This window comes from Paraburkholderia rhynchosiae, from assembly GCF_002879865.1.
GTDB classification, from domain to species: domain Bacteria; phylum Pseudomonadota; class Gammaproteobacteria; order Burkholderiales; family Burkholderiaceae; genus Paraburkholderia; species Paraburkholderia rhynchosiae.
In genome coordinates this window covers 57,672-115,342 of record NZ_PNXY01000012.1, presented here as the reverse complement: position 1 = coordinate 115,342, position 57,671 = coordinate 57,672, and the positions used below count along the sequence as shown (strand labels likewise).

General features: G+C 61.6%; 48 protein-coding genes and 1 pseudogene (2 of these 49 cut by a window edge). 23 read left to right on the top strand and 26 right to left on the bottom strand.

Annotation, left to right across the window (positions count from 1 at the left end; genetic code table 11):
- Positions 1-1,930: the 3' portion of a type VI secretion system ATPase TssH gene (tssH, locus tag C0Z16_RS18260; protein ID WP_102633516.1), read on the top strand. Its footprint begins 743 nt before the window's first position; 1,930 of the gene's 2,673 nt are visible here — the last part of the coding sequence; its start codon lies off the left edge, out of view; its stop codon occupies positions 1,928-1,930.
- 35 nt (positions 1,931-1,965) lie between these two features.
- Positions 1,966-3,084 carry a type VI secretion system protein TssA gene (gene tssA, locus C0Z16_RS18255; protein WP_102633515.1) on the top strand — a complete coding sequence of 373 codons (1,119 nt, stop codon included), beginning with the start codon at positions 1,966-1,968 and terminating at the stop codon, positions 3,082-3,084.
- A 96-nt stretch (positions 3,085-3,180) separates the two neighbouring features.
- Here the strand turns inward: tssA and C0Z16_RS18250 are convergent, their stop codons facing one another.
- The 5 genes from C0Z16_RS18250 to C0Z16_RS18235 form a co-directional block, all read right to left on the bottom strand.
- Entirely contained in the window at positions 3,181-4,137 is a 957-nt protein-coding gene (locus C0Z16_RS18250) for an OmpA family protein (RefSeq protein WP_102633514.1), read from the bottom strand.
- 4 nt (positions 4,138-4,141) lie between these two features.
- Positions 4,142-5,134 carry a type VI secretion system-associated protein TagF gene (tagF, locus tag C0Z16_RS18245; protein WP_102633513.1) on the bottom strand — a complete coding sequence of 331 codons (993 nt, stop codon included), beginning with the start codon at positions 5,132-5,134 and terminating at the stop codon, positions 4,142-4,144.
- Entirely contained in the window at positions 5,131-9,000 is a 3,870-nt protein-coding gene (gene tssM, locus C0Z16_RS18240; protein WP_102633512.1) for a type VI secretion system membrane subunit TssM, read from the bottom strand. Before tssM ends, tagF begins: the two co-directional genes overlap by 4 nt.
- Before the next feature lie 104 nt (positions 9,001-9,104).
- Positions 9,105-9,317 carry a hypothetical protein gene (locus C0Z16_RS37435; protein WP_146014320.1) on the bottom strand — a complete coding sequence of 71 codons (213 nt, stop codon included), beginning with the start codon at positions 9,315-9,317 and terminating at the stop codon, positions 9,105-9,107.
- Positions 9,274-10,119, bottom strand: a complete 846-nt coding sequence (locus tag C0Z16_RS18235) for a M15 family metallopeptidase (RefSeq protein ID WP_167403540.1) — start codon at positions 10,117-10,119, stop codon at positions 9,274-9,276. The genes C0Z16_RS37435 and C0Z16_RS18235 overlap by 44 nt, the downstream gene beginning before the upstream one ends.
- 125 nt (positions 10,120-10,244) lie before the next feature.
- Here C0Z16_RS18235 and C0Z16_RS18230 point away from each other — a divergent pair, with 125 nt between their 5' ends.
- Both C0Z16_RS18230 and C0Z16_RS18225 read left to right on the top strand, forming a co-directional pair.
- On the top strand, positions 10,245-11,228 hold the full coding sequence (locus C0Z16_RS18230) for a hypothetical protein (protein WP_102633510.1): 984 nt from the start codon (positions 10,245-10,247) through the stop codon (positions 11,226-11,228).
- A 154-nt stretch (positions 11,229-11,382) separates the two neighbouring features.
- On the top strand, positions 11,383-12,519 hold the full coding sequence (locus C0Z16_RS18225; RefSeq protein WP_102633509.1) for a nucleoside hydrolase: 1,137 nt from the start codon (positions 11,383-11,385) through the stop codon (positions 12,517-12,519).
- A gap of 46 nt (positions 12,520-12,565) precedes the next feature.
- Here C0Z16_RS18225 and C0Z16_RS18220 read toward each other — a convergent pair whose 3' ends face one another.
- Together C0Z16_RS18220 and C0Z16_RS18215 are read right to left on the bottom strand one after the other, a co-directional pair.
- Positions 12,566-13,522 carry a LysR family transcriptional regulator gene (locus tag C0Z16_RS18220; RefSeq protein ID WP_102633508.1) on the bottom strand — a complete coding sequence of 319 codons (957 nt, stop codon included), beginning with the start codon at positions 13,520-13,522 and terminating at the stop codon, positions 12,566-12,568.
- A gap of 828 nt (positions 13,523-14,350) precedes the next feature.
- Positions 14,351-15,403, bottom strand: coding sequence for an NAD(P)-dependent alcohol dehydrogenase (locus C0Z16_RS18215; protein ID WP_102633507.1), 1,053 nt, complete (start codon positions 15,401-15,403; stop codon positions 14,351-14,353).
- 341 nt (positions 15,404-15,744) lie between these two features.
- Here C0Z16_RS18215 and C0Z16_RS18210 point away from each other — a divergent pair, with 341 nt between their 5' ends.
- Complete coding sequence (locus C0Z16_RS18210) at positions 15,745-16,734, top strand: AraC family transcriptional regulator (protein WP_102633506.1); 990 nt, start codon at positions 15,745-15,747, stop codon at positions 16,732-16,734.
- Positions 16,735-16,744: 10 nt separating this feature from the next.
- Here C0Z16_RS18210 and C0Z16_RS18205 read toward each other — a convergent pair whose 3' ends face one another.
- On the bottom strand, positions 16,745-17,086 hold the full coding sequence (locus C0Z16_RS18205) for a zinc ribbon domain-containing protein YjdM (protein WP_102633505.1): 342 nt from the start codon (positions 17,084-17,086) through the stop codon (positions 16,745-16,747).
- 337 nt (positions 17,087-17,423) lie between these two features.
- Between C0Z16_RS18205 and C0Z16_RS18200 the strand changes: the two genes are divergently transcribed.
- The 5 genes from C0Z16_RS18200 to C0Z16_RS38200 all read left to right on the top strand — a co-directional run bounded on the left by C0Z16_RS18200 (position 17,424) and on the right by C0Z16_RS38200 (position 24,452).
- Positions 17,424-18,179: a hypothetical protein gene (locus C0Z16_RS18200; RefSeq protein WP_102633504.1), complete on the top strand. Its 756-nt coding sequence runs from the start codon at positions 17,424-17,426 to the stop codon at positions 18,177-18,179.
- A 600-nt stretch (positions 18,180-18,779) separates the two neighbouring features.
- The gene (locus C0Z16_RS18195) at positions 18,780-19,202 is read left to right on the top strand and encodes a DUF2844 domain-containing protein (RefSeq protein WP_102633503.1); all 423 of its coding nucleotides are present in this window, start codon (positions 18,780-18,782) and stop codon (positions 19,200-19,202) included.
- Positions 19,203-19,212: 10 nt separating this feature from the next.
- Positions 19,213-20,493, top strand: a complete 1,281-nt coding sequence (locus tag C0Z16_RS18190) for a DUF3443 domain-containing protein (RefSeq protein WP_102633502.1) — start codon at positions 19,213-19,215, stop codon at positions 20,491-20,493.
- Positions 20,494-21,323: 830 nt separating this feature from the next.
- On the top strand, positions 21,324-23,576 hold the full coding sequence (locus C0Z16_RS18185; protein WP_102633501.1) for a YjbH domain-containing protein: 2,253 nt from the start codon (positions 21,324-21,326) through the stop codon (positions 23,574-23,576).
- A 138-nt stretch (positions 23,577-23,714) separates the two neighbouring features.
- The gene (locus C0Z16_RS38200; protein ID WP_167403536.1) at positions 23,715-24,452 is read left to right on the top strand and encodes a carboxypeptidase regulatory-like domain-containing protein; all 738 of its coding nucleotides are present in this window, start codon (positions 23,715-23,717) and stop codon (positions 24,450-24,452) included.
- 217 nt (positions 24,453-24,669) lie between these two features.
- Here the strand turns inward: C0Z16_RS38200 and C0Z16_RS18175 are convergent, their stop codons facing one another.
- On the bottom strand, positions 24,670-27,261 hold the full coding sequence (locus C0Z16_RS18175; protein ID WP_102633499.1) for an adenosylcobalamin-dependent ribonucleoside-diphosphate reductase: 2,592 nt from the start codon (positions 27,259-27,261) through the stop codon (positions 24,670-24,672).
- Between the two features lie 215 nt (positions 27,262-27,476).
- The gene (locus tag C0Z16_RS18170) at positions 27,477-27,764 is read right to left on the bottom strand and encodes a DUF3331 domain-containing protein (RefSeq protein WP_102633623.1); all 288 of its coding nucleotides are present in this window, start codon (positions 27,762-27,764) and stop codon (positions 27,477-27,479) included.
- Positions 27,765-28,113: 349 nt separating this feature from the next.
- Here C0Z16_RS18170 and C0Z16_RS18165 point away from each other — a divergent pair, with 349 nt between their 5' ends.
- Positions 28,114-29,214, top strand: a complete 1,101-nt coding sequence (locus tag C0Z16_RS18165) for an AI-2E family transporter (protein ID WP_102633498.1) — start codon at positions 28,114-28,116, stop codon at positions 29,212-29,214.
- Between the two features lie 51 nt (positions 29,215-29,265).
- Here the strand turns inward: C0Z16_RS18165 and C0Z16_RS18160 are convergent, their stop codons facing one another.
- Complete coding sequence (locus tag C0Z16_RS18160; RefSeq protein WP_102633497.1) at positions 29,266-30,138, bottom strand: alpha/beta hydrolase; 873 nt, start codon at positions 30,136-30,138, stop codon at positions 29,266-29,268.
- A gap of 187 nt (positions 30,139-30,325) precedes the next feature.
- Positions 30,326-31,435, bottom strand: coding sequence for an OpgC domain-containing protein (locus C0Z16_RS18155; RefSeq protein ID WP_102633496.1), 1,110 nt, complete (start codon positions 31,433-31,435; stop codon positions 30,326-30,328).
- 483 nt (positions 31,436-31,918) lie between these two features.
- Between C0Z16_RS18155 and C0Z16_RS18150 the strand changes: the two genes are divergently transcribed.
- Entirely contained in the window at positions 31,919-33,079 is a 1,161-nt protein-coding gene (locus C0Z16_RS18150; RefSeq protein ID WP_102633495.1) for a porin, read from the top strand.
- A gap of 99 nt (positions 33,080-33,178) precedes the next feature.
- Here C0Z16_RS18150 and C0Z16_RS18145 read toward each other — a convergent pair whose 3' ends face one another.
- Together C0Z16_RS18145 and C0Z16_RS18140 are read right to left on the bottom strand one after the other, a co-directional pair.
- The gene (locus tag C0Z16_RS18145; RefSeq protein WP_244201271.1) at positions 33,179-33,535 is read right to left on the bottom strand and encodes a hypothetical protein; all 357 of its coding nucleotides are present in this window, start codon (positions 33,533-33,535) and stop codon (positions 33,179-33,181) included.
- A gap of 203 nt (positions 33,536-33,738) precedes the next feature.
- Complete coding sequence (locus C0Z16_RS18140; RefSeq protein ID WP_102633493.1) at positions 33,739-34,326, bottom strand: NUDIX domain-containing protein; 588 nt, start codon at positions 34,324-34,326, stop codon at positions 33,739-33,741.
- Between the two features lie 120 nt (positions 34,327-34,446).
- Between C0Z16_RS18140 and C0Z16_RS18135 the strand changes: the two genes are divergently transcribed.
- The 3 genes from C0Z16_RS18135 to C0Z16_RS18125 all read left to right on the top strand — a co-directional run bounded on the left by C0Z16_RS18135 (position 34,447) and on the right by C0Z16_RS18125 (position 37,266).
- Positions 34,447-35,202 (top strand): DeoR/GlpR family DNA-binding transcription regulator, encoded by a 756-nt coding sequence (locus C0Z16_RS18135; RefSeq protein ID WP_102633492.1) that lies wholly within the window; start codon positions 34,447-34,449, stop codon positions 35,200-35,202.
- A gap of 200 nt (positions 35,203-35,402) precedes the next feature.
- Positions 35,403-35,819 carry a hypothetical protein gene (locus tag C0Z16_RS18130; RefSeq protein WP_102633491.1) on the top strand — a complete coding sequence of 139 codons (417 nt, stop codon included), beginning with the start codon at positions 35,403-35,405 and terminating at the stop codon, positions 35,817-35,819.
- Positions 35,820-36,312: 493 nt separating this feature from the next.
- Positions 36,313-37,266, top strand: coding sequence for a peptidoglycan DD-metalloendopeptidase family protein (locus tag C0Z16_RS18125; RefSeq protein ID WP_102633622.1), 954 nt, complete (start codon positions 36,313-36,315; stop codon positions 37,264-37,266).
- A gap of 21 nt (positions 37,267-37,287) precedes the next feature.
- On the opposite strand, the gene C0Z16_RS18120 is transcribed toward C0Z16_RS18125, so the two are convergent.
- Together C0Z16_RS18120 and C0Z16_RS18115 are read right to left on the bottom strand one after the other, a co-directional pair.
- A complete protein-coding gene (locus C0Z16_RS18120) occupies positions 37,288-38,106 on the bottom strand; it encodes an alpha/beta fold hydrolase (protein ID WP_102633490.1) in 819 nt (272 codons plus the stop codon).
- Between the two features lie 414 nt (positions 38,107-38,520).
- A complete protein-coding gene (locus C0Z16_RS18115; RefSeq protein WP_102633489.1) occupies positions 38,521-38,919 on the bottom strand; it encodes a hypothetical protein in 399 nt (132 codons plus the stop codon).
- 317 nt (positions 38,920-39,236) lie between these two features.
- Between C0Z16_RS18115 and C0Z16_RS18110 the strand changes: the two genes are divergently transcribed.
- From C0Z16_RS18110 to C0Z16_RS18100, 3 genes are read left to right on the top strand one after another with little or no spacing between them, the layout of a single operon-like run.
- Positions 39,237-39,692: a (2Fe-2S)-binding protein gene (locus C0Z16_RS18110; protein ID WP_025600748.1), complete on the top strand. Its 456-nt coding sequence runs from the start codon at positions 39,237-39,239 to the stop codon at positions 39,690-39,692.
- Position 39,693: 1 nt separating this feature from the next.
- Complete coding sequence (locus tag C0Z16_RS18105; RefSeq protein WP_102633488.1) at positions 39,694-41,946, top strand: xanthine dehydrogenase family protein molybdopterin-binding subunit; 2,253 nt, start codon at positions 39,694-39,696, stop codon at positions 41,944-41,946.
- Positions 41,947-41,958: 12 nt separating this feature from the next.
- Positions 41,959-43,269 (top strand): c-type cytochrome, encoded by a 1,311-nt coding sequence (locus C0Z16_RS18100; RefSeq protein WP_102633487.1) that lies wholly within the window; start codon positions 41,959-41,961, stop codon positions 43,267-43,269.
- Between the two features lie 96 nt (positions 43,270-43,365).
- Here the strand turns inward: C0Z16_RS18100 and C0Z16_RS18095 are convergent, their stop codons facing one another.
- The 7 genes from C0Z16_RS18095 to C0Z16_RS18065 all read right to left on the bottom strand — a co-directional run bounded on the left by C0Z16_RS18095 (position 43,366) and on the right by C0Z16_RS18065 (position 49,779).
- The gene (locus tag C0Z16_RS18095) at positions 43,366-44,022 is read right to left on the bottom strand and encodes an amino acid ABC transporter permease (protein ID WP_102633486.1); all 657 of its coding nucleotides are present in this window, start codon (positions 44,020-44,022) and stop codon (positions 43,366-43,368) included.
- 2 nt (positions 44,023-44,024) lie between these two features.
- Positions 44,025-44,771: an amino acid ABC transporter permease gene (locus tag C0Z16_RS18090; protein ID WP_102633485.1), complete on the bottom strand. Its 747-nt coding sequence runs from the start codon at positions 44,769-44,771 to the stop codon at positions 44,025-44,027.
- Positions 44,772-44,812: 41 nt separating this feature from the next.
- Entirely contained in the window at positions 44,813-45,637 is an 825-nt protein-coding gene (locus C0Z16_RS18085) for a transporter substrate-binding domain-containing protein (protein ID WP_102633484.1), read from the bottom strand.
- A 66-nt stretch (positions 45,638-45,703) separates the two neighbouring features.
- Entirely contained in the window at positions 45,704-46,777 is a 1,074-nt protein-coding gene (locus tag C0Z16_RS18080; RefSeq protein WP_102633621.1) for an ABC transporter ATP-binding protein, read from the bottom strand.
- Between the two features lie 40 nt (positions 46,778-46,817).
- The gene (locus C0Z16_RS18075; protein WP_102633483.1) at positions 46,818-47,708 is read right to left on the bottom strand and encodes an ABC transporter permease; all 891 of its coding nucleotides are present in this window, start codon (positions 47,706-47,708) and stop codon (positions 46,818-46,820) included.
- On the bottom strand, positions 47,705-48,688 hold the full coding sequence (locus C0Z16_RS18070) for an ABC transporter permease (protein WP_102633482.1): 984 nt from the start codon (positions 48,686-48,688) through the stop codon (positions 47,705-47,707). The genes C0Z16_RS18075 and C0Z16_RS18070 overlap by 4 nt, the downstream gene beginning before the upstream one ends.
- Complete coding sequence (locus tag C0Z16_RS18065; protein ID WP_102633481.1) at positions 48,685-49,779, bottom strand: ABC transporter substrate-binding protein; 1,095 nt, start codon at positions 49,777-49,779, stop codon at positions 48,685-48,687. Before C0Z16_RS18065 ends, C0Z16_RS18070 begins: the two co-directional genes overlap by 4 nt.
- A 514-nt stretch (positions 49,780-50,293) precedes the next feature.
- Between C0Z16_RS18065 and C0Z16_RS18060 the strand changes: the two genes are divergently transcribed.
- The gene (locus C0Z16_RS18060) at positions 50,294-51,187 is read left to right on the top strand and encodes a LysR substrate-binding domain-containing protein (protein WP_102633620.1); all 894 of its coding nucleotides are present in this window, start codon (positions 50,294-50,296) and stop codon (positions 51,185-51,187) included.
- Positions 51,188-51,204: 17 nt separating this feature from the next.
- On the opposite strand, the gene C0Z16_RS18055 is transcribed toward C0Z16_RS18060, so the two are convergent.
- Together C0Z16_RS18055 and C0Z16_RS18050 are read right to left on the bottom strand one after the other, a co-directional pair.
- Positions 51,205-52,290 (bottom strand): calcium:proton antiporter, encoded by a 1,086-nt coding sequence (locus tag C0Z16_RS18055; RefSeq protein WP_102633480.1) that lies wholly within the window; start codon positions 52,288-52,290, stop codon positions 51,205-51,207.
- A gap of 294 nt (positions 52,291-52,584) precedes the next feature.
- The gene (locus C0Z16_RS18050; RefSeq protein WP_102633479.1) at positions 52,585-52,947 is read right to left on the bottom strand and encodes a BON domain-containing protein; all 363 of its coding nucleotides are present in this window, start codon (positions 52,945-52,947) and stop codon (positions 52,585-52,587) included.
- Between the two features lie 414 nt (positions 52,948-53,361).
- Between C0Z16_RS18050 and C0Z16_RS18045 the strand changes: the two genes are divergently transcribed.
- Positions 53,362-54,009 (top strand): DNA-3-methyladenine glycosylase, encoded by a 648-nt coding sequence (locus C0Z16_RS18045; protein WP_102633478.1) that lies wholly within the window; start codon positions 53,362-53,364, stop codon positions 54,007-54,009.
- 275 nt (positions 54,010-54,284) lie between these two features.
- Positions 54,285-54,629: a DUF4148 domain-containing protein gene (locus C0Z16_RS18040; RefSeq protein WP_102633619.1), complete on the top strand. Its 345-nt coding sequence runs from the start codon at positions 54,285-54,287 to the stop codon at positions 54,627-54,629.
- A 385-nt stretch (positions 54,630-55,014) separates the two neighbouring features.
- On the opposite strand, the gene C0Z16_RS18035 is transcribed toward C0Z16_RS18040, so the two are convergent.
- Positions 55,015-55,458: a CBS domain-containing protein gene (locus C0Z16_RS18035; protein WP_102633477.1), complete on the bottom strand. Its 444-nt coding sequence runs from the start codon at positions 55,456-55,458 to the stop codon at positions 55,015-55,017.
- Positions 55,459-55,747: 289 nt separating this feature from the next.
- Here C0Z16_RS18035 and ribA point away from each other — a divergent pair, with 289 nt between their 5' ends.
- Entirely contained in the window at positions 55,748-56,398 is a 651-nt protein-coding gene (gene ribA / locus C0Z16_RS18030) for a GTP cyclohydrolase II (RefSeq protein WP_102633476.1), read from the top strand.
- 220 nt (positions 56,399-56,618) lie between these two features.
- Positions 56,619-57,671, top strand: a pseudogene (locus C0Z16_RS38775) (tyrosine-type recombinase/integrase) (its annotated part continues 190 nt past the right edge of the window); the annotation flags it as partial.

Below are 57,671 nucleotides of genomic sequence, written 5' to 3'. Positions count from 1 at the left end.
CGCGCTGCGCATCGCAGCAGACGACGTTCCCGCGCCGCTCAAAGGCGTGGCGTTGCATGTGCTCGACATGGGGCTGTTGCAAGCAGGCGCGAGCGTGAAGGGCGAGTTCGAGAACCGCCTGAAGAATGTGATCGACGAGGTGAAGAAGAGCCCGCATCCGATCATTCTGTTTATCGACGAGGCGCATACGATCATCGGCGCCGGCGGCCAGGCCGGACAGAACGACGCCGCGAATCTGTTGAAACCGGCATTGGCGCGCGGCGAACTGCGCACAGTCGCGGCGACCACGTGGAGCGAGTACAAAAAGTACTTTGAAAAAGACGCCGCGCTCGCGCGCCGTTTCCAGGTCGTGAAGATCGAAGAGCCGAATGAGTCACTCGCGGCGGCCATGTTGCGCGGCATGGCGTCGTTGATGGAAAAGCACTTTAATGTGCGCGTGCTCGACGACGCGATTACCGAAGCGGTGCGCCTCTCGCATCGCTACATTAGCGGCCGGCAACTGCCGGATAAAGCGATCAGCGTGCTCGACACTGCATGCGCGAAAGTCGCGCTCGCACACAGTTCGACACCGGCCGCAATCGACGACACGAAGAAACGCATTGAGCGTATCGACGCGGAAATCGCCGCGCTCGAACGCGAGGTGGCGAGCGGGGCGCTGCACGACGAGCGGCTCGCGGAATTGCGCCAGTTGCGCGAAGAAGACCTCCAGCATCTCGCCGAAGATGAAGCGCGCTACGACAAGGAGCGCGTACTGGTGACCGAGATCGTCGGCTTGCGTGCGGACATCGACGCCGCTCGCGTGAGCAGTGCGGACGCGGAACAGGCGGGGAAGGCCCAACAGGCGCGCGAAGCACTTGCGATGCGTGTCGCCGAATTGTATGCACTGCAGGGCGGTCAGCCGATGGTGCCGTTGCAGGTGGACGGCCATGTGGTCGCCGAAATTGTTGCGTCATGGACAGGCATTCCGCTCGGCCGAATGGTCAAGGATGAAATTCAGACTGTACTCAACCTGCAACCGCTGCTCGCCGCGCGCGTGATCGGTCAGGACCATGCACTCGAAGCGATTGCGCAGCGAGTGCGCACGGCAAGCGCGAACCTCGAAGATCCGAACAAGCCGCGCGGTGTGTTCATGTTCGTCGGACCGTCGGGTGTCGGCAAGACGGAGACCGCGCTCGCACTCGCCGATGTGCTGTACGGCGGCGAACGCAAGATGGTCACGATCAACATGAGCGAGTATCAGGAAGCGCATAGTGTGTCGGGCCTGAAAGGTTCGCCACCGGGCTACGTCGGTTATGGTGAGGGCGGTGTGTTGACAGAAGCGGTGCGCCGCAATCCGTATTCGGTAGTGTTGCTGGATGAGGTCGAAAAGGCGCATCCCGATGTGCTCGAAATGTTCTTCCAGGTGTTCGACAAAGGCACGATGGATGACGCCGAAGGCCGGGAAATCGACTTCCGCAATACGCTGATCATCCTCACGTCGAATATCGGTTCGCAAGCGGTCATGCAGGCTTGCCTGAACAAGAGCGCCGACGAATTACCCGACGCCGACGCACTCGCGGAAACCCTGCGTCCGCAACTATATAAAGCGTTTAAACCGGCTTTTCTTGGACGCATGAAAGTGGTGCCCTACTATCCGATCTCGGACGACGTGCTTGCCGAGATCATCGAGTTGAAACTGGAACGGATTCGCCGCCGCATCGAATCGAATCATCAGGCCGTGTTCGAGTGGGATGAGTCTTTGATCGATGCGGTGCTCGCGCGTTGCACCGAAGTGGATTCCGGCGCGCGCAACGTCGATCACATTCTGAACGGCACGCTGTTGCCCGAGGTGGCGCAGCAGGTGTTGGAGCGCATTGCCAACGGCGCGGCGATCGAGCGTATTTCGGTGCGCGCGAGCGAAGCGGGCGAGTTCGACTATGCGGTCGTATAAGTAGTTTCATGAATGCAAATTGATAGCTTTCTGCCATGCCGACCAATCTGAACACCCTGCTTGCTCCCATCAGTGAAGCCGCGCCCTGCGGCGAAGATCTGCTGTTCTCCGCCGACTTCGATGCAATTCAGCACGCTCGCCGTTTCGAAGACCCGTCGCTGGATCAAGGCGAGTGGGTCACCGAAATCAAGGAAGCCGACTGGCCTTTCGTGATCGAACGTTCGAATGCCTTGTTGCAAACGCAGACCAAAGACTTGCGGCTCGCTGTCTGGCTCACGGAAGCGCTTGCTATCGAAGAAGGCGTGATCGGGCTCACGCAAGGTTATGCGCTACTCACCGGGCTGTGCGAAAAGTACTGGGATGCCGTTCATCCGCTGCCGGAAGGGGACGACACCGAGTATCGCCTCGGCAATGTCGCGTGGCTTGTCGGACGAACCGGCGATCTGCTGCGCGCGATGCCGCTCACATCATCACAAGGGAGCGTGTACAGCACGATCGATTGGGACGTGGCCACGCACGTCGCGCAAGCCGTGAAGCGCGATCCCGATCATGCTGACGACATCGTACGCGGCAAGCCTTCCATCGAGCAGATCGACGCATCGAAACGCGCTACGCCGCCAGCGTTTTATTCGACACTACTGGTCGAGCTCAAGGCGTTCGAAGCCGCGATGCTCGCGCTCGAAAAGGAATTGGACCGGCGTGCCGTTGATTCCGCGCCAAGCTTCCGTCAGGCGAAGGATGCGTATGAAAGCGTTTATCGTCTGGCCGAACGTTTTGCACGCGAATTGGGTGTGAGCGTTGAATCGCAGCAGGCGCCTGGTAATGCATCCGGAGAGCCTACGCCTCACGCGCACGAACGCGCCGAGCCGACCTTCAAGACTTCACCGCAACGTGAGGAACTCGTGTTGACGACCACGGCGACGAGCCCGATGGCTGGAATCCAGAGCCGCGCGCAAGCCGTCGCGCAGTTGCGTGCGGTGGCGCGGTTCTTTCGCGACACCGAGCCGCACAATCCCGCCGCCTATTTCGCGGAAAAAGCTGCGGAGGCGGCGGATATGCCATTGCATCAGTGGCTCTCGACGGTGGTGAAAGACGACGGATCGCTCGCGCATATTCGCGAGTTGCTTGGCGTGAAGCCGGAAGAAAGCAGCTAGACGTCCGCGTCGAAAAGCGAAAAGCCTGGCTGCGAGTCTATTGACCAAGCCAGGCTTTTTTGTGCGAGTAGTTTCAGCAATGGCGCAGTGGTCCGCTTACGATCCCGCGCGGAATTCAATGCGCCGGTTGCGTGCGCGTCCATCGGCGGTATCGTTCGATGCAATCGGCTGATCGGGCCCGACTCCGGTCGTGCTCATTTGCTGCGGCGGGATGCCCTTCGCGACGAGATAACCCTTCACTGCATCGGCACGCGCCTGACTCAGCGCGATGTTCGACGTGCGATTGCCCGAGTTGTCCGTGTGCCCGATGATTGCGACCGTCTTCGTCGCCATCTTTAGCATCGCGGTTGCCATCTGATCGAGAATCGCGCGGCCTGGCGGCGTGAGCGTCGCGCTGCCGGTTTCGAATTCGATTGTGCGGTTGGCGAGCGTCTGGTCGAGAAGGCCCTGTTCGGAGGCACTGACGCGCAAGCCGTTCCTGATCGTGTACGTCGGATTCAGCGCGTTCGCCATATCGCTCGCGAGTTGCTGACGCTGCGATTCGTTGCGCACTTCGCCCTTTACGTCGATCTGCGTGCCGTCGATTTTCAACTGCCCCTTGCTGATCTGCTTGAGTTGCGGGCCGATCAGTTTTTGCACGTTGGCGGACCAGTTCGGCGGCGTCGCGACATCCGCGACCTCGATCTGATCGACCACGTTGGCCGCGCCGTACGTGTCGCGCAAACGCGCGAGCACGGCGGCCTTGGTCGCCTCGTCCGGCACCTTGCCGCCGGCCACGACCTGGCCCGGCGTCGCGTTCGCAGGCGGCGGCGAAGCGGTAATCGCGCCGGTGCCGGCGCCGGTCGTGCCGCTTGCGAGGCCTGCCGTATTCACCGCAGGCCCAGCGTTGCCCGCATTAGTGGAAGAAGGCGCGGGCAGGGTCGTCGTGCGAATCGAAACGCCGCTGTTGTCGACCGGCGTGACGCGCGCCGGGCCGTCGTTGTCGGCGTGAGCCAATGCGCTAAGCATCAAGCCCGCGAGGAGCGCGGTGACCTGGGTGCGTGAGTTCAGCATTGCATTACGCTCCCGCGAAGGCTTCGCGGAACGTGTCGATGCTGACGCGCAAGGACAGTTGCGGTTGGTCGAGGTAGCTGACGAGCTTGCTGGTGCCATGGTCGTTTTGTGCGTGTTCGTCGATCCACTCGGGGTCGTCGATATCGATGTTATGTGCTGCATAGGCTTGCGGATCGACCACACTGTGCAGCGTTTTTGCCGACGCGCCGTTAAAGCCGATGATGAGCCGCTCGCGCTCCGCAATCGTGCCGATGAAAATCGCCAGTTCAAAATCCGCCTGCGCGACGAACGGCGCAATCAGTTCGAGCCAGAACGCGGCGACGAGACTGCGATAGAACGGATCGTTCGGCAGCGGCAGCGTGAGTCCGCGTTCGAGATGCGACGAGCCGCTTTGCATTACCGGACGCAGTAATGAACCGAGCGCGAGCATCGCGCCGCGCAATCGCACCGGATGCCCGCTCGCGAGCAGCATTTGTTCAAGTCCGGCGAGCGTCTGATGTTCGACGAAGTCGTTGAACGTGCCGTCATGCGGATTGCCGGGACCGCCGCCGATTTCGATCGGCACCTGCGTTTCGCCAAGCGCCTGTAATGCGCCAGCCGGCTCGCTTACGCCGAGCAAGGGCTTCATTTGCGCCGACACTCGCGACCACAAACGCGCGAAAGCGAGCGGACTGTGCGCGAGGAACGTCAGCGGCTTTTCGACTTCGAGCGCGGTCGCGGCAAGAAACGGAAAGCGCCGCGACGACTGATCGTGACTCGCCACCATATGCCCGGCAATCGCGAGCTTGCTGCGCGAACCGAGGAACGCGAAGTGCATCGGCTTCGCGTTTTCGTAGACGATCTTCCAGCGCGGATCGTCGGTGAGCAACTCCATGGCTTCGGCGATCCAGCGGTCGAGCGTGGCAAGCAACTGCGGGTTATGCGCGCTTTTCACGAAGTCGCCACGCGACGGAATTTTGCCGAAGTACGCGATTTGCGCCTGCACGGTCTGCGTCATTGCGCACCCCCTATGTTCGAAACCGCGGTGGCAGCCGTCGCAGGCCGCACCCCAGGCGTTGCCGGCGCCGTGTTCGCGGCCGTCGCGGTGACCGAATTTGCCGCTGCGCTCACGTCCGCCACCGACGACGGCAGATGCAGACCGCGCAGGCTCTGCTGTTGCGGTGCGTCGCTGCTGCCGCCCGATGCTTGCGACGTACTGATGATGCGCATGCTGACCGCCACCGTCACGTTGCCTTGCGTCCACGACAGGTCGAAGGTGCCGTCAGGACGGCGCTTGCGTTGCGCCGAGTTGATCAGCTTCTCCAGACCGTAGCGACCCGGCTCGTTGACGAGTTGCAGCGTGCGGCCGTCGAAGGTGGTCGCGTTCAATGTAGCGCCTGGCGAGCCCGACGGATTCGGCCACACGAAGTTGGTCCATTGCGGCGGCGTGTTGCGGTAGCGCATCTGTTGACCGTCGATCGCGAGCGTGTACTCGGTCGTGCCGCTGCTCGGCTGCGGCAGGATCTGGAACACAGTCTGCGGTTCAGCCGAGCTTTGGCCCGCGGACGCACCCGCTGCACCGCCGGCGAGCGGCGCGACCCAACGCGCGAAGCCGTTCGTGAAGTCGGGCGCGAGCGCGAGGCCCATGTCGCCCCATGTGCGAGCGGTCAACGTGTCGCCACGGCGCACCGCGAGCGGCCCGAGCGTGGTGCCGACGAACTTCGCAATCGAGCCGTCAGGACCGAATACCTGCGCGATTTCGCCGGCGCCGGCTTCGACCTTCGCATCGCCGGCAAACGGGTACTTGTTCGCGAGCGAGCCTTGGAACGCCTGATAAACCTGCGCGTTCCACACCTTGTTCACTTCGACGCTCGCGGGTTGAATCACCACTGCATACGCGGCCATCAGCGGACGCACCAGCAGTGGACGCAAGGCCTTGCGCTGCGAATCGGTGAGGCCCGTCAGCATCTGCTCGTCGACATACTTCAGCGAATCGGCCAGTTCAGAGCCGTTGCCGTCGAGCGTCTGCTGCATGAGCTGACGTGCGCCGGGTCCCGGATCGCCCTGGTTCTTGATCACGTTAAAGCGCGTACGGACTTTCGACAGGGTGTCCATATAGCCCTTCAGCATCGAGCCGTTGTCGCCCGTCACGACAATGCGGCCGAGCGCGGAGAACTCCTGTCCGATCGGACCCATCGGCATTTCAACCGGATTGCCGTTGATGTCGATGTTCGCGTTCACCTGAGCGGTCGGCGCACGCGCGAACCATTGCCTGAACCAACTGGTGACGCCGCTTTGCGCACGTTTCAGATTCGCGTTGAAAAGCGATGGGTTATCCCACGAGGTCTGATCGTAAGCGGTTTCGAGCACTTTGCGGATCGGCGAGTCCTGCGGATCGCCGAGGCGGTTCATCGCATCCACCGCTTGTCCAAAGCTGCCGAAGCTCTGCACCGCAATGCCTTGCATGAACTTCTGCCAGTGCGTTGCATACTCGGTCTTGTACATCGTGACGAGCGCTTTCTGGATCTGCTCGGGGCTGCCTTCGAGCGTGAGGTCGTCGTGCGCGGAAGTGTTGAGCACCCAGTCCTTCGCCTGCAGTTCTTTGGTGGCGGCGTCGCGAATCGCGGGCTGCACGTACTGGAACCACGCCTCACGCGTGAAGGTGCCCGGGATCGCATAGCTGCCCGCCACCAGCGCCGTATTGTTTTCGCCGACGATGCGAGCGATCGTCATCGGCGCAAAACGGGTCGACGCACGGGCCTTGATCTCTTCATAGACGCGCTGACGCGCCGGCATGCCTCGCACCACGCGGCGCAGGTTTTCACGCGTCTGATCGACGAGGCCGAGGTTCTGGTCGATCATCGGCCAGTCGTCGTCGGATACGCGCGACAAGTAGAACGTGATCATGCGCTCGGCGCTGCGGATCATTTCGTCCCGAGGCATGTTGCCGCGATTCGTTTCGAGCCAGCCGCGCCAGAAGCGCGCCACCTGATCGGTCAGGTGAGCCGTTTCCACATGACGCTTGTCGCTCAGCATCAGATACGTTTTGAGCGCGTTGTAGGCGTCTTCGACGTTCGTCGGCGATGCGTCGCTATACAGACCGCCGCTCTGATTGTTCGCCGCCATGGCGGTGTGAGCCGACACGGGAATGGCGGCGGCATCCGGCGTGCGATTCAGCGGCGCGAGCTGATCGGGATGCGCGTTGACGTCCTTCATAAACGACGCGAGGTTTTGCGAAACCGGATCGAGCAGGATCTGGCGCACACCGTTGTAGTACTCGGTGAGCAGGCGCTGTTCGAGACGATCGCCCTGATAGAGACCGAGCGAGACCGCGAGCGGCTTGTCGCGGCGGAACTGTTCCAGCTGGTCGATACGGTCTTCGAGAACGTCCATGGCCTGCAGACGCGATTGCAGGTCGTTGCGGTTCTGCTGCAAACGCACCACGTTATCGAGGTCGGCCTTCACATTCTCGGCGAGTTGCTGATTGCCGATGGTCGACCACGTCCAGCCGCCGAGCGCGAGCGCGAGCACGGCGACGAAGCCGAAGAACGTTGCATAACGCATGCGCGTCTTCGCGGGGCTCGCGAATTGTTTAACCGTTTGCCGGTCCGCAAAAATAACCTTTGAAAACAGATCGCGCAGGAAGAAGCCGTTCTTCGAGAACGCGCTATGCGGCTTCGGCATGCTGTCCGCGCTCAGGCCGAAGCGATTCGCGATGCGTGTGGCCGCGGCGCTATTGGTCTCGCCTTCCTGCAACGCGCTCGTGAAATAGAAGCCGCGGAAGATCGGCTTGTGCTGGAACGGGTTCGTTTCAAACAGCGTGGCGAGAAACGCGCGCAATGCCGGCTTGATCGTCGAGAATTCGAGCGGAAAGCTCAGTTGGCCGGGCGAAAGCTTGTTGCCGCGATTGATCGACATTTGCGCGACGCTGATTTCTTTCAGGCCGTCGTACAGTTCTTCGAAGTGCTCGTCGAAGAGGCCTACCACATCGCGCTTTTCGTCCGACTCGTAGGGCAGGGTGGCGCCCCACACGCGGTCATACTCATGACGCTCGCTGCCGCTGAAGAATTCGGTGAAGCCGGTGATCAGGTCGGCCTTGGTGAACATCACATAGACCGGCGCGAAGACTTCGAGCTTCTCGGTCAATTCCTGCACGCGCTGGCGCAGGTTCTTCGCGAGATTGATCGCGAATTCGGGCTTGCTGCTGGTGAGTTCCGCGATACTCGCCGTCACGATGATGCCGTTGATCGGCGCTTTCGGCCTGAAGCGTTTCAGCAGGCCAAGAAAGCCGAGCCATTCGGTGCGGTCTTCCTCATGAACGGAATAGCGGCCTGCCGTATCGAGCAGAATGCCTTCGGTCGTGAAGAACCAGTCGCAATTGCGCGTGCCGCCGATGCCGTGAATCACCGCGTTGTTCTTGTCGGCGAAGGGAAATTGCAAGCCGGAGTTCAACACCGCGCTGCTCTTGCCGGCCGCGGGATTGCCGATCACGATGTACCACGGCAACTCGTACAGCGCCGAGCCGCCGGAGACCTGGCCGATCTTCGAGGTCTTGATGGTTTTGACCGCATCGACGAGGCGCGTGCGCAGCAAGTCGAGTTCGGCCTGGCGCGCAGGCGTGGGGGCGGGCCCGGCCTCGGCGCTTTGTTTCTCCGCCTGCTGCTCCAGCATCTCGCCGAGCTTGCGGTTCGCGCGGCGCGCGCGCAGGCGGCGCACCACCCAGACCAGCAGCCATAGCACGACGAACACAGCGAGTGCGATGGCCGGCCACATGATGTCGATCTGCAGTGTACTGGCGCCGACGAATAACACAGCAGCGAGCGCGAGCAGGCCGATGATCGAGAGCGTGCGTGGATGGGTCAACACGTTGAGAAAGCGTCGCATAAGCCGGTCAGGTCTTGGTAATTGGTGTTGTGGCGCGTGCTGTGGCAAACGGCATCACGCGCGTGCAGCGTTTGAAACTGGAGCGAAAGAAAATGAAAGCCGATTCAGGAAAAGTCCAAAAACGGCTGAATTGTTAAATCCGCAATCGCCAGTGTTGCGGACAGCGGCTGGATGAATGCGCCAATGTATCTTGCATTGCCGCTTGAATTGCCGTTTTTTGCCAGAAATATTGATTGAACGCCCCATTTTTCAACCTCTTGTTCCCGCTTCGCCTTAATGACCCCGCCCGAGGACGAAGCCGGGTTTGTGATATTCAACGTGCCCGAGATCCATCATTTTCCAGCGGCCACCCCATGTCAGGCCGACCTGTTCGGCGGTTTGCCCATATAACTGATAGCCTCGCATGGCCCAGGGATCTTTTTCTGAAATGACGAGCTTGCCGTCGCGTAAAAACGCATTGTCCGCCGCAAGACCGTATTGGTGATAGCTTTGAAACGCTGCGGCATTGGTGACGTTGCTCCCAATTTGCGCGAGCCGGTTTTGCCGCTCCGGACTGCGATAACCTTCCAGCAAAGCCATTTCGTACCCATACTGCTCGTGCATGATTTTGTAGACGAGCAATAAACGCGTTCTGAAGTCGGCGTCGAGCAGATTCCAGTCGCGGCTCGCATCTTTTAGCGCGGGTCGGATCTGCTCGACTTCACGCGTGGCGAAGACCTCCGGCGGCAGCGGCGGCGGGGGCACGAGCTGTTCGCCGTTCAATAAGGCAGCAATTTTCTCGTCGGGTACCCGTGCGGTTTCATCGAATTGGAATAACTGCCTGCCGCGTAATGCCAAAGCCACCAATGGCGGCGTCGCAAGAATACCTGTCGTGGTAAAAATCAGCAAGCGCCGGCGCGCCAGTAATTTTTTCATATCGACTACAGTCGATTGCGAAGTTCTTGCCGAGCGTACTAATTGACCCCGCGCGCGCGATGCGCTACGCGATGCCCCGCGCATAACGCGGCCATGAATAGTGAGTGCAACGCCTAATAAAGAAGTGCGTACCGCCGGCAAAAGCAGCATTGCGGCGATCAGGACTGCGACGGCGAAATAGGCAAGAAGTGCTACGGCAATCAATGGCGACCCCGGAAATTGGAAACAATTGTATTTTGTAATGCTTGCTCTTAGAATCAGGCCTGCTCGGAGCGGAGCCGGAGCGGTATTATCACGGCGAAATAATCCAGGATTCAATGAGACAGTGAATGAGTGCGCCGGAAAGTTCAAATTCCAAAGCCCCGCCTAGCCTGTTATCCGATAAGGCTAAAGGTGCCGATGGCAATGGTTCGCGAATTCTCGCGAATCTGGAAGGCCGCGTCGCGCCTACCGATAAACCACGCCGGTCCAAAACGCCGCTTGCGCTCGTCGCCTTGCTCGTGATCGCGGCAGGCGGCTGGGGCGCGTGGCATGTGCAGCAGCGTGCGCCCAACGAGTCGCTGGCTGCGACGGTGCCCGCCAGTGCCGCGAACATTGCGGGGACTGCCGAACCGGCGTCCGTCGCAAGCGCCGTAGTACAGGTTGCGGCGAATGCGGGGGCAGCTGCGCCCGCGTCGTCACAGGCGGCGACGATCATCGCCGACGACAGCGATAGCAAAGCCGCCGCTCCTTCAGTGTCCGCATCGGCGGGCGCAGGCGAAAGCCGCTTGTCGCGCGCGCTTGCCGACGGCGCCGAGCCCAGCAATGCTTCCGCACCCCTCGCTGCTGCCGCGTCTCTCGCGGCTGCATCTGGCGCATCGGTTGCATCAGCGGCAACGGTTGCGCAAGCTGCGAAGCATGACAAGAATTCGCCGGCGGCTGTCGCAAGCAAGGGCAAGCATGAGACCGCGGCGCGCAGTAAGAAGGAGAGCGCGACGGCCAGTGCGAGCAGCCATCATTCGAGCGCGCCGGCTACCATTGCTCAATCGAAGAAAGCGAAACCGGGTGCAACGTCGAAAGATGATTCGGACGCCGATCTATTGGCAGCGCTCGTTGCGCGCACCAAACCGGCGGATGCCAAAACGGGCGGCAGCAATCCGGCGACGAAAGTGACCGCCGCGGTGTCCGGCAATGCGAAGCTCGCCGAGCGTGTGAAAGAGTGCGGACAGCGCGGGTTCTTCGAAGAGCAGTTGTGCCGCTGGCGCGAATGCGATGGTCATTGGGGTAAAGACCCCGCATGCCCAGGCTCCACGCCGCAAGCGCGTCAACCCTGATTCCCCTCGACACACGAGCGTTCGTTTCAGCGGCGGCTAGCGAGGCTCGTGTCGTTCACGGGCCTCATCGGAGCTTCGGTTTGATTTCGCCATCTTTGATCGCTATGATGACTCTCCTTAGTCGCACACCGACGCGATAGAACAGGAGACATCAATGAAGCGGTTTCTCGTGGCATTGAGCTATGTAGCAAGCGTCGTGACTGCTCTGACAATTGCGGCATGTGGCGGCAGTAATCTGAATCCTTCCAATCCCCCCAAAGTCATTATCGACAGCGACTACAACACGCTGAGCGACGACGGCCAACTCGGCGTCATGGCAGCGCAATTGCAGGCGCAGGGTTCGCTGAAAGTACTCGGCATTACCGTGGTGTCCGGCAATCAATGGTTGAAGCAGGGCGTAGCGGATGCACTGAAATCCGTCGAGCGGCTCGGCGTCGAGAAGCAGATCGGCGTGTACGCAGGCGCGAACTATGCGTTGTCGCATGATTTCGCCACGATCCAGGCGGAAATGGCGCAATTCCCCGGCGGCGACGGTTATCTCGGCGCATGGGGCACGCCCGAGCCGAAGTCGGATAGCGATCTGGTGGCGCCACCTGACGGGTTTGCGACTCACACGAAAGTGCAGAGCAAAAGCGCGGTGGATTTCATCGTCGACTCGGTGAAGCAGAATCCTGGCGAGGTGACGATTCTCGCAATTGGACCATTGACCAACATTGCGCTTGCCACCCGTCAGCATCCCGAGATCGTGCCGTTGATCAAGCAGATCGTCTACATGGGCGGCGCGGTCGATGTGCCGGGCAACACCACGCCGACGGCTGAATTCAACTGGTGGTTCGATCCGGAGGCTGCGAAAGAGGTTTTGCATCTGCCGATCAGGCAGGTCGTCGTTCCGCTCGACGTGACCGACACCGTGAAGATGGATAAAGCGCTTTATGACCGTATCGCGCACGATCCGACGAAACAGACGATCATCACTCAATTGTTCAAGACGTTGAACGGCTATGGTTTCGACGGAAAGAACGGTTTCGAGACGAACCCGAACTACACCACGAACATCTGGGACACACTGACGCTCGGGTATCTGATACATCCTTCGTTTGCGACCCAGACCGTGGACGAGTGGGTGGATGTCGATACGAGCTTCGGCGCCAATGACGGTAAAGCGACCGGCTATACGAGCTCACCGCCGGCTGGTTTGCAGAAGATGACCATCGTCAAACGCTTCGACAACCAGAACTTCTTCAATTTCTATGTGGATCTACTGACTCGGCCGGTGCCGGTGCCAGGCTGATCGACTGGTACTTACTGCATTGCTGCGAGGCTGCATCGAACCCGCTTCACGCGGGATGCAGCCCACGCAGCAATTGGCGCACGCGCGAGAGATCCTGATCGACGTGTTCCGTCTTCTCGAACAGTTCCGCGAGCCAATCCACGAACGCGCGCACGCGCGGCGACACGCGGCGATTCTTCAGATACGCGACTGAGACCGGCATCGGCACGGGCTTCCATTGCGGCAGTACTTCGCGCAACAGCCCGGAGTCCAGGTACGGTTGAGCGGCGATACGCGCGGGCTGAATGAGGCCGTGGCCTTGCAGTCCGCAGGTGAGATACGCCTGCTCGTCGCTGACCTTGATGAAGCCATTGACCTTGACGGTTTGTGCTTCGCCATCCACTTCGAAATCGAAAGCGACCTCGCGGCCGTTATGCGGCGACATGCAATTCACGGCGACGTGTCCGCGTAAATCGCCGAGGGCCGTGGGCTTGCCGTAGCGGGCGAGGTAATCCGGAGATGCGCAGGTCACGTGCTCCAAAGTGCCGAGTTGCCGCGCGACGAGATTCGAGTCCGGCAATTCACCGAGTTGGATGCTGCAGTCGATTGCTTCGGATACCAGGTCGACGGTACGGTTGCTGACGCCGATAGCGAGATCGAGGTTGGGGTAACGCGCATGGAAGTCGTCGAGTGCGGGCAGGACGATGGCGCTCGCCACCGAGCCGGGCATTTCGATGCGCAGGTGGCCCGTGAGGTTATCCGTGGAGTGACGGATGCTGGCTTCCATCTCGTCGATATCGGCGAGGATTTGCGCGCAGCGCTCGTAGTAGGCGGCGCCTTCGGGCGTGACGCTGAGGCGCCGCGTGGTGCGTGCGAGCAACTGAGTGCCGAGCACGGCTTCCAGATTCTGAACGATGGTTGTCGCCGTCGCGCGCGGAATGTTCAGCGATTCCGCTGCGCGGGTGAAGCTGTTGGTGTCCACTATCCGGATGAATGTGCGCATTGCGGTTATTCTGTCAATCATGGGTGGTGCTCCTGGTTTGGGTTTTTTGTGTTGCCTGTGCGGCGGGTTTTGGTGGTGGTTTTTGGATTTTCGACTTTGGACTTTGGACTTTGGACTTTTCTTGAAAGTCTCTGTGGTCTATTCGCGTTGCCCCTATGCGGGGCGGCACTCACTTTCTTTGCGGCCGCAAAGAAAGTAAGCAAAGAAAGCGGCTCACACCGCCAGCTCATAAGTGGGTCCCCTGGCTCGGAGAAGGCAGTGGTGCATCTGGAATCAGTGCCCTCGCACACTCCGCGCTCGTGACAAGGCAGTCATTCTTCCGGCGACGCTCCGCGCGCCGCAGCGGTAGTACTGCAAGCCATCGGTTATGTCGATCAGTAGTCGTTAAGCATCCACTCGGTCAAGTGGCGGGAGTAGCAAACCGTTATCACTTGAGCGCGTCAAGGCGAAGCCGAAGGCCTCGCCGCGCCAACGCGAGAGAGTGGTTGGGCGAACCGCTCGGACGAGCACATAGTGCGAGGCGGGAGGTATGACGGCCTTGTCACTGGCGCGGAGTGTGCGAGAACACTGATTCCAGATGCACCACTGCCTCCTCCGAGCCAGGGGACCCGCTTATGAGCTGGCGGTGTGAGCCGCTTTCTTTGCTTACTTTCTTTGCGGCCGCAAAGAAAGTGAGTGCCGCCCCGCATAGGGGCAACGCGAATAGACCACCGCGACATCAAGGAAAGGCCAAAAAACCAAGCCTAAAAGCCACGCCTAAAACCCACGCCTAAAACCCACCCGCAGACGCGAAACCCACCCGAAGACGCGAAAACCCACCCCGCGCCGCAGGCAAAAAAACCCAAAAAATCACTTCCGCAAGGAATCCATATCAATCACAAACCGATACTTAACATCGCTCTTCAAAATCCGTTCATAAGCCTCATTGATCTTCTGCATCGAAATAATTTCGATATCCGAAGTAATTCCATGTTCCCCGCAGAAATCCAGCATCTCCTGCGTCTCGGCAATTCCGCCGATCAACGAACCAGCCAGTCGGCGGCGCTTGAAAATCAGGTTGAACACCTGCGGCGACGGATGATCATGCTCCGGTGCGCCCACCAGCGTCATCGTTCCGTCCCGCTTGAGCAGGTTCAGGAACGGGTTCAGATCGTGCTGCGCAGCCACCGTATTCACGATCAGATCGAAGCTGTTCGCATGGGCTTCCATCTCTTCCGGGTTCTTCGAAATCACCACCTCGTGTGCGCCCAACCGCTTCGCATCTTCGATCTTCGAGGGCGACGTCGTGAACAGCACGACATGTGCACCCATCGCATGCGCCAGCTTTACGCCCATATGGCCCAGGCCGCCGAGGCCGACAATCCCCACCTTCTTGCCAGGACCGGCGCCCCACGTGCGCAGCGGCGAATACGTCGTGATGCCCGCGCACAGCAACGGCGCCACGCCGGCAGGATCAAGATTTTGCGGCACACGTAGCGTGAATTCCTCGTCGACGACCAGTTGTGTCGAATAGCCACCGTATGTGATCTGACCGTCGACGCGGTCCACACCGTTATACGTGCCGACAAAACCATTCTCGCAGTACTGCTCGAGACCTTCCGCGCAATTTGCACACGTACGGCACGAATCGACCAGGCATCCAACGCCTACCAGATCCCCCGCCTTGTACTTTGTCACCTCGGGACCCACGGCGGTGACGCGGCCGACGATCTCATGGCCCGGCACCACGGGAAACACGGTGTTCTTCCATTCGTTGCGTGCCTGGTGCAAGTCGGAATGGCACACGCCGCAAAACAGCACTTCCATCTGCACGTCATGCGGGCGCAGTTCGCGGCGCTGGATTTCGAACGGGGCGAGCGGCGCGCTAGCGTCGGTCGCGGCATAGGCATAAGTCGTGCTCATGGGTAGCTCCAGCAAAGAGGGTAGTGTCGCAAGGCGCCGGCGAAGGGCGACGCATGTCGCCGATGCGGCCAAACCTCGCCGTGATTTCGCACCACACCGCGGATCAGATCGCGAATCACGGCGCCGGCGGCGGTGGTAACTTCGTTGAACGTAGATGGCCAACCAGGCCCTGCGCAGCACGGAACAGGATGATCCGGCAGGGTTCCCATGGTAGAAGCCCGCAGCGAGCCAGTGAATACCTGAATGTCTTGAAGATTTGCCTAAAACTCCTGGGGCAGAGCGCGTTAGGCTGTTTGATGCTAAATTTCAGGCATTATTCTCTTGCACGTCACTATATCGTCATGTCGCCTCGTCCCTTCGAACCGTCGTCGCCTTCTGCCCAATCCGTCGCGGCCGGTGTCGCCCAACGGCGTCTGATCGAATTGTTCGACGTGCTCGCGCCCACACCCGGCATGACACGTTCGAGCCTCGAAGGCGTAAGTCTCATGCGTGCCAATAGCCCGATGCCGCGCATGCCGGTCATGTACGAGCCGAGCATTGTCATCGTGTGTCAGGGGCGCAAGCGCGGCTATCTCGGCGATCAGATATTCCAGTACGACGCGCAGCAGTACCTCGTGCTGTCCGTGCCGCTGCCGTTCGAATGCGAGACCGAGGCGAGTACGGAAGAGCCGTTCCTCGGCATCTCGATTCGCGTCGATCTGACGATGGTCGCCGAGTTGCTGATGGCATTGAATGAAACGCAAGGCGCCGCGCAGAACGAACCGCTCGGCATTTACTCGACTCCACTCGATCCCGCTTTAAGCAGCGCGGTGCAGCGTTTGCTGGATGCGTTGGTCTCGCCGCTCGACGCGCGCATTCTCGCACCTGGCATCGTGCGCGAAATCTGTTATCGCGTGTTGACGGGCGAGCAGGGCGACGCGATTCGCGCGGCGCTCACGCATCAGAATCATTTTGGGCGCGTTGCAAAGGCGCTGCGCCGCATTCACGCCGATTACCACGGCGTGCTCGATGTCGATACGCTCGCCGCTGAAGCCGGTATGAGTCTCGCCGTTTTCCACGCGCAATTCAAGGCGGTGACAGCGACCTCGCCGATGCAATACGTGAAGACCACGCGCCTGCATCACGCGCGTCTGCTGATGGTGCAGGATGGTCTGAATGCGGGGGCGGCCGCGGCGCGGGTGGGTTATGAAAGCGCGTCGCAATTCAGCCGTGAGTTCAAGCGCCTGTTCGGCCTGAGTCCCGTCGATGAAGTGAAGCGCATGCGTGTAATCTACGACTCACCGCCGCCGCGAATCGTCAAGCCGGTCGCGCGCTATGTGACGGCAGTCTGAGCGCGGCCACTTACACCTTCTTCAGATACGCGGCCTTCAGCATGAAGTTGCCGGCGTCCATCTTGCAGTCCACTTCATGATCGCCGCCGACGAGCCGAATGCTCTTCACCTTCGTGCCCATCTTGAGCGTGATCGATGAGCCCTTCACTTTAAGGTCCTTGATCAGCACGACTGCATCGCCGTCGACGAGTGCGTTGCCGTTGGCGTCCTTGACCACGCGTTCGTCAGAATCGTCGGCGGATGTGGCGGCCGCCATGGGCCACTCATGCGCGCAGTCCGGGCAGACGTAATTCTCGCCGTCGGGGTAAGTGTTTTCCATCGCGCATTGCGGGCAGGCGGGAATTGTCGACATGATTGTTTGCAGAGAGTGCGGTGAGCCGCGGATGAATTAAGAGCACGCGAGTATACCCGGCGCGGCCCTTTGCGTTCGGGCTGGTCCAGTTCGTCCGCATAGAAGGAACGGTTGCGCGGTTTCGTCAGCACGTGATGCATTTACGCGCTACTTTCATGCAAGGTCGTCTTATGCCCGAAGTTCGCCGACGTCGCCCATATTTCGCTGAGTGGCTGAAGCGCGGATGTACGAGTGGATAACGTGACGCGCAGAGCGACGCGTTTGGTCGCTCGCATTGTTAGACCCGCGCCGCGGGGTGCGGCGGGGTCTATCGATCAACCACGCGACGAGACCCCTCATGAATATTGCCAACGATATCAACCCGTCCAATAACAACCCATCGGATGTTGCGCAGATCGATGCGCCGGCGATCGATATGGGCTCGATCTACGAGTCCGTGCTTCGCTCTTTAGCGCAAATGTTCGCCAGCTACGGCATCACCCAGGCCGACCTCGACGACAACGCCGGCTCGGAATTGACGAGGCAAAGCGCGTCGGGGGCACTGGCGAGTTATATGCACGAAAACGGCATCAACACGCTCAATCCGGATCAGCTCTACAAGCTAGCCTGCGGCGCCGATGCCTGCGTGCAGTCCGGCGTGTCCGATGCGGCGCGGTACATGCTGCAGAACCCGGACATTTTCAATCAGATCGAGACGCACGATGTTGCCGGCGCAGATGGTATTGCCGGCGTGAACGACTTCGATTGGGCGGCGCAGGGCGGTCTCGGCGATGTTCCAGTGACGCTGGTCGCTGTGGCCGCCTCACAAACCGATGAACAAGACGCGGCGGGCGCGCTCGCAAGCTATATGCGTGGCAACGGAATCAACACGCTCAATCCAAACGCTCTCTACAGGCTTGCCTACAATCCGCCGGTCGGCACTTCCCTCGAAGTGTCGGCCGCCGCCTCGTGGATGCTGCAAAACGCGGATGCGTTCAATCGCATCGAGACGCACGATGTGCCGGGCGCGGATGGCATCGCGGGCGTGAACGATTTCGATTGGGCAGCGGCCAACAGCGTCGACCAATCAAGCCTGGTTTCCGAGGCGTTCTGACCGGCCCTGTCGCGTGTCGCCGGTGGCATCCGCCAGTTTGCGTCCATAGACGACACGCACGGCCCCAACCCCGTCTCAAAGCTGAAACAGGTTTTGCGGCACTTCACTTCTCGTTCGTTGCCACCTCGCTGCCCCCTGAACATTCGACAGGACCTGGCTTCAGCCTTATGCACGCTGGACGTCAGGGTGGCATGGGCTCGCGCGCATTCTTGAGAGACGGGCATTCCCGATCAAATCGACCCTGCCCCGTGTAACGTTTGCGAAACATCGCGCAACCTGGATGGCACTCGCCGAGCGCATCGACAGAGCGCTGTTTGTCGCGTAGCAAGCGTTTGCGCCCTCATGGCACGGTCATTGCAATGTCAGATTCACGAGCGAGTCTGTTGCGACCGAACGCGACCTCACCTCGCGCGCGCACATGGAAACAAACGCCAATGCGTTTTTTGACGCAAACGGCGGAGCCCATTGAAAAAATCAAGCCATAAAAACCGAAGAGTGGTTTGTACTACAAATTAATTAAAGATCGTGAAAACGGCCGGTCAGGCTGTTTTCGGGGGGGGACTCGTGAAAACGATAGATCGTATCGGCATTGCTTGCGCAATGCTCGTGGCGACTTGCGCGTTGTCGTTACCCGCGCAGGCCACCCTTGGCGAGAGGGTCAGCAGTGTAGGGAGCGACCAGGTTCGAATGCACGCCACCGCACACAGCGTCACTTCGCAAGCTGCATACACCGTCCATCTGATTACGCTGCCGTCGGGCACTGTGGTGCGCGAGTATGTGCGTGCGGACGGCATGGTATTCGGTGTCGGTTGGGAAGGACCGACATTGCCGAATCTGAAAGCTACGCTGGGCGAGGCTTTCGATAAATACGTTGCGGCTATCGCGACGCGCCGGGCAACTCCGCTTGCCGTCTCGAGCGATGCTCTGGTGGTGGTCTCGGCCGGCCATTTACGTGCGTTCGCGGGTTACGCGTATTTGCCGCAAGCGGTCCCGACTGGCGTCGACGCCAGCGCCATCCAATAGCGGAGCGATCATGCGCGATCCAGATTCGCTCCTTGGTTCAGGTTCGCTTGTTAAGCTGCTCGCGGCTACATTGCTCGCGGTGGCAATAGTCGGATGCGGAGGAGGTGGTGGCAGTGGTGCGGGCAGCAGTTCGTCCAGCGCATCGGCGCCAACCCAATCGGTCACGAGTCCCCCCCCCGCGCCGCAAATGGCAGCCTCTAACGCCGCAGCGGTGATCGTCGATTTCGGCGTGATCGGTGTGCCGAATATGCCCTTTGTCAGCGTCACGCTCTGCGTGCCGGGCACGACGCAGTGTCAAACCGTTGATCATGTACAGGTGGATACCGGGTCCGCGGGGCTCCGCATATTCGCTTCGCAACTGCCGCAGTCGCTCATACTGCCGCAACAGAAGGATGGTGCGGGCAACCTGCTTGCCGAATGCATGCAGTTCTTCGACGGTTATACGTGGGGTTCAGTACAGCTTGCCGATGTACTGATCGGAGGTGAAAAAGCGGCGTCGCTGCCTATTCAGGTGATCGACCCGAGCTATGGCGCGATACCCTCGGACTGCAGCAGTCTCGGTGCGTCGCGCAACACCCCTGCGAGTCTGGCAGCCAAAGGGATACTCGGCATTGGCGTTTTCAAGCGCGATTGCGGTCCGGGCTGCGCGCACAGGGCAGTGCCGGCGACCTACTATGGCTGCATCGGGAACAGTTGCACGTCGATCGCCGTCGCCGAAGACCGGCAGGTTGCCAATCCGATTCCCTACTTCGCGACGAATAACAACGGTTCGATTTTAATGTTGCCGGCCGCGTCGCCGAGCGGTGAAGCTTCGCTCACCGGGCAACTGGTCTTCGGCATTGGTACGCAGAGCAATAACGGCCTGGGCAATGCGCAGGTGATCGGAGTCAATCCGTCGAACGGCATGTTCAGGACGGTGCAGAATGGCACGAGTTACTCGATGAGCATGATGGACAGCGGCTCGAACGGGCTATTCTTTCAGACCGGCGTGCTGCCGACCTGCGCGAGCCCAAACAACTTGTATTACTGCCCCGCTTCCACCCAGCAGTTGAGCGCCATGATTGAAGGTGTGAATGGCACAACCAGTGCCGTGTCATTTGATGTCGGCAATGCCACGGAACTCATGCACCTCCGCGGCGGCAATTCAGTGGTGCCGCTGCTTGCCGGTCCGGCGTTCGTCACCCCGACGACCTTCATCTGGGGCATGCCATTCTTCTACGGGCGTAACGTCTATGCTGCTGTCGAGCAACAATCGACGCCTGGTGGAAAGGGCCCCTATATCGCGTACTGAGATATGCGGGGTTCGTCGGCCATCTGCCGGGAAAGCGTCAGCTTTCGCCATCAGCCGCGCGCCGCGGCGTGCATGTTATTCAATACCCGCAGCATGTTACTAAAACCATAAAAAAAGACGCCAATCAGCATTCCCACCGATTATCTGCACACGCAACGCAAGGGGAGCGTCGCGCTACGTATGACCGCATTCGCCAACTTTGGGTCTCATTCGGACACGCGGTGTCGTAAGTTTCAATTGTTCTATAGGATCGACTCCAGTGACTACAGCGCTTCAGTGAAGATCCAGACTTTCACAATAAAGATGTGATGCGGGCGGCAGATCAGGAAGCAGGGACGAGTGGCGGGCGACGCTTGAGTCTTTTGGAGAAGTGCCTCGGTGCAATCGTGCGTTAGGCAAGTCTGCAACGTTGAGTGAGGGTGCGGGCCGATGGGCTACCGCCGCGCTCGACGTAGATCAGTTTCGAATCAAAATGGGGCGACGTGTCGATATTGCGACTGCGTTCCCGCGCTCGCCGTCGATAGATGCGCCGGGACGCTTATGGCGATCTTCTACTTTGTCAGGCGGGTCGGCGCGACACTGCTCATGCGGTTTCCGTTGGCGCTTCACGCGGGCGCCGAATCTTCCACGCCCGTACCGCATATCTCTATTTGCAGCGTAACAGTCATGCGTGACTGCGTTGCACACCTTCGTGCGTATTGACGAACCTGTCTGATTCGTCGAGAGAAGCTAATTGTGTGGAGAAGTCCAGGGAGTCGATCGGTCCTGTCCCGCGATCCCTGCCTTGCTAATACATCCGTCAACGGCTTCATCACAGAGGGACTCACAGATTGCGCGCATATCGACCTCAATTCGCGCCGCAAGCGCTGGCGCTCGGCGCTGCTCTCGCGTTCTGCGCGCCGGCGCATGCTGTCGACCCGGCACTGAACTCGCTCGGCCAGGCGGGCGGCCTGGTAATTCCCTATGCGTTCCCCTTGCCGGAGGGTGTTGGCGAAGCGCAGTACAACAACTACATCGACCCCCGGTACGGCGCGCGGGCGACGGGGTCCCAGGTCTACTGGGGTGCGGTCGGGCTCTTGCCGTACGTTGAGGTGGCTGGCGGGCTGGCGAACTATCCCGGGGACGTGCCGGCGCAATTCGCCGGACAGGATCACATAATCTTTCGTCATTTGATGGCCGATGTGAAACTGGCAGTACCGCAGTTCTTCAAATATCAGCCGGTCATTGCGTTCGGCATGACCGACGTCGGCGGTCAAACACATTTCTTGCGCTCGAAGTATGGCGCGGTATCACAACCCTTTGGGCCGCTCAACCTGACAATCGGCTATGGACAAGGCGATCGGCTCGATGGTTTGTTTGGCGGTGCCCAGTTGTCGCTTTGGCAGACGGGACTATCGCTGCTGGCAGAGCATGACTCGAGGACGCCCTACGTAGGCATGCGTTACCAATCGCCGCGGATCAGTTGGCTAGCCGATGCCAACCTGATCGCTACCGTGATGCGCGCGGTCAGATCGACAGACCGCGTATCGCCGCGCACGTCGATCTCGGTGGGCATTCAGATACCGTTCGGCAAGCGGTTCAGTGCACAGCGCTGCGCAGACGGTCTGTGCGGTGGCACCAACGCTCAGATACAGCAAGGGCCGGCCGACGCAGACGCAAGCGAAGCTGTCGTGCCGCGTAGCTTGCAGCCGCTTCACGAGACAGAAAAGGCAGAACAGCCGAATCGCCTTGCCGGTGACGCAGTTCCATTTGTGCCGCCGCTGCGATCCTACGCGTCTATCGCCGTGGCCAATGCATCCTCTGCGGTGTCTGCCGAGCGTGCGCCGGCTATCGCTGAGTCGCTGGACACGTCCGCGCTCGATTCGATCGCCGCGCAGCTCTTTGCCGCAGGGCTCGAACGCGTGCGAGTGGGGATCAGCGGCGGGGATCTCATCGTCGAATACGAGAACCACCGATACAACCAGAACGAAGCTGATGCGCTCGGCATCGTGCTGGGCGTGGCGAGCATCAATGCACCGCATGGCATCGAGCGGATACGCGCGGTAGTCAAGAAGGCCAATGAACCGCTCGCCGATATCTCCGTGGATCGTGAAGCCTACGCACAGTTCCTCGCCGGTGGGTCACCGTCAGCATCAAGCGCATCAATGACGATGCGAACGCGACCAACTTATGACGCAGACTCGATTGAATGGCACGGCGATGATCGGCGCCATGGACTCACGCGGATTCAGATCTCGCCCGTGACGAGTTATCTCTATGGCACTGAGTACGGAAACTTCGATATTTCGCTGGGAGCGAATATTCAAGGATTCGTTCCGCTCTGGCGGGGCGCTGAACTGTACGCAAGCTACATTGCCCCGTTGTACAACACGAAGAATATGGACGATCACCGCGTGTTCGGCCAATACCGCCTGCGCGGCGGCCTGGCCACTGCCGCGTTGGCGCAAAGCTTCTGGATCATGCCGGGCGTCCTGAATGTGGCCGCCGTAGGCAGGTTCAACTACCGCTACGTCGGCATCGAGAACGAAACCACTGCATTCGTCCCGGGCCGTCCGGACCTTGTGCGGGTACGTCTCGCCTATCTGCATCAGCAGCCCGGTGAAGACACGCTGCCGCACCAGGAAAACGCAATGATCACCTACCGATGGGTTCAACCTTCGTGGAACCTATGGATCGAGGGTGGGGTGGCGCGCTATGTGGGCGGAGACAAGGGTCCCCTTATCACGCTGACCCGCTGGTTCGACGACGTATCCGTCAGTGTGCATGGCGAACACAGCGGCCGGGGAAGCTTCCTGGGCGCAAGCATCAGCTTCCCTCTCACGCCGCGTCAAGGTATGAAACCGGGTATTACCCAGATCGACGGGCCCCAGTCGTTTGCACTGGATTTCCGTACGCGCGTTGGATCGACCAACTACCTGTCGCCTGGCGCAGCGGAGAACCTCAACTTCCCGTATAGCACCGGCCAATATCTGCTGAATCAGGGACGTTTTAGCGCGGCCTATTTTTCGACGCAGATGTATCGCATGCGTGACGCGTATGTCCGCTATGCGCGACCGGACAAGGGTGCGCCGAAGCCGGATTGACATGCAGAGCCAAGCGCTTATTCCACTGCCGCAGAAATGGCGCCGCGGGTTGTGCGAGAAACCAGTTTGCAGGAAGTAGCGACAGTGCAGGCTTATCCGCCTGCGAAATTGTGAGTGACTTTCTCCCGGAGAGAAACCATGAAGCTAGTTAACACCCGCGCGTGGCGCGCGCTGCAGCTTGGATCGATTGCGATAGCGAGCAGCGCGCTCGTTGCATGTGGGGGAGGCGGCGATTCGCCGGGTTCGACCATTAAAGGAACGGCGGCAGTCGGCGCGCCGGTGGCCAACGGCGCGATCCAGATAAGCTGCAAGAACGGCTCCAGCAGCGCGACTTCAAATTCGAACGGAGGCTATTCGAGTACGTTCCACTTCGACGGTCCGTGTTTGCTGACGGTCACAAGTGGTTCGATTGTCCTCAATTCATTTGCCGCCGGTGCGGGGACATACAACATCACCCCGCTTACCCAACTGCTTTTGAGCTATCTTGCCGGACAACTCGGCACGACGCTCAATGGTCTGATTGCCGGCATCACGACCAATGCAAGCTACCAGCGTGCGCTGACGAATAGTACGGTGATAGCGAACGCGGAAAACGCGGTGGCACAACTGATAAAGAGCCTGTATGGCGTGACGCTGTCCACGAATTCGTTCTTGACTGTATCGTTCACGCCAGGTCAACCTGGGGCGGACGCGGATCTCGACGCGCTGCTGGGCGCAGGAGCGATTACGAGTAATGGCCAGCCTGCCGCGACGCTCGCCAGCGCGGCGCTTGCCGCTGGCGCTGCGGCACCCATTTCGGGTGGTGGAACACCTCCGCCGACCGGCGGTACGGGTGGAACGGGCGGCACGGGCGGAACCGGTGGAACGGGGACGTAGACCGGACGGTACCCTGCAGGGCCGGCAGATTCATTCGGACTCTGGAGCAATTCAGAAGGACGGGCGGATTACGTTTGGGATTTCGAAGAGCGTGAGCCGGCAATGAGCAGGCTGAGAGCTTTGATCGGCTATTCAAAAAGGCATCTGGACCGCGAGGTCATCGTCCTGTGCTGCGATTTGAGCAGGACGATGACCGGCGATTAGCGCCTGGCGGTGCTTATCCGCAAGCGCCCACCTCGCCGCACGCGGTGCAGAAGTCGCATCCGTCCTTGCGGATCACGGCGTTCGCACCGCACGATCCGCATTTGCGCCCGAGCATGGTATGCAGTCCCGGCACTGTGCCAGCCTGCGTCAATTCGGATGCGTCGGCCTCGCCCGGATGCGGACGAATGCCGAAGTCCGCGGACAACGCCGTTTCCGCTTTCATCTGCCCGCGTGGCAAACGCGCGAGCAGACGCGACGGAACCTGATTGCCTTCGGCGTCGAGAAAGCCGCGGCGATGCAGAATCTGCTGAATCGCAAAGGCGAGGGCGGCCACTTCCGAATCGTGCCAGCGCGGCGTGCGGTGACCGTCCAGACGCTGCACTTCGCCAAGGCGCACTTGCCCGCGGTCCCACGACACCTTGCGCATGTCCTGCAGATTGCGCGCGACGAAACCGCCCCTCGCGGCGAGCGACAGCGAACGCATGGTCGCCGTAATCCATTGCTGCGACTCGTCGCGCTGACCGGTCGGGATGAAGAATTCGATGGGCCGCTCGATCGTCACGTCTTCACCGCCAAGGCGCCCGGTCACTTCGATAAACGACACAGCGACATACAGCGATTTCTTGCCGGCTTGCGTCAGATACTCGACCTTCTCGATGATCGCCGGCAGCTCGCCTTTCGGCCGATGATCGATCGCGATACGCAGCGGGTCGAGATCGCTTTCGGCCAGCGTGTCGTCGGCTTGCGCCGGGCTCACACTGAGCACCGCGCCAAGCGTTTCGTTCGGGCGATAGGTAGCAAGACCCTTGAGGCCGCTTTTCCATGCATCGAAATAGAGGCTTTCGAAGGCTTCGAACGGATAGTCGGCGGGCACGTTGACCGTCTTCGAAATCGACGTGTCCACGTAAGGCTGCACGGCCGCCATCATGTCCAGATGATCGCGAGCGGACATCTCGAGTGCGCTGACGAAATAGTCCGGAAGCTTGCTGACGTCGCCGCCCAACTCGCGATAAAGCCGGTACGCGTAGTCTTCGACATCGAACGATTCGCGGCCGCCGTCGGCCATCACTTTCATGCGCGTATAAGTCCACGAGAACGCTGGCTCGATGCCGTTCGACGCGTTGTCCGCAAACGCGAGACTCACGGTGCCGGTCGGCGCAATCGAAAGAAGGTGGCTATTGCGGATGCCGTCGCGGCGGATCGCTTCCTTGATGTCCTCGGGCAGGCGCGACGCGAAGGTGCCCGCTTCGAGATAGCGCGTGGCATCGAAGAGCGCAAACGCGCCACGCTCCTTCGCGAGTTCCACTGACGCGCGATACGCCTCGTCGCGCATCAGCCGCGCAATGCTCACGGCGAAGTCGCGGCCTTCCTGCGAGTTGTAGCGCAAGCCGAGCATCACGAGCGTATCGCCGAGTCCCGTAAAGCCGACACCGATGCGCCGCTTCGCGCGCGATTCGTCGTATTGCTGCGGCAGCGGCCACAGCGTGACGTCGAGCACGTTGTCGAGAAAACGCACCTGCGTACGCGTGCGTGTGGCGAGGCCGTCCCAGTCGAATGAAGGCTTGCGGCCTTTGAGTTGCGCGAACGGATCGAGCACGAAACGCGTGAGGTTCAGCGGCCCGAGATTGCAGCAACCGTAGGCGGGCAGCGGTTGTTCACCGCACGGATTGGTCGCGCGAATGGTTTCGACGGCGCGCAGATTGTTGTCCTCGTTCATCCGCGAGATGAAGACAATGCCCGGTTCGGCGACGTCGTAAGTGGAGCGCATGATGCGATCCCAGATCGCGCGCGCGGGCCGCTCGCTGTAGACCCACAGGCCGTCGTCGCGCTGCCTGACGTCGCCGGCCGCGCGCAGCGCCGGTGTCGGCTCGGCGCGGTGTACGAGTTGCCAGGGCTGGTCTTCCTCGACGGCGCGCATGAATTCGTCCGTCACGCCGACGGACACGTTGAAGTTGTTCCAGCGCCCCTTCGAATGCTTGGCCTCGATGAATTCCAGCAGGTCAGGGTGGTCGCAGTCGAGCACGGCCATCTGGGCGCCGCGCCGCGAGCCGGCGCTTTCCACCGTGCGGCACGACGCATCGAATACATCCATATAACTGCACGGACCGGACGCCGACGAACTCGTGGTGTGAACGCGCGCGCCCTTGGGCCGGATCGCGGAGAAGTTGTAGCCGACGCCGCCGCCACGCCGCATCGTTTCTGCCGCTTGCAGCAAGGCTACGTAGATGCCGGGCAGCCCTTGTTCGTCGACGCCCTGAATCGCGTCGCCGACCGGCTGCACGAAGCAGTTGATCAGCGTGGCGGCGATGCCCGTGCCCGCGGCGCTCATAATGCGGCCCGCGCCGAGCGCCCCGTGCCGCAGGTTGTCGGCGAACAGCGCTTCCACCGATTCGCGCAGCGCCGCCGGCTCGGCCTCGGCGACGCCGCGGGCGACGCGCTGGTAGACGTCGTCGGCGGATTGCTCGTCGCCTTTCGCGTACTTTTCTAGCAGGACGTCGGTGGAAAATTGCTGGGGAGCGACTAGCGGCGTTGGAGGCGGAGAGGCGGGCGCGATGGCCGCGCGAGTGTCCGGCCGGTTCGACGTCTGCGGCGTGTCTTCTGCCATGGTATGCCCTCAAGCGGCGCCGTGCCGGGCACGGCGCGATGGGTGGAAATGCGCGTCACTGTACCGCCGCGCATTGAGCCGGCAGGATGACTTGACGCAAGCAGGTCCACCTTAACGCACGCGGCGAAGGGCCGCAATTGGGGCGGTTTGCGCGCGGCACGCTTACGAAAGCTGGGCCGCGGCGCCCGCCTGAAGGCAGGAATTCAGCAGGAAGATCAGGCTTCGGCGGGCAGTGCGCAGAGGATTTCGGCGCAGATCATTGCCGAAGCGTTTGACGGCGCGGGGCGCTCGGCCGGCTTGAACACGGCATCGCCGCGGCGAATCTTGCGGCGCGATACCGCGCACGTTCCGGAGGTGTGCGCCGACCGGCGCCGCCACCGCTGCTCGCCGTAATGACATCGTCCCGGCTCGACCCAGCGGATCACCAGCGTCGTGTCGGAGCGCTCGAGAATCTCGATGCGTACGCCGTTGGTACCGTCAAGGGGGATGGACTCCAGGGTCATCATCGTCGGCTCCGTATTTGTGGGTGTGCCGAATGTAGTCCCCAGCCAGCCAGAGAGCCATTGTGTCTCCGTTGAAACACTGTTCCCCGATTAGCAACAATCCGACTTGACTTTCGGACGCGCTCGAATCGGCGGGGCTTGGCGGAGCGCTGTTGACGCGCAAGCAAGATAAGTACGCTTTTTGCAACGCAGTGTTGTAGCCAGTGAGACAGCAAAACCCTGTCCCGGAGGGCCGTGCACGCTTCCTTTAAGATGTCGTTGTCATTGCGCGAGTGCGTCCCGGAAGTTTAGCGGGTTTGCTTTTTTCCGGTCGGCTCCCGCGCATATCCGCATCGTTACAAGAGTCCCCATGAATTCACGTCCACCCTCCGCCAAGCCACAATCGACGCATCCCACGCAGTCGCTGCTGACGCCCGATCGCGTTAAAAAGCAGAACGCGGCTTCACTGGCGCTTTATGTCGGACTGGTGCTGCTGGCCTTGTGGGTCGTGCGCGACTTCATTCCCGTGGTCGCGTGGGCAGGCGTGCTTGCGATTGCGTTGTGGCCGCTTTTGCGAAAAGTCGAAGGCAACCGCTGGCTGACCGGCCGCACGACGTTGATCGCCGCGGTGTTGACGCTTGCAATCGCGTTGCTGGTCGTGCTGCCGGTGGGTATCGGCATCGCCCAGGCGCTGCGCGAAGCGCACGACCTCAGCGATTGGTTCAAGTCCGCGCAGGAAAACGGCGTCGCGATGCCGGACTTCATTCAACGTTTGCCGTTCGGCGCGCAGCAGATCGCGGCATGGTGGCAAGCTTATCTGGCGCCGCCTTTGCGCGACTCGGCAGCGATGAAGGGCTTGCACAGCGCGACGGTCGTCACGCTAGGCCGCCACTTCGGCGCACGCGCCCTGCATGCCGTGAGCGTCTTTGCGTTCATGCTGGTGACGCTGTTCGTGATCTTCCAGGCGGGACCGCGCCTGTCGGGCGCACTGGCCAAAGGTCTGCGGCGCGGTTTCGGCGATGACGGCGCAGAGCTCGTGCAGCGCATGGCCGCGGCGGTGCGCGGCACGGTGTCGGGACTGGTGGTGGTCGGACTCGGCGAAGGCGCGCTGCTGGGCGTCGCCTATTTCGTCACGGGCTTGCCGCATGTCGCGTTGCTCGCGCTCGTCACCGCGATCGCGGCGATGCTGCCGTTCTGCGCGCCGATTACCTTCGGACTCGCCGCACTGTGGCTGTTCTCGCAAGGCTCGGTGGCCGGCGCCATTGGCCTCGCGGTGTTCGGATCGATCGTGGTATTCGTCGCGGAGCACTTCGTGCGGCCGGTGCTGATCGGCAACTCCACGCGCCTGCCTTTCCTGCTCGTGCTGTTCGGCATTCTCGGCGGCGCGGAGACGTTCGGGCTGCTTGGGCTCTTTATCGGCCCTGCGCTGATGACCGTATTGATGGTGTTGTGGACCGATCTCGTGCAGTAGTTGCACGCGCGTTATTGCAGCCCGCAGTCCGCGGACCCCGATCCGCGGCGCTCATGGCCGCTGATTCGACGGATGTTCCGGTGCCGGCAGCTTCATGCAGCCGAGCGTGTATTTCAATGCGCTCGGCAGCAAAGCGCTCCACACATCCCACGTATGTCCGCCGTCGATAATGCGCAGCGCCGCCGGATTACCCGCCATCCGAAGCTGCGTGTAAAGCAATGACGCATCGGCCTGAATCGCGAGGTCGTCGTCGCCGGCGGCGATGAACATGGGGACGCGATACGGCCGGCTCATATATCGCTCCCACTGCGCCGGATAATTCAGCTCATGCCAGATGCGCGGATCGAACTGGCGCTCGCCGAACACACCGACGCGGCGCGCGGCCGAACCGCGCGGCGGCTCGTTCGCGTAGATGGCGGGACTCAGCAGCAGCGCGCCGCAAAAGCGCTCTGGCTGTGTCATCACGTAGCGCAACGCGCCGAAACCGCCCATCGACACGCCACCGATCATCCGCCCCGCGCGTTGCGTCGACACGGCGTAATGCGTTTCGACTTCGGGCAGCAGATCGTCGAAGAACGCGGTCTCCATCTTCTCCTTGCGATCGACGTACCAGTCCGTGCCGCCTTGCGGCATCACGATCGCCAGCGGCGGGATGTCGCGGTGTTCGATCAGCGCGTCCACCGTGCTTTGCAGATGGCCGTGGACGATCCAGTCGTTGGCATCGCCATTGTTGCCGTGCAGGAGATAGAGCACCGGAATGCGAGCCGCGTCCGGACGGTAGCCGGTCGGCAGATAAAGCGTGTAGGACCAATCGCGTCCGAGCGCGGACGAATGGAAGCTCCGATTCGTCACCGTGCTGGCGAAAGACGAAGCGCCGAACGTGGCGCACAGAACCGCCAGCGCAGAATGTAGGAATAGACGCATGTCAGAGTAGGGAGCCGCCGCGCCGGATAAGGCGCGGCCGTCATGCTATCAGCATCTGAAAGAAGTTTGGCCAGGTACGAGCGGGGGCACGCGTCAGCCCTGCGCCAGGCGCGCGGCGCGTGCCGGGCCGGGAGAGTGCTTCTCTATATGATGCGGCCTAGGGCTAGAGGCTTCCAACCCGACAGGCTTAAGGCGACGTGCGAAGCCGCGCGCTGAACAGGCGCGTCACGAAGCGCTTGAGCGGCTCCGTGCCGCACGCGACGGCAACCAGCGCCGTGACCGCGCAAGCGTCGGCGAGCAGACCGAGCGGATAGTTGAGATAGCCGTCGGTCGCCGCATACAGCACCGAGTCCACCACGAGCGAGATCACGGCGCCGGCGATGAAGCACAGCAACCCCTTGCGTCCGATCACGCCAATCAGCGGTAAGGACTGCGCGAGCTTTTTCGCCCAGCCGAGTTCGATCAGATTCGCGACGAGCCAGGCGATGGCGACGAAATTGACCGCTCGCAAGTAGGACAGATTCTGCTTGAGGCTGGCATCGAGCGGCTCGCGCTCGATGAAGAGCTTGTAGTAAGCCGCGACTGCCACGACGGCGCACGCCGCGAGAGTCGCAAGCCAGCCGAGCCGATGCGCGCTGACTCGCTGGTAGATCGGCTGGCAACGCGCGAGCACGCCCAGCACGAATAGCAACTGCCAGGCAAGCGGATTGAAATCCCAATGCATGTCCGGCGCGGCGGGCAAATACGCGTTGATGGCCGGCGCGCCGGCCCACAGCACGACGCTGCCCGCAAGCAGAAGCCAGGGCTTGCTGCGCGCGAGCGGCAGGATCATCGGCACGAGCAGCGCGAAGAACGCGTACATGGGCAGCACGGAGGCGAGATAAGGCTGACGGCGGAACAGGAGGATGTCGCGCAGTGCGGCGACGGGCGTGTCCATCAGATCGTCGAGGTCGGTGATGGCGAGATTCGGTCCGTCGATGCTGAAGGCGCTCAACACGGCGCTCACCAGCAGCATCAGGCCGGCGGTCACCAAAAATGCGCGATAGATTTCCAGCGAGCGCCGCAGGAAGCGGCTGCGTGCGATCGTCTCATTGCGCCGCTCGGCGAGCGCGGCGTAGGCGGTCGCGGTCGTGAAGCCGCCGAGGAAGACGAAGACTTCGGCGGCGTCGCACAACGCATAAGCGTGCAGCGTGACCCGCGACACGATGCTTCCGCCGATGTGGTCCACCACGATGATTAGCAGGACGAGTCCACGAAAAAAGTCGAGCTCGATCAAACGGGATTTCGATGGTTGCATTCTTTTTATGCCAAAAGCAGCCCCGTGCGACGGCGCGCTCTTTCAGCGCGTCAGGCGTCTCACAAGGCTTTTTGAAATAGTGGATTGGTGCTGCGGCGGACACGCGACCCGCGTCGCCGTTTTCAATCGGCCGGGTCATGCGGGCACGATCGGTCGAGGCAGTAAAAGTGACTCTTGCAGCAGGGCGGAGTTCCGCTCTCGTGCCGCGAAAGTCAGCGATTATATTTCTTTCTGTGACAAGTCTGTTTTGAACCGCACAGTGGCGCGAGGCCGTGTGCTCTGCGTGTCGGCGCAATAGGCGGTTAAAGACAGTGGAGATTTCGCAACGTTTTGAGATATCCACGCGACACCCAATGGACGGACGGCTTACGGCGTGTGAGGATTTCCAGAAAGCGCGTGAGGCTCCACAAGCGCGTTGTCCTAGCGTCGAAAAAGAAAGCGTCGGATCGAGTTGTCCCATTACTCGAGTGCAGGGGGATCGTCATGAACAAGCAAGTGTTCGCGCTGGCTGTTTCCACCGCTGTGTCCGGCACTTTCGCCCCGCCCGCTTCGGCGCAGACGAGCGTCACGCTGTACGGCGTACTCGACGAGGGTATCAACTACACCAACAATGCCGCCCGCGGCCATGTCTACGAGCTGGTGAGCGGGTATGCGCAAGGCAGCCGCTGGGGCCTCAAGGGCGCCGAAGAACTGGGCGGCGGGCTAAAGGCGATCTTCCAGCTTGAGAATGGCTTCGACGTGAGTTCAGGACGCTTCAATCAGGGTGGCAGGATGTTCGGGCGGCAGGCTTTCGTCGGCTTGAGCGCCGAGCGTTACGGCGTATTGACGTTCGGGCGGCAATACGATTCGGTGGTCGATTATCTGGCGCAAACCACGGCCAATGGCAACTGGGCCGGCTCCCTTTTCTCGCATCCCTACGATAACGACAACACCGACAACTCGTTTCGTCTCGACAACACCGTCAAATACACGAGCCCGTCTATCAGCGGTTTTCAATTCGGCGGCACCTACAGCTTCAGCAACGATACGAACTTCGGCAATAACCGCGCATACAGCGTGGGCGGGCAGTACGCGTATGGCGGCTTGCTGGTGAGCGCAGCGTATTTACAGGCCAACAATCCGGGCAATGGAGCAAATGGAGCGATTACCGCCAACGACGCGAGTTTCGTCGCGGCCCGCATGCGCGTATTCGGCGGCGGCATCACGTACACCTTCGGTCCGGCGACGGCGGGCTTTGTCTATAGCAACTCGAATTATCTGAATCCGACGGGCAACGGTTATCTTGGCATTACGCCGCTCGTACCGCCGGGCGTGTTGCTCAACTCGTTGAAGTATCAGAACTTCGAGGTGAATGGCAAATACCAGGTTTCACCGATGCTGTTTGTCGGCGCGCAGTATGTGTACACGATGGAAACCTACGATGCGTCGAGCGGCGGCGTGAAACCGAAAATACACTCGTTTGGTTTGATGGCCGATTACAACCTGTCCAAGCGAACCGACGTCTACATTCAGGGCGAGTATCAGCAGATTACCGGCGACTCGACATATTCGATTCTGGACGAAGCTTTTATACCCGGCGCACAGGCACCGTCATCGACGTCGAAACAGGTGGTGGTCCGCGCGGCAATACGGCATAAGTTCTAGATCTGTTTGATTCGGCGTCGATAAAAAACGCGCCTCGGTGAACGATTCACCGGGCGCGCTTTCTTGCCGATAGCAATTCCCGGCCGCCTGAGTTAATGCTCAACTCAACAGCGCGTTTTGAATCAGAATGCCGATCATCACGCCGGCGGGAATACCAAAAGCTCTGCCACGAAGCGTTGCGCTCAGGTCTTCGTCGAGGATGAAACTGCTGCGGCGTTCGCTCCAGACGGTCTTATACAAAAGCGGTTTGGTGCCGGCGATAAGCAGCGAGGTAACCGCCGTGAAAATGACCTGTTCGAGCGCGTGCATTCTGGCCATGAACGGGGAAAACTCGCCCGCACTAGCGAGCAGCACCATGATGACCGTAGCGATCACGGCGCCAAAGAAAAAACCGCTCATGAAGCGGTGTGCTGACGTAAGAGAATCCACTTGAGCCTCGACTTCTTCATCGCCCAATAACAGGTTGATGAAGCAAAAAAATATTCTGAAGGGAAGGTGTTCCGTTGAGTAACCGGCGGTGCGCAGGGCGCCCGACGGTCGGCATCAAAAGAGACCTAAGAATATTTTTTTTGCCTGCTTCAACCTATCGTCCGTTTCCTAATGAGGCTTCGGACAAATCCTAAAGCGTGAAGACGAGCGCCGATACGGCGACGGTGCGCTCAAGCGTGGAGCAGATTTAACCGCGCGTACTGCAACAGCATGATCGTTTTGCCGTCGACGATCTCGCCGCGCTCGATCATCGCGAGCGCCTGATCCACCGGCAGTTCCAGCACCTCGATGTCCTCGCCTTCGTCCGCGAGGCCGCCGCCCGTGCCGACCTTTGCGAGCGCGTCGTATTCGGCGACGAAAAAATGCAGCTTTTCGGTAACCGAACCCGGACTCATGAACGCCTCGAACACCTTGCGCACTTCATGCACGCGATAACCCGTTTCTTCCTCGACTTCCGCGCGAATCCGCTCCTTGGGCGACGCGGCCTCGAGCAGGCCCGCGGGCGCCTCGATCAACATGCCATGATGACCGTTGACGAACGCCGGTAGGCGGAATTGCCGCGTCAGCACGACCGTGCGCCGGCGCGGATCGTACAGCAGCAGCGTGGCGCCGTTGCCGCGGTCGTAGGTCTCGCGGCTTTGCCGCTGCCACGAGCCGTCGGCGCGCCGATAGTCGAAGGTGGTCTTCTTCAGGACGTACCAGTCGTCCGACAGCACCTCCACGTCCACGATCCGCACTCGTCCGGCGGTTCCATCCATAGCTCGCACCTCTGATTGGCTGAACGCGGCTTGGTCCGCGTACGAAGCATGGTATCGTGCGATATCGTGCAACAACAAGTAATTTCGTGCAGTCAACGGAATTAGGCAGCGAAGGACGCCGTGCTTACATCGCAAAGAAAACAGCTAATCCTCGAAGCGCTTAGGCGCGACGGACAGGTAATCGCGAAAGCGCTTAGCGCCGAATTCGACGTCTCCGAGGACACCATTCGCCGCGATCTGCGTGAACTCGCGGCCGAAGGCCAGCTTCAGCGCGTGCACGGCGGCGCGTTGCCGGCGTCGCCGGCAGCGGTGGATCTGGCGGGGCGCGAGCGGATCGAATCGGCGTCGAAGGCCGCCATTGGCCGGGCCGCGGCGGGCATGATCGGGCCGGGCCAGATCGCATTCGTCGACGGCGGCACGACTGCCGTGCAACTCGCGCGCCATCTTCCGCGTGACTTGCGTGCGACGATCGTCACGCATAGCCCGAGCATCGCGGTCGAACTCGCCGAGCACGCCAACCTCGAAGTCGTGATGATCGGCGGGCGGCTTTTCAGACACTCCATGGTCAATGTCGGCGCGGCAGCCATCGAAGCACTCAGCCATATCCGCGCCGATCTGTACTTCATGGGCGTGACCGGCGTGCATCCGCAAGCGGGCCTCAGCACGGGCGATATCGAAGAGGCCTACGTGAAGCGCGCGCTCGCCGAACACGCCGCGGAGACCGTGGTGCTGGCATCGGCGGAAAAACTCAACGCGGCGTCGGCGTACAAGATCGCTGATGTGTCGGCGGCGAGCACGATCGTCGTCGAACGAAGCACGGCCGAGTCGCTCATTGCGCCTTTCGAGGCGCTCGGCGTGACGGTCATGCGCGCTTAGTGGCGCGGTTTTCAGCGCACTTCTCTGCACTTCTGACTCGGTTCGCTTAGCGACAGGCTCTTTACATGGCAGCCTCTGAATCCGTGACCGTGGCACGCATGAACTCCTGCTCGGTGACCAGTTCAAAGTGAGCGCGCCGCTGCCTTCATGCGCGCCTTCTTTTCGCCGTATATGAGCCTCGCTTCTTTCACGGAGATTTCATGAGCAATCGCGCAACGCAGATCCTTCCTCATCACCGCTATGTTCATTCGCTCGGTGCGCCGCTGGCCTGCGTGCAAGGCACGATCAGCAAGGTGTTCGCGAGTCCGGGCCATCACCATGGCGCGAATCATCAGCACCTGATCGTCAGGATCGACAAGGTGTTGAAGTTCGAAGGCGGTACGCAGGAGCTCGTAGGCACGGAGGTGTTCGTTGCGGTCCGTTTCGGCGACAACGAAGGACTGGCCGAGGAGATTCCTGGCCTGCAAGCCGGACAGCCCATCGAGGCGCAAGGCGAATACATCCCCGAGGCGAGCGCGTATCCCACCGAAGACAACAGCAATCCCGTGTTGCCAGTCCTGCACTTCACGCATCATCCGGTCGGCTATGTGCGATACGCGGGGCAGTACTACAGCTAGCGCGTGTCGAGCGTGTCGCGATGGACGGAAGACCATCGCATTTTTCGAACCGCCAATTCAAGTTCTAGTGGCGGCGTGCCGTTAAGCAGAAGGCGTCGTTCGGGCGGCTTTTGCCAGCCAGCACCCGGCGCAACGTTGCGCGCACAACGAGCCAGGCAATGCCGCGCGTAAAGTTTGTATCAGACTGTGTGACGCGCAGTGTTTTCTTTAAACCCACTTTACAATTCGGCTGGAAATTTAATCGCACCTGGCCCTGTCCGCGGAAGATCGGCTGCTTAAAGCGCCTGGATCCGCCGTCGCGAGAGCGGCGCATCGACGAATCGACGAATCGGGGTCAGCCGGCAAGGCAGGGTGAGGGCCATATGAGGCGCTCGCCATGTCGCAAGGCAAGGCAGCGCGTGATACGAAGCGCGCGCCTTGCAAGCGGCAAGGCGGCATCGGACCCGCCTACAAGGCCTACAAGTCCTACAGGACAAGGCAGGAGTCGAACATGATGGGCAAGCGTTTCGACAGGGCAATGATGATCAGCGTGGCCGGTGCATGGCTCGCGCTGGCGATGAGCGGTTGTGCCAACGTAGTCCAGCAGGGCGCAGAGGCTGGCGCTGCATCGGCGGCGTCGGGTGTACCGGTGGCCGGCACGGCGAATGTGCCGGGCGTGGCGGGGTCCGCTGCATCGGCGGGGAGTTCAGTTGCGGCTGGCGCGTCCGAAGCCGCGCCACTCAGGAAAGCGCCGCCGCTGGTTTATCGCGTCAAGCGCGGTGACACGTTGGCGCGCGTCGCGCAGCATCATCATTGCAGCGTCAGGCAGTTGCAGGCGTGGAACGGCATGAAGCCGTCCTCGCGATTGAAGACGGGTCAGGTGCTGCGTGTGGCATCGCCGGAAACCGTGCAGGCGGTCAACTCGGCAGCGGCAGCGGCGAAAGCCGCCGCTGCAACGTCGAGCGGGTCTGCCGGGCGGAACTCTTCGGCAGCCGCGCCGTCATCCGTAGCCGCGTCGACGGCGGCGCAGTCATCGGCCGCACCGAGCGCCGCCGAAGCGCGCGAAGTCGCGCAACAAACCACGCGGCACGCGAGCGGCGTTTCGCTCGCGTGGCCAGCGGGGGGGCGGGTCGTTGAAGCATTTCAGCCGGGTGAGACGCGTGGCATCGAGATCGGCGGCAAACCCGGCGATCCGGTTCGCGCCGCGGCCGACGGCAAAGTCATGTACGCCGGCACGGGCTTGAACAACTACGGCAGTCTGATCATCGTCCAGCACAACAAGGACTTTCTGACCGCCTACTCGCACAACCGCAAGCTGCTGGTTAAAACCGGCGACATCGTTCGACAAGGACAGCAGATTGCGGAGATGGGCGACGAAAACAACTCGCGCGTGTCGGTCGGCTTCGAATTGCGCCGCGACGGCAAGCCCATCGATCCCATGCCGTATCTGCCGCAAGGACGCGGCTAGACGCACATCGCCCGGGTGGAGTCAGTCGAGCCACCTCAGCGCCGCCGCAACGATTGCCTCCGGCGCGTCTTCCTGCATCAGATGACCCGACCCCGGCACGGCCTGAAAGCGCGCCTCGGGAATCAGCGCGGCAAGATGACGGCCGCGTTCCAGCGGAATCCACTGGTCCTCTTCGCCCCACAGGATCTGCGTCGGACAGCGCAGGTGCGGATAGTGGGCTTCGACTTCATCGGTGTAGCGCTGATCCATTTGCGCGATCTGCCGGTAGAACGCGGCTTGCCCCGTTGCGCCAAGCCACGGCTCGACGTACGGCGCGAGTTCTTCATCCGCGATGTCGCGCGCGATCGCGCCGCGCACATACGCCTTCACCATCGCCTCATGAATATACGGCGGCATTGCCGAGAACGCGTCGCTGTGCCGGCGCACATGCTGCACGAAGGGCGAACCCCACGGCGCGAGCGCGACCGGATCGATCAGAGTAAGACTGCGGTAATCGCAGCCGTCGATAAGATGAGCCCGCAACGACGTCGCCCCGCCGAAGTCATGCGCGATCACGTCCGGGCTCTTCAGCTGCCAGTGCGCGAGCAGCTCGGCGAGCAAAACATTCTGGATGCCAAGCGACACGTCCTGGCCGTCGCGCATCGCTGACTGGCCATAGCCGAGCAGGTCGTAATAATGGACGGTGCGAATCTGCGCGAGATGCGGCGCAATGCGATGCCACACATACGAAGAGAACGGCGTGCCATGCACCAGCACCAGCGGCGGCCCGGTCCCCGTCACATTGAAGCGCACGGTTTGATCGCGGAACGTATAGGTTTCGGGGAGTGGCCAGTGGTTCATGGCAGTGAGCGGTCGTGACGAAGTTCGCTTACCTTAGCAGGGCTTCGGACTGCCTGCAGGACGGCTGTGCGTAGCGACGCCAGCTAGCGCCGTCACGCGCGTCCCGCAAAAGCTCACCTTTGTTTTGTTCAGCAAACCCAGGCAATGTGAGCAAGGCGCCGTTCAAACGCGCGCTCGGCATGCATCGGCGCGGGTAACGCATGCCGCATCTTTACGAATCCAGCATGAATGGCCTTGAAACACGGCATTTTCGTGTGGGCTCGGTTGTGAAGGCCTGGTAATCCTTCGTTGACGAGCTTGAGCCGCTCGCGAGCAACCGTACGGAATCGACGCACGCGCGCCATAACCGCATGCTTTTCAACGGTGAGTAAATCCGGGAGCCGTCGATACAAACGCGAGTCCTTTACATGATCTCTACGTGGTCTGCGCGCCGCGCAACAACTGCGATACCTGGCCATGCAAATGCAGTATTGCCGGATCGGCCTGCAACAGCGGCAGATAACGCGGCAGAAAACTGTTGTTCGGCTGATCGGCGGAGAAGAGACCTGTAACGGCTTCTGCGGCGGCAAGCCGGTCGGCGGCGTCGGCCTCCTTGTCGTCGAGAATTTCGTCGACGTTAGCAATGATCGTCGAAAGCGGCGTCAGCCAACGAAACCCCGAACCGTTGATCAGCACTTGCTGAAAGGCCGCGGGCGTGACCGGGCCAAATTCTTTTTCGTACGAGGCGCGCTCGTGATCGAGTATGGCCTTATGCAACGCCAATAGCGGCTTGCGGATGTCCGAGAGGAATTCGATGCATTGCGGGTCGTTCATGGTGCTGCTCCTTCGGAGTGTCGGTACGGGTCGACGCGATTGCTTCAAGCCGCGTCCATGCTAACAAAATTGCGCGGCCGCGTTTTCAGGCATGACAGTAGGCGTGCGGGGGTCCGGGCAAATTTCTGAATGCACCGCTACAATTCGCCGGACCTTCACAGTGCATTTCGCGTGATGCATGACGTGCAGTCTTGCAAGCGCACGCATTGGCATTGCGTATTAGTCCGGGCTGTCGAATAAACGCGGCGAGTCATTGCGCTTTGATCGGCATCCCTGTCTAAACAGACTCATAAAGATAACCCCACAAGGAGCCGCTCATGACAACATTCAACATCAATGGCGAGACTCATACCGTCGATGCGCCGCCCGACATGCCTCTGTTGTGGGTCTTGCGCGATCTCGTCGGCTTGACGGGGACCAAGTTCGGTTGCGGTATCGCGCAATGCGGCGCCTGCACCGTTCATCTCGACGGTGTTGCGGTGCGTTCATGCGTATTGCCGGCGGCGGCTGTCGGCGACAGGAAAATCACCACGATCGAAGCGGTCGGCAACACACCGGCAGGCCAGAAAGTGCAGCAGGCGTGGCGTCAACTGGACGTCGTGCAATGCGGCTACTGCCAGTCGGGTCAGGTGATGTCGGCGGCGTCGCTGATTGCGAGCAACCCCAATCCCTCCGACGCGGACATCGACGCCGCTATGGCGGGCAACATCTGCCGCTGCGGCACGTACAACCGCATTCGCGCGGCGATCAGGCACGCGGCGAAGGGAGTCTGACATGTCTCAGGGATTGCTCGATGCACACAACGGCGCGAAGGCGTCGAAGGCGGAAGCGAACGAACCGCGCGGCTTCTCGCGCCGCACATTTCTCAAGCTCGGGGTGACCGTGGGCGCGGCAGCGGGCGGCGGATTGCTGCTCGGCTTCAGCATGCCTGCCGTCAGTCAGGACCAGAAGGCCGGCAAGTCGGTGATTGGCGGCGACGCAAACGAAACGCCGCAAGACGGCGTGTTCGCACCCAACGCGTTCATCCAGATCGATACCGCAGGCAAGGTCACGCTGGTGATTCCCAAGGTCGAGATGGGCCAAGGTGTCTACACCTCGATCCCGATGCTGATTGCCGAAGAACTCGAAGTGTCGCTCGACACCGTCACGCTCGACCATGCACCGCCGGACGAAAAGCTCTTCACGGACCCGCTGCTCGGCGGCCAGCTCACGGGCGGTTCGACGTCGATTCGCTATGCATGGGAGCCGATGCGCAAAGCCGGCGCGACCGCTCGCACGCTGCTCATCAGCGCGGCTGCGCAGCAATGGCAGGTGGATGCCGCAAGTTGCCATGCGCAAGCCGGCCAGGTCATTCACGCGGCGAGCAATCGCAGCATCGGCTACGGTCAGCTGGTGGATGCCGCAGCCAAACTGCCCGCGCCGCAGAACGTGCCGCTGAAGGACCCCAAGGACTTCAAGATTATCGGCACGGCAGTGAAGCGCCTCGATTCGCCTGAGAAAGTGGACGGCACTGCGATATTCGGCCTCGACGTGCGCGTGCCCGACATGGTGTATGCCGCCATCGCGAACTGTCCGGTGTTCGGCGGCACGCTCGCGAGCGTCGACGAGACGAACGCGAAGAAGATTCCCGGCGTGCGACAGATCGTGAAGATCGACAACGCGGTTGCCGTGATCGGCGATCACACGTGGGCCGCCAAACGCGGGCTGCAGGCGCTTGACATCAAGTGGAACGAGGGCGCGGGCGCAAAGCTTTCAATGAAGCAGATCGTCGACGACCTTGCCCAGGCGTCGCAGCGCAACGGCGCTGTGGCGCGCAAAGACGGCGACGTCGCGCGCGGATTTTCAAACGCGAAGACCCGTGTCGATGCCGTCTATCAGCAGCCGTTTCTCGCGCACGCCACGATGGAGCCGATCAATTGCACGGTGCATGTGCGGCCCGACGGCTGCGAAATCTGGATCGGCTCGCAGGTGCCCACGCGCGTGCGCGACGCCGCGATCGCCGTCACCGGCTTGCCCGCCGACAAGATTGTCGTGCATAACCATCTGATCGGCGGAGGCTTTGGGCGGCGGCTCGAATTCGACATGGTCACGCAGGCGGTCAAGATCGGCAAGCAGGTGTCGACGCCGGTCAAGGTGCTGTGGACGCGCGAAGAAGACATTCAGCACGACATGTACCGGCCTTACTACTACGACAAGATCTCCGCCGGTCTCGACGCGAACGGCAAGCCGCTCGCCTGGCAGCACCGGATTGTCGGCTCGTCGATTCTCGCGCGCTTCGCGCCGCCCGCGTTCAAGAACGGGCTCGATCCCGACGCAGTGGAAGTTGCCTCCGACCTGCCGTACGACTTACCGAACCAGTGGGTTGACTACGTGCGCCAGGAACCGCACGCGATTCCCACCGCGTTCTGGCGAGGCGTGGGCCCGACGCGCAGCACGTTCGTGGTCGAAAGTTTTATCGACGAACTCGCGGCCGAGGCGAAGGTGGACCCGGTCAAATACCGGCGCGATCTGCTCGGCAAAACGCCGCGTGCGCTCAACGTGCTCAATACCGCCGCGCAGGCGGCCAATTGGGGCAGCGCGGTGCCGAAGGGGCAAGGGCGCGGCGTGTCGGTCATGCATGCGTTCGGCAGCTACTTCGCGATCGTCGTCGATGTCGCCGTGGATCAGGGCGAGGTGGCGGTCAAGCACGTGGTGTGCGCGGTCGATTGCGGGATGGCGGTCAATCCGAACACGATCGAAGCGCAGGTGCAGGGCGGCATCATCTTCGGCATCACGGCGGCGCTTTATAGCGAGATCACGATCAAGGACGGCCGCGTCGAGCAGAACAACTTCACGGACTATCGGATGCTGCGTATCGACCAGACGCCGCCTATCGACGTGCATATCGTGAAGAGCAGCGAGGCGCCGGGCGGCATCGGTGAACCAGGCACAGCGGCGCTCGCGCCCGCGCTGACCAACGCGATTTTCGCGGCCACCGGCAGGCGGCTGCGGCAATTGCCGGTCGGCAGCCAACTGCAAACCGCTTAACGGGAGCCCGACATGAAAAGCACACTGAAGGGTTTCGGTGCGGCGCTGTGCGTGGCGTTGCCGCTACTGATCCAGGTATCGCCGGCAGCGGCGGCGGCAGCGGCGGTTGCGGGACAGGCGGCCGACCCGGCGCTCGTGCAGCGCGGCGCTTATCTGGCGAAGGCCGGCGATTGCATCGCGTGTCACACGGCGCCGAAGGGCAAACCGTTCGCGGGCGGCCTGCCGATGAACACGCCGATGGGTCACATCTACACCACCAACATAACGCCCGACCCGCAAACCGGCATCGGCAGTTATTCGGAAGAGGACTTTGCCCGCGCAATGCGCGAAGGCGTCGCGAAAGACGGGCACAACCTGTATCCGGCGATGCCGTATCCGTCGTATGCAAAGGTCAACGACGAGGACATGAAAGCGCTCTACGCGTTCTTCATGAGTGGCGTTGCGCCCGTGCAGCAGGCCAATCGCGAGCCCGACATCAAATGGCCGCTTAACATGCGCTGGCCGTTGAAGCTCTGGAACATGGTGTTTCTCGAGAAGGGCGTGTACCAGAACAAGTCCGGCAAGGACGTTGCATGGAATCGCGGCGCTTATCTGATTCAGGGACTCGGACACTGCGGCTCATGTCATACGCCGCGCGGCATTGCGTTCCAGGAGAAGGCGCTCGACGAAAGCGGCAGCGCGTTCCTGACGGGCGGCCTGCTCGACGGCTGGTTCGCGACGAATCTGACCGGCGAGCATAACGTCGGCTTGGGGCGCTGGAGCGATCAGGACTTGCAGGCGTTCCTGAAGACCGGCGCGAATCGTCACGCGTCCGCATTCGGCTCGATGACCAGCGTGATCAACAACAGCACGCAGGCCATGAACGACGCCGATATCGCGGCCATGACGAGCTATCTGAAGTCGCTGCCGGCGGCGGGCGGCAACGGCGCGCCGCCTTATACGTTCGATCCGCAAGCAACCAAAGTGTCGCTGAACCGTCCCGCGAACGATGCCGGCGCGCGCGTCTACACGGCGTATTGCATGCATTGTCATGGCGTCGACGGACGCGGTTTCGCGCCGATGCTCGCGCCGTTGGCCGGCAATCCGAATGTGCTGGAGAAGGACGCGTCGTCGCTGATCAACGTGACGCTGAACGGCACCGAAGATCTCGTCATCGGCGGCATTCCCGCGCCGTATCCGATGCCGAAGTACGCGCCGGTGCTCAATGATCAGCAGATCGCCGACGTACTCACTTTCGTACGCGCCGGCTGGAACAACGGCGCGCCGGCAGTGACGGCCGCCGATGTGACGAAGCTGCGCAAGTCGACGCAAGCGGCTCGCTAGCGGTAGCTCGTAACGCGCCAGGGCATGAAAAAGCGTCAACCGTCTTTCGGCGGTTGACGCTTTTTGCTTTCTGTCAGGCGCGCGCCTCGCGCATGTCTAGCGATGCTGGCCCACCTTTTGCCGCTTTTCCAGCAGGCGCGCATACCACGTCAGCGGGAAGCACATCGCGAAGTAGATCATCGCGACCATGCCGTAGATCGGAAACGGGCGGAACGCCGCGTTGGTGATCATGGTGCCGGTCTTCGTCAATTCCGTGAAGCCGATGATCGACGCCAGCGCGGTGCTCTTGACCACCTGGACGAGAAAACCGACCGTCGGCGCAACGGCGATTTTCAGCGCCTGCGGCCACACGATATAGCGCAACTGCTGGCCGAACGTCATGCCGAGACTCGCGCCCGCAGCCCACTGACCGCGCGGCACAGCTTCGACGCAGCCGCGCCAGATGTCGACCAGATACGCGCTCGTGTAAAGCGTCAGCGTGACGGTCGCGGCGACCCACGGCGATACGTCGACGCCAAGCAGCGGCAAGCCGAAAAATGCCAGGAAGAGCTGCATTAGCAGCGGCGTGCCCTGAAACACTTCCACGTAGAGCACGACGATGCGGCGCAGCCATGCGACCGGCGACACGCGCATCGCGAGCAGAATCAGCCCGACAATGCCGCCGCCCACAAACGCGATCAACGACAGCAGCACCGTCCAGCGAGCGGCCAGCAGCAGATTGCGGGCGATGTCCCACAGTGTGAATTCGACCATGATCAACGCTCCGTCGGCAGGGTGCGGGCGCCGCGCCACATCAGGCGAGTGCGCCACGTGCGAGGCGCGCTGTCGGCACCGCGCGCGGTGCGGCCCGCGAACAGCCCACGTCCGAACCGGTTGAGAATTTGCCGCAACGCGATCGACAGAAATAGATACGTCGCGGTGATGATCACGTAGCTCTCGAACGAGCGGAAGTTGCGCGACTGGATGAAGTTGGCCGCGTACGTGAGATCGGGAACGGAAATCTGCGACACGACCGCCGAGCCGAGCATCACGATCAACACCTGGCTCAAGAGCGCGGGAAACACGTTGGCCAGCGCCTGCGGCAGCACGATATAGCGAAACACCTGGCGCCCATGCAGGCCGAGCGCCTGCGCCGCCTGCACCTGGCCGCGCGAAATCGAATCGATGCCCGCGCGCACGATCTCGATTGCGTAGGCGCCCAGGTTGACGGTCATCGCCAGAATCGCGGCCTGTATTTCGTCGATATGAATGCCGAGGCTTGGCAAGCCGAAGAACACGAAGAACAACTGCACGATGAACGGCGTATTGCGGATCAGCTCCACATAGCTCGCCACGAGCCAGCGGGCCCATTTTGGTCCCGCCACCGCGACGCTCGCGCCGGCGATGCCGACCAGACCGCCGAGCAGCGTCGAGATGGCCGTGAGCCCCAAAGTGACGGCGACGCCTTGTGCAAGCATCCCCGCATACAGGCCGAAGCCGCTGAAATCGAACGCATAGGTCATGACGTGGCGCTCATCGTGAGGTCAAACTCCGTACAGGAAATTCAGAGGTCTGCCGGCAGGGGCGTGCGCAGCCATTTCTGCGAGATCGCGTTCATGGTGCCGTCCTTGCGGGCCTTGGCTATGGTTTCGTCGACTTTCTGCTTCAGACGCGGCTCGTTCTTGTTCAAACCGACGTGATCCGGCGAGCTGAAGAGCGAAAACTTCTGCTCGGGATCGTTCGCGGGATGACGCGCGAGAATCGTGGCGCCGACGTCGTTGCCGACGACCATCAACTGTACCTGACCAGAAAGAAACGCCGAAATTGCTCCGTTAGGATCGTCGAAACGTTTGATGTTCGCGCTGGGCGGCGCGATCTTCGTCACGCTCAGGTCTTCCAGCGTGCCGCGCGCGACCGAAATCGACTTGCCGGCGAGATCGGCGGCATTCTTGACCGGCAGTGCTTTCGGGCCGAACACCGCGAGGTAGTACGGCGCGTAGGGCTGCGAGAAGTCGATCACCTTCTCACGCTCGGGTGTCTGGCCGACCGACAGCAGCATGTCGGTCTTGTGGTCCGCGAGGTAAGCCATGCGGTTGTCGCCCGTCACTTGCACGAGTTCGACCTTCGCGTTGAGCGCGCGGCCGATCAGATCGGCGACGTCGATGTCATAGCCTACGGGCTTCATGTCCGGGCCGATCGAACCGAACGGCGGATAGTCCATAAACACGCCAATGCGCACGGTGCCCGACTTCGCGATGGTGTCGAGCGCATCGGCATGCGCAGCCGGCGAAAACGCGCAGAGCGCGGCTGCGCTGGTGAAGGCGAGCGTCGCGGCGAGCGTGGCGAACACGCGGCGAGCATTCGATTGAACGGGCTTGAGCTGGTTCATGGTCTGTCCTCTGTCGAAAATATGGAACTGTTGTGTTGGAATGCGATTGATGTCACTGCACTGCGGTCATTGCACCGCGCGCGCGGCGATCAGCTTGCACGCGTGCGGCGGCAATTCGGCGAGCACCGGCATGCCGAGCGCAAGCCCTGGCGTTTCGCGCGGCGTGGTCGCGGCGGTCAGTGTGAAGCCGGCGCAATCGATCGTCGCCTCCAGCGAGGCGCCCACGTCCCGGATAAACGTCACGGTGCCCGCCAGCCGGTTCGGGCCCGCGGCGTCGGTCGCGGCTTTCACGCAGACGTCCTCGGGGCGGATCAGCAGGCGGATGTCGTTGGTGGACTCGGGAACGCGAGCCGCCTGCGACACGGCGATGCGCAGGCCGCCCGGCAGACTGACGGCGCCCGCGCCGTCGTAGGTAACCGGCAGGATATTGCCGAGACCGATGAAGTCCGCGACGAACTCGCTCACGGGCTCGCGATAGATGTCGAGCGGCTTGCCGACCTGCGCGATGCGGCCTTTTTCCATCACGACGATTTCATCGGCCATCGTCATTGCTTCGCGCTGATCGTGCGTGACCATGATCGTCGTGATGCCGAGGCGCTGTTGCAGCAGGCGGATTTCAACCTGCATCGCTTCGCGCAGCTTGGCGTCGAGCGCGGAAAGCGGTTCGTCGAGCAGCAGCAGTTTCGGCTGCGATGCGATCGCGCGCGCAATCGCCACGCGTTGCCTCTGGCCGCCGGAAAGCTGCGTGACGGGCCGGTTCGCCATATGCGGCAACTGGATCAATTCCAGCAATTCGGCGATCCGGCGCGCCTGTTCGGGCTTCGGCGTCTTGCGCAGCTTCAGCGGATAGGCGATGTTTTGCGCGACGCTCATATGCGGAAACAGTGCAAGCGACTGAAACACCATGCCGAAGTCGCGCTGGTTGGCCGGCACGCGCGTGATGTCGGCGCCCGCGAATTCGATGCTGCCCGAGCTCGGCGTTTCGAGGCCGGCGATCATCCGCAGCAAGGTGGTTTTGCCGCAGCCGGACGGGCCGAGAAAGCACACGAGCTTGCCGTCGGGCACGTTCAGATCGACGCTGTCGACGGCATAGGCCGCGCCGAAGCGGCGGGTCACGGCCTGCAAGGTCAGATGAGTCATCGAATGCTCCAGCAAGAAGGCGTCGAAAAAGAACAAGCGGTCACAGCGCGACTCCTTCGTCGCCGATCAGCTTTTCGAGCAGCCAGATAAGCGCGAAGTCGATCGCGACGATAAACACCGCGAAGCAGAACACGGTCGGATCGAGCGACGACACCGTGCGGCTGTAGAGCCACACTGGCAAGGTCATCGTGTCGATGGTGTACAGGAAGAAGGTCACGGTGAATTCGTTGAACGACACGATGAACGCGAACAGCATGCCGGCGAGAATGCCCGGGCGCATCAGCGGCAGGATTACGTCGACGAGCGCGCGGCTAGGGCTCGCGCCCATCACGCAGGCCGCTTCCTCGAACTCGGGTCCAATCGAGGCGACCGACGCCGCGCAGTTCTTCACTGTGAACGGCAGCGCCAGAATCACGTGCGCGATGATCAGGCGGAATACGCCGAGTTCGACCGGCAGCACATTGAACACGAGCAACAGCGACAGGCCGAGCATCACGAGCGGATAGACGAGCGGCAACGCGACGAGTTGTTCGACGGCCGGTTTGCCGCGAAAGCGGTAGCGGCTCAGCGCGTAAGCGGCCGGCACGGAGACGAGTGTCGCGATCAGCATGGTCGACAGCGCGACGATCAGGCTCGTGCCCAGCGCGGCGCCCATCGAAAGGGAGTTCGTTGCATCCGGCGACGCGAAGCTCTGCCATGCGGCGCGATACCAGTGCAGACCGTACGCGTGCGGCGGAAATTCGAGCGTGTCGGCCGCGCTGAACGACATGGTGATCATCGTGAGGATCGGCAGCGCGGCGAGGAACAGCACGACAGCCGCGAGCAACGCCGTGGCTTTGCCGAGCTGGCCGGGCATTGCGTTCGACAGGCGCGGCGAACGGGGTGGCCGCGACGCACGTTGCAGATTCGCGGCCTGGATAGGCGTGCTCATGCGTGGGGCTCCTCGGCGAGACGCTGCGTGCGGCGCACGAGTCGTTGTGAAAGCGCCATCACTGCGAGTGTCGCGATCATCAACACGACACCCGATGCCGACGCGGCAGGCCAATTCAGCAAAGGCGCGACCTGATCGTGAACCAGCACCGCGAGCATCGGCACGCGGCGTCCGCCGAGCAGCAGCGGCACCGCGAACGCGCTGGCGTTATACGCGAACACCAGCAGCGCGCCGGATACCAGACCGGGCATGGCCAGCGGCAACAACACATGACGCAGCGTTTGCCAGCGCGTCGCGCCGAGCGTGGCCGCGGCTTCCTCGTAAGAACTGGAGACGGTGCGCATCGCGCTCGAAAGCGGCAGCACCGCAAGTGGAAACGCAGTCTGAATCAGGCCGAGCAACACGCCGTTTTCACGATACAGCCACATCAACGGACGATGCATGAGACCGCTGCCCAGCAGCGCGTGATTGAGCAAACCGGCGGGGCCGAGAATGATCAGCCAGCCATACCCTTGCAGCAGCAGATTGACCAGCAGCGGCAGCAGCACGCCGGCCAGCAACAGGCGCCGGGCGAGACGCGACCTGGTGCGCGCCATCGCGAGCGCAACCGGAATCGCCAGCAGCACCGCGCAGATCATGCTCTGGAACGCGAGCTTCAACGTGAGCCACAAGGACCTCATGAAGTAGCCGTCCAGCAGATCGGCGTAGTTCTGCAGCGTGAAGCCATGCCATTCGTTGCCTTGCGTGCCAAAGCTCATGCGCAGCACGACGAGCGCCGCTGCGCCGAGCACCGCGAGAAACAGCAGGATAGGCGCGAGCAGCAGCCACGGCCGTGCCTTTTGCGCCACGCTAGCCGCAGGCGCGTCCGCGGCTTGTGCGGCGCGGAGCGCGGCGCTCATGCCAGGCGCCGCCTCGTGTGCCGTGGCATCGGAGGAGGCCGCTGCAGCACGCCGCGAGAAGCGCGCGAGCATCGTCGTCATGCCGAGAAGATTTCGGTGTACCGCTTGATCCACGCGGGCTGCACGGCGGCGAGCGACTTGTCGTCATGCAGCACGGCTTTCTCGGCGATCTGCTGCGGGCTCGGCACGAACGCGCGGCTTTCGGCGGGAATCACCGCTTTCGAATTGACCGGGCCGTTGAGCACGTCTGCGGCCATGCGGCCTTGCACGCCGGCATCGAGCGAATGGTTGATGAAGGCGTGGATCAGATCGCTGTCGCCAGGATGCGACTTCGGAATCACCGTGAACATAAGTTGCGTGGCGAAGCCTTCTTTCATGCCGTAGGTCACGCCCATCTTGTATTCGGGCTTGCGAATCTGAGCGGGGAAGAAGGCCGGCGAATAGATGCCGCCAATGTCGAGCGAGCCGGTGCGAAAGAGATCGGCCACCTGGTTCGGATTTTCGCCGAGCGTCATCACATGATCTTTCAGTTGCATCAGTTTCCTGAAGCCGGGCTCGATGTTCTGCTGCGAGCCGCCGTTCATCTTCGCGGCGATGATCGCCAGATCGACCGCTTCGGCCCATTCCGGCGGCGGCAGGAACAGGCGTCCGGCGTACTTGGGGTCCCACAGCGCTTCATACGACGACGGCGCGCTCTTCACCGTCGACGTGTTGTAGATGAGACCGTCCGACCACAGCAGGTAGCCAATGCCGAAGCCGTTCGCGCCCGTTCGATATTGCGGCGCGACTTCTTTCAGATTCGGCAGCTTGTCGAGATCGGGCTTCATCAGCAAGCCCGCATCGCCGAGACCGGCTGCGCCCACGCCTGCAAGCGTGATGACGTCGTAGGTCGGCCGCTCGCCCGCGGCCTTGACCTTCGCGACCATGCCGGAGGTGCCGTCGGCGCGATCGGCGATCACTTTGGCGCCGGTCTTCGCGGTGAAAGTGGCGGCGATATTACGCAGGGCCGCGGCGCCGGTGTCGTCGGACCAGGTCAGCAGGCGCAACGTCTTGCCGCTGAAATTCTGCTGCTGCGCGCGCAGGTTGACGAACGGCATCGGCAGCGTGGACGCCGCCAGCGCTGCGCCAATCGCCTTGATGGCCTGCCTTCTGCCCCGTTTGATCTCTTGCATGGCGGTCTCCTGTGTTGAACGCCTGTTGCCTGGTGATGATCGCTGTGACCGCTGTGACCGCATCGTTCGTCGGCATTGCCCGATGCGCCGCGTGTGAATGCACTCTAGGTTTGCCAAATTCCCCCAACAAACGAAATATGCGCATGGAGGGCATGACGGAATCTCATGCGCAACGCGTCCTCGGATGTAGTGCGGCGTGACGGCCAGGCGCTGCGAACGCTGAGCCACTGGCGCATTCGGGTTAACGTTCATGCTTTGCCGCGATGCGCGGTTTGGCCAAGGTATGAGCAAAGCTCGGTTCTGGTGCGCTTGCCGGCGCGTTCTGCCCCGCGCCGGTGCGCCATGCGTGTGGACGGCGCGGTTTTTTATAAGCGCATGAGCCGCACGCATGCGAATGAGTCTGGCCACAACTCGTGCGGCTATGCGCGATCGCGTATCCTGTTGGGTGTTAAGCAGCGCGGAGGGACGCGTGCGTCTCGCCGCCTCAATGACTTTTCCTGATTCGGATACTTCGATGCGACGTCTTCCGCCACTAAACGCGCTGCAGATTTTCGAAACCGTGGCGCGCCATCGCAGCTTTACGCGCGCGGCGGATCATCTATGTCTCACGCAAGGCGCGGTGAGCCGGCAGATCATCGCGCTCGAGGACTATTACAAGTTCCCGCTCTTCAAGCGTCACGCGAAAGGGCTGACCCTCACCGCCGAAGGCGAGTTGCTGTTGCCGGCGGTCAAGGAAAGCTTCGCGCGCATCGAGGAAATTTCGTTGCGGCTCACGCGGCAACGCACAGACCTCGCGCTGAAGGTGCCGACTTGCGTGATGCGCTGGATGCTGCCAAAGATCATGCGCTTCCAGGCCGAGTATCCCGATCTCCATGTGCAGATCACCACGACGTGGCAGCACGACGTCGACTTTCAGCTCGAACCGTTCGATGCCGCGATCATCTACGGCTCGTCGCCGGGTGCGGATGTGCAGGCGGTGCCGTTATTCGAGGAGCGTCTGACGCCGGTGTGCGCGCCGGATCTGCTGAAGGACAAACCGCTCGCGGCGGTCGCGGATCTTGCGCGTCATACTCTGTTGCATCCCACGCGCGATCATCGCGACTGGAAGATGTGGCTCGCCAAGGTCTCAGAGGGGGCCGCGGCCAACTCGCAGACGATCGACGCCGAACACGGCCCGAGTTTCGACACGCTCGACATGGCGACCAACGCCGCATTGCAGGGCTTCGGCGTGGCGATCAGCGACCTCGCATTGATCGACGACGACGTCGCCGCGCGGCGTCTCGTGCGACCGTTCGATACGGTACTCAAGACCGGTTGGCGTTATTACTTCGTGTATCCGGACTCGGTCGCGCATCAGCAGAAGCTGAATTTGTTTCGCGACTGGATCGCGGCGCATTGGGAAGAGTAGGCGTCAAAGCCAACGCTTCACGGCGCGAACGACAGAAACAGATACGCCGCGAACAGCGACAGATGCACGGCGCCTTGAAGAATCGTCGTGCGCCCGCTGCTGAGCGTGAGGGTGCCGACGATCAGAGTGAGCACCAGCAGCACGGTTTCCTTTCCGTCGATGCCGAGCACGAGCGGTTGTCCCGTCGACAGAAACACGCCGGCCACGGTCGGAATCGTCAAGCCGATACTGGCGAGCGCGGAGCCGAGCGCCAGATTCAGGCTGTTCTGCAAGCGGTCGGCGCGCGCCGCGCGCACGGCGGCGAGGCCTTCGGGCAGTAGCACGAGCGCGGCAATCACGATGCCGACCACCGCCGGCGGCGCGCCCGCGTTGTGCACTGCTATCTCGACCACCGGCGACAACATTTTCGCAAGCACCACGACCGCCACGAGGCACACCAGCAGCAAACCGCCGCTCGCAAGCGCGAGCCTGGCGCTTGGCGGCGCGGCATGCACGTCTTCATCGGGCACGCCGGCAAGGAAGTAATCGCGATGCCGGACCGTCTGCACGAACACGAACACGCCGTACAACACCAACGACGACACGCCGGCAAACGCGAGTTGCGACGGCGACAGCATGGGGCCGGCGCTTGTCGTCGTGTAATTCGGCATGACCAGGGTCAGCACGGACAACGACGCGAGCACCGCGAGAGCCGCAGCCGCGCCGCGGCTCTGAAAATCCTGCTCGCGATGGCGAATGCCGCCCACCAGCAGACACAGCCCGACGATCCCGTTGCAGACGATCATGACCGCGGCGAACACAGTATCGCGCGCAAGGCCGGCTTTCTCGGGACCGGACGTCAGCATGACCGACACGATCAGCGCGACTTCGATCACGGTGACCGCCACCGCCAGCACCAGCGTGCCGAACGGTTCGCCGACGCGATGCGCGACCACTTCCGCGTGATGAACAGCCGCGAACACCGCCGCGCACAGCGCGACGCCGACCAGCGCGAGCAGCAGCCCATTGCCCGGCAACGCGTAGGCCGCGCCGAACACGATCCACGCAAGGAAGGGCACGGCCAGAGTCCAGCGGGGCAAGACGACGGTCGTGGGCGTGGTCATCGGACTTCCTTTCTTTTAACGCTTTTTTGATGGTGCGAAGGGGCGTGGCTTCGGAAATGGAGCGGGTGATGACTTGAACTGATGCATCAGGAATGTGATTCAACGCATTGAATTGTATTGTACTTTTGCGAAGAAGAGGGTGATTTGCCACGGCGTGGTGTCACGTCGCGCCGGCCGCAAGGCACTCGGACAACACGTGCGCAATGCCTTTACGACATGCGCGAGTGCCAATGTCCGGTTGCACGACATTGGCACTCGCGCATCATGCTGCTTGCGCTACAGCGGCGCCGGCTTTTACTGCCCGACCGGACGAACCGTCAAGGCGTTCTTCACCGACGTCACGCCGGCCACGCCTTGCGCCGCTTGCGTGGCCACGTCGACCTGCGACTGGTCGGGCACGGTGCCTGCCAGCGTCACCGCACCGCCGCGCGCGCGAACGTTGATGTTCGCGACGCTCACGCCCTTCGTCTTGGCGAGCGTGCTGCGGACTTTGCGCGCGAGTGAGCGGTTGGCGGCCTTGGCCTGCTTGCCAGTTGCCGCCGACGATGCCGCCGCTGCCGGCGCCGCCGCCGCATCGCTGCTTTGTGCGTTCGCGCTAAGGGAGGCCAGCACGATGAGTGCGCTGCCGACCATCTTCATTGCCGTGGATGCTTTCATTCGAGTTTCTCCTGTTGTCGTGAGTACGCTTGTCCCGGACGCGGGACCATGTGTTGCACTACGGGTAAAGCGGAATCGAATCGGAAGGACGTTGTTGCGGGTCTTGCGAATGCTTGAATCTACATGCTCATCGAGGCTGCTTCAGGCGGCCCGAAGCCGATGTATACCGGCGTGTGCCGGCAAAGGCTTGCCGCGGGCCGGAAACAAACGATACTCCAATTGGTTCCAGGGCGAAGGCGGCGGTGCCTGGAAATGACGCTTTGCTACAACGGTCGCGCCGATGACTTATCGACGTCTGCTGCATGCCGGGTCGGTCTCGCATACCGCACCTCGCGCCGCGGTCGGACGCAACCCAGAATAACGAACGCAGAAAAGCGAAGACATAAATGAACGGACACAAGAAGGCATAAACGCATGCGCAAACCGTTGCTTCCCATCATTCCATTGTCGCGTGACGATTTGCCTGTCGGCGCGGCAGAACTTGCGCGCTTCATGATCGGCAAGTACCTCGTGCACGATCTGCCCGAGGGGCGCATGAGCGGCCGGATCGTCGAGACCGAGGCGTATCCGGTCGGCGACTCAACCAGCCATGCATTCATCGGACGCCGTCCCTATAACGGCTCCATGTTCCTCGCACCCGGCCACGCGTACGTGCGGCTGACGTACGGACTCTCGTACATGCTCAATATGTCCGCCGAAGCAGAGGACGTCGGCGCCGGAATCCTCATTCGCGCGATCGAGCCGCTGGAAGGTTTGCCGCTGATAGAGGCTCGTCGGCCCGGCGTGCCGCTGCGCGATCTCGCGCGCGGACCGGGGCGGCTCACCACGGCGCTCGGCATCGGACAATCGTTCGACGGCCGCGATCTGTGCACCGGGCGCGATCTGTGGATCGGCGTCATCGAGAAGGACGACGTGCCGGTCGGCGTGACGACGCGCATTGGCCTGTCGCGCGAGACCCATCGGCCGCTGCGCTTTTTCGAGCCCGGCAGCCTTTTTGTCAGCGGGCCGCGCAAGCTGCTTCAGGCACCGCACGCGGACCTCGCAAGCGCCCCGCAAAACTGACCCTTGGCTCAACGATCAGCAGCAGATCATGCCTCGCAAGCGGTGCATTTCCGATACGTCGAGCATAAGGGGTTATCAACCCACCAATTATTACTGGGACGATGCAGGCTGCATGACGAGCGGCGATGACTTCGTCGCGCTTTTTCGATTACGACAATTATGTATCTCAGAATCAAGGGTTTTCCCTTGGCGGGCCGGTGACTAGACTGGAATCACTGGCTTCTCACATGGTGTGGCAAGCGCAGCAAATAAAACCAGGTCTGGAGGTAATGATCATGAAATCGCTTATCAAGGCAGTTGCCATTGCAGCCGTTCTCGCCGCTCCGGTCGCTTCGTTCGCGCAGTCGAGCCAGCAACCCGTGACCCGCGCCGAAGTGCGCAACGAACTGATCCAGTTGGAACAAGCCGGCTATAACCCGGCTGTCCGCAACGACCCGAACTATCCGGCCGATGTGCAGGCCGCCGAGCGCCGCGTGCAGGCTCAAAACCCGGTAGTGGCACAAACCCAGCAGCCAGTCGCCGACACCAGCGGCTACGGCGGCATGACGAGTGGCTCGTCGCAGTCGGGCCGCGTGCGCGAGCCAATGACCGGCCCGAAGTCGGTGTACTTCGGTAACTGAGCCGAATCGGGCAGCGTCAGATAGTTGAGGCTGCAACCGGTAGCCGGGGCGAGATCCACGCGTTCAGTCGTCATCAGTCGTCAATAGATGAGCGCCCCGCAGCCGGTCCGCAAGCAGTGCGACGTCTAGACGTAGTTGAATGCCAGCGTGCGCGCCGCGAGCAAAAGCGGCGCGCGGCATCGCTCCAGGCAGAATCCCGGTCTGGAGTCACGCGCGAAATGCAGCGTTGCGAACGCAAGAGTCAAGCCGCAAGTCCGCCGAAATCGCGGCGCCATGTTGACGTCGTCCACAATTCCAGGAACCTCCGCTGCCGCAAGGTAGCTTCGCCCAACCGTTTCGCGATTGGGCTTTTTTCGAGGCTTGGCGATGCGATAGGCGCGGCGCGTCAGGGACGCTCGCCGTGAATGTAGAACTCGAGCTGCTGAATGGTGAACTGCTGTTCGGCGATGATGTTCTTCACGAGGTCGCCAATCGATACCATGCCGACCAGCCTGTCGTTTTCGATCACCGGCAAATGACGCATGCGCCGCTCCGTCATGAGTGCCATGCAGTCGTCGGTGGTCTGGTCGGGGCGGACAAAGCGCACAGCTTTGCTCATGATCTCGCGTACGGGCGTCGCCTTCGACGACCGGTCCATCAGCACGACCTTGCGAGCGTAGTCGCGCTCGGTGATGATCCCAGCGATGCTGTCGCCATCTGTCACGACCAGCGCACCGATGCCTTTCTCGGCCATCAGCTTGATCGCTTCATAGACGGAGTCATCGGCTCCGATTGTATAAACGGTCGTGTTGTTCGGTTTAGTTTTAAGAAGCTGTGCAACGGTTGTCATGGAGCGGCTCCGTTTCGCAGTGCAGCACGCCAGCGCGGCGGGCTGTCGAGGACAGGCCATTCCAGTATAGGCTCGACGCGCCGGCGAGTGTGTTCGGGAATACCTGGAGCGCGCAAAGCATCCAGATGGGGTAGGGCGTGCGGCTGCGGCGTTTTTGGCGCTTCAGTGGTGCATGATCCGTGCGCCATGCATGGGCATCCGGGTGCGGTGCGCCGATTAGCGGTAAACTCCTGTCCGTACCTTATCCCCGGTTTGATCGGGTTCATGTCCAGCACCACTGTCTAACGCCATGCTCACGTCTCACGATCCGTCGCCCGCAGCAGACGGCGCAATTAACGGCGAATGCGTCGTACTCGACGCCACCGCCACGCTTCCCACGCGCTACGGCACGTTCACCTCTTACGTGTTTCGCGTGGTCGAAAGCGGCGCCGAACATCTTGCGCTCGTGATGGGCGATGTCGCGAACCAGTCTTCAGTGTTGACGCGATTGCACTCCGAATGCCTGACCGGCGACGTGCTTGGCTCATACCGCTGCGATTGCGGTGAGCAACTCGATCTCGCGCTGCGCTATATCGCGGCTGAAGGCTGCGGCGTGCTGCTGTATCTGCGCGGTCACGAAGGCCGTGGCATCGGCCTGTCCAACAAGATCCGCGCGTATGCGCTACAGGAGCAGGGGCGCGATACCGTCGAGGCCAATCTCGATCTCGGCTTGCCCGACGACTCGCGCGAATACGACTCGGCGGCGGGCATTTTGCGCACGCTGAAAGTGACGTCGGTCCGCTTGATGAGCAACAATCCCGAGAAGTTCGACACGCTGTCGAAGCACGGCATTCCCGTGTGCGAACGCGTTGCGCTCGCCATTCCGATGCGCGAAGAAAACGAGCGCTATATCCGCACGAAGCAGCTCAAGTTCGGGCATTACTTCGACGAGAACGAGTAGCGCGAATCCGGAATCGGTCTGCTGTCTCCCAAGGAGAGCCAAAGTAGTCCGCAAGTGGTTGAAAATAAACAAAAAGCACTCCTATTGGCGGCGCCAGTCGGCACATCGACGCTTGTCTCTGTATGTCTAAACTTGCAACGTCGGCGTAGGTTTTTTCGGCGTTGCCAAGGAAACCTACGCTGGATATTCTTGCCTCAGAAAAACGTACGCGGAGGGAAGAATGCGCCTCGATGCACGTGCCGCAGCCACACTGCCGAGCGGCGATCACATGACCTTTGATGGATTTCCCGGACTGCGCTTGCAAGCGTCTAGAGCCGGAAATCGTGGACGTATCGCTACAAGTCACCGGTCAATAGCCGCATGCGGCAAGTGAAGCTCGGTGAATGGCCAGCAATGTCGTTTGCCGGAGCCATCGCCGCGTGGGAGAAGAGCCGCGTCGAGAGAGACTCGGGCGCCGAGCTTTGCGCACTGCGTCGAATGACGGAAGCAGAGGCTACTCATTCATCACCGAACAATTACACCGTCGAACAACTGTGCCGCGACTATCTGCGGGGGCATGTAGAAGTCGACCGGAAGACCAAAGGTGCAGTCGAGGTCGCACGTATCTTCAAAGCGATGTTAGGGCCTATCGCGGATAAGCCTGCGGCCACCATCACGCGCGCCGCGGCTTTCGATCTGCTCGAATCATATCGGTCGACTCCAGTGCTCAGCTCGCCTTCGCATGGAGCTTGACGGTGCCTGGCACTACGCGCTCGATGCTGGTCGTCTTCCTGAAAACACCGCTAACTGGTGGAAGGAGTTCTAAGAGGGCGACTGAAGAGCAAAGGGCGCAAGGTCGAGGGCCAATATACCGGAACACAAAAGAGGGTGCTCCCGGTAGAGGAACTGAGCACATTGATGCGATGGCTGCCGAATTTCAGCTTGACTGTCGCCGATGCATTGACGCTCTACCTGTGGACTGGCACAAGAGGGGGCGAGACTGTCGCTATGGAGAGCAACGAGATCGCTGACGAAAGCGATGGTCTTTGGTGGACGATTCCCAAACAAAAGACAAAGGGCCTTAATAGCGACAAAGCAACGGATCTGCGAGTGCCGCTCGTGGGCCGCGCCGAGGTAATTGTGCGGCGACGGCTCGATCAGGCAAGGGGACGGTTCCGTTTCCTTCGGCGCGTGGGAAGACGATGGGCCAGACCGTGGTCCAGCACGGCGTCTACTATGATCAGCCGTACTGCAAAGTCGCACCGAACCATGATCGCCCGCGACTACCCGTGAC

Excerpts from the sequence above, each read along its gene's own strand:
- C0Z16_RS18125 (WP_102633622.1), top strand. The coding sequence starts at position 36,313 with ATGGGCAAGCGTTTCGACAGGGCAATGATGATCAGCGTGGCCGGTGCA.
- tagF (WP_102633513.1), bottom strand. The coding sequence starts at position 5,134 with ATGACGCAGACCGTGCAGGCGCAAATCGCGTACTTCGGCAAAATTCCG.
- C0Z16_RS18055 (WP_102633480.1), bottom strand. The coding sequence starts at position 52,290 with ATGACCACGCCCACGACCGTCGTCTTGCCCCGCTGGACTCTGGCCGTG.
- C0Z16_RS18225 (WP_102633509.1), top strand. The coding sequence starts at position 11,383 with ATGAAGCGGTTTCTCGTGGCATTGAGCTATGTAGCAAGCGTCGTGACT.
- ribA (WP_102633476.1), top strand. The coding sequence starts at position 55,748 with ATGCTCACGTCTCACGATCCGTCGCCCGCAGCAGACGGCGCAATTAAC.
- C0Z16_RS18090 (WP_102633485.1), bottom strand. The coding sequence starts at position 44,771 with ATGACCTATGCGTTCGATTTCAGCGGCTTCGGCCTGTATGCGGGGATG.
- C0Z16_RS18210 (WP_102633506.1), top strand. The coding sequence starts at position 15,745 with ATGTCGCCTCGTCCCTTCGAACCGTCGTCGCCTTCTGCCCAATCCGTC.
- C0Z16_RS18085 (WP_102633484.1), bottom strand. The coding sequence starts at position 45,637 with ATGAACCAGCTCAAGCCCGTTCAATCGAATGCTCGCCGCGTGTTCGCC.
- C0Z16_RS18050 (WP_102633479.1), bottom strand. The coding sequence starts at position 52,947 with ATGAAAGCATCCACGGCAATGAAGATGGTCGGCAGCGCACTCATCGTG.
- C0Z16_RS18155 (WP_102633496.1), bottom strand. The coding sequence starts at position 31,435 with ATGCAACCATCGAAATCCCGTTTGATCGAGCTCGACTTTTTTCGTGGA.
- C0Z16_RS18120 (WP_102633490.1), bottom strand. The coding sequence starts at position 38,106 with ATGAACCACTGGCCACTCCCCGAAACCTATACGTTCCGCGATCAAACC.
- C0Z16_RS18035 (WP_102633477.1), bottom strand. The coding sequence starts at position 55,458 with ATGACAACCGTTGCACAGCTTCTTAAAACTAAACCGAACAACACGACC.
- C0Z16_RS18105 (WP_102633488.1), top strand. The coding sequence starts at position 39,694 with ATGTCTCAGGGATTGCTCGATGCACACAACGGCGCGAAGGCGTCGAAG.
- C0Z16_RS18130 (WP_102633491.1), top strand. The coding sequence starts at position 35,403 with ATGAGCAATCGCGCAACGCAGATCCTTCCTCATCACCGCTATGTTCAT.
- C0Z16_RS18080 (WP_102633621.1), bottom strand. The coding sequence starts at position 46,777 with ATGACTCATCTGACCTTGCAGGCCGTGACCCGCCGCTTCGGCGCGGCC.
- C0Z16_RS18140 (WP_102633493.1), bottom strand. The coding sequence starts at position 34,326 with ATGGATGGAACCGCCGGACGAGTGCGGATCGTGGACGTGGAGGTGCTG.
- tssM (WP_102633512.1), bottom strand. The coding sequence starts at position 9,000 with ATGCGACGCTTTCTCAACGTGTTGACCCATCCACGCACGCTCTCGATC.
- C0Z16_RS18200 (WP_102633504.1), top strand. The coding sequence starts at position 17,424 with ATGAATATTGCCAACGATATCAACCCGTCCAATAACAACCCATCGGAT.
- C0Z16_RS18065 (WP_102633481.1), bottom strand. The coding sequence starts at position 49,779 with ATGCAAGAGATCAAACGGGGCAGAAGGCAGGCCATCAAGGCGATTGGC.
- C0Z16_RS18115 (WP_102633489.1), bottom strand. The coding sequence starts at position 38,919 with ATGAACGACCCGCAATGCATCGAATTCCTCTCGGACATCCGCAAGCCG.
- C0Z16_RS18150 (WP_102633495.1), top strand. The coding sequence starts at position 31,919 with ATGAACAAGCAAGTGTTCGCGCTGGCTGTTTCCACCGCTGTGTCCGGC.
- C0Z16_RS18040 (WP_102633619.1), top strand. The coding sequence starts at position 54,285 with ATGAAATCGCTTATCAAGGCAGTTGCCATTGCAGCCGTTCTCGCCGCT.
- C0Z16_RS18190 (WP_102633502.1), top strand. The coding sequence starts at position 19,213 with ATGCGCGATCCAGATTCGCTCCTTGGTTCAGGTTCGCTTGTTAAGCTG.
- C0Z16_RS18195 (WP_102633503.1), top strand. The coding sequence starts at position 18,780 with ATGCTCGTGGCGACTTGCGCGTTGTCGTTACCCGCGCAGGCCACCCTT.
- C0Z16_RS18095 (WP_102633486.1), bottom strand. The coding sequence starts at position 44,022 with ATGGTCGAATTCACACTGTGGGACATCGCCCGCAATCTGCTGCTGGCC.
- tssA (WP_102633515.1), top strand. The coding sequence starts at position 1,966 with ATGCCGACCAATCTGAACACCCTGCTTGCTCCCATCAGTGAAGCCGCG.
- C0Z16_RS38200 (WP_167403536.1), top strand. The coding sequence starts at position 23,715 with ATGAAGCTAGTTAACACCCGCGCGTGGCGCGCGCTGCAGCTTGGATCG.
- C0Z16_RS18110 (WP_025600748.1), top strand. The coding sequence starts at position 39,237 with ATGACAACATTCAACATCAATGGCGAGACTCATACCGTCGATGCGCCG.
- C0Z16_RS18175 (WP_102633499.1), bottom strand. The coding sequence starts at position 27,261 with ATGGCAGAAGACACGCCGCAGACGTCGAACCGGCCGGACACTCGCGCG.
- C0Z16_RS18220 (WP_102633508.1), bottom strand. The coding sequence starts at position 13,522 with ATGATTGACAGAATAACCGCAATGCGCACATTCATCCGGATAGTGGAC.
- C0Z16_RS18215 (WP_102633507.1), bottom strand. The coding sequence starts at position 15,403 with ATGAGCACGACTTATGCCTATGCCGCGACCGACGCTAGCGCGCCGCTC.
- C0Z16_RS18070 (WP_102633482.1), bottom strand. The coding sequence starts at position 48,688 with ATGACGACGATGCTCGCGCGCTTCTCGCGGCGTGCTGCAGCGGCCTCC.
- C0Z16_RS18230 (WP_102633510.1), top strand. The coding sequence starts at position 10,245 with ATGAGTGCGCCGGAAAGTTCAAATTCCAAAGCCCCGCCTAGCCTGTTA.
- C0Z16_RS18205 (WP_102633505.1), bottom strand. The coding sequence starts at position 17,086 with ATGTCGACAATTCCCGCCTGCCCGCAATGCGCGATGGAAAACACTTAC.
- C0Z16_RS18250 (WP_102633514.1), bottom strand. The coding sequence starts at position 4,137 with ATGCTGAACTCACGCACCCAGGTCACCGCGCTCCTCGCGGGCTTGATG.
- C0Z16_RS18045 (WP_102633478.1), top strand. The coding sequence starts at position 53,362 with ATGCGCAAACCGTTGCTTCCCATCATTCCATTGTCGCGTGACGATTTG.
- C0Z16_RS18075 (WP_102633483.1), bottom strand. The coding sequence starts at position 47,708 with ATGAGCACGCCTATCCAGGCCGCGAATCTGCAACGTGCGTCGCGGCCA.
- C0Z16_RS18100 (WP_102633487.1), top strand. The coding sequence starts at position 41,959 with ATGAAAAGCACACTGAAGGGTTTCGGTGCGGCGCTGTGCGTGGCGTTG.
- C0Z16_RS18160 (WP_102633497.1), bottom strand. The coding sequence starts at position 30,138 with ATGCGTCTATTCCTACATTCTGCGCTGGCGGTTCTGTGCGCCACGTTC.
- C0Z16_RS18165 (WP_102633498.1), top strand. The coding sequence starts at position 28,114 with ATGAATTCACGTCCACCCTCCGCCAAGCCACAATCGACGCATCCCACG.
- C0Z16_RS18060 (WP_102633620.1), top strand. The coding sequence starts at position 50,294 with ATGCGACGTCTTCCGCCACTAAACGCGCTGCAGATTTTCGAAACCGTG.
- C0Z16_RS18170 (WP_102633623.1), bottom strand. The coding sequence starts at position 27,764 with ATGACCCTGGAGTCCATCCCCCTTGACGGTACCAACGGCGTACGCATC.